Genomic DNA, 57,671 nt, shown 5'->3' with positions numbered 1-57,671 from the left:
CGTTCCCACCGGGAATACGCAGGACCACCAGGTGGGGTTATATGCCATGGAATTGCGGAATACTTGCGGCCAGTGTTTCGAGGCCGCGATGAGCAGTACCGGTATGCCGATCACCATGAGCACCACACCGGATACGTAGGCAAAATGATCCCAGGGTGCGCTGTGCCCCAGCAACTGCGCCCCGGCTGTGGTCTGGCCAATCACGCCGAGGGGAATCCAATAAATGGTGGTGAAGTTCAGCGGCATTTTTAATTTCTGTCGGGCCAGGCCGATATACACCGCTATCAACACCGGGACCGCTGTAATCAGCGGCATCAACAGCCCCACTACGCCAATGGCATGCACAAGAAACGACAACGTTCCGTTACCACCGGTATCAGTGATGTGCTGGGACAGTGTTCCCGCCGGGGCTCCGGCCACGGCAGGCGCAAGCAGCGGTAACGCCCAGGTGAAGTTGGCCGCCGAATACTGCGCGCTCGGCAAATAGACCAGGTACCGGACAGTCACCACGAAGGCGAGCGCAGTACCGAAAATCCAGTAGACGGTGTGCAACCACCACCAGCCAAGAACCGCGGAGGTACCCATTGACAGCGAAAGCATCCCCATGGCGGTCATCGCCCAGGCCGGGAGGTGCTCCGCTACAAACGGCGGGTTGCGGTGTCGGACAAATCCGGCAGTCACCCAAGCCAGCATGGCCGTCGCAACGAAATACCAGGCCACCGCCGCTGCGTGACCGAAGGCGTTAGCTCCCCAGTAGGCTTCAGCGCCCAGTGCGAGCGCCGCCGTCCCCATCACAGACGCAGCCCACCCGGGGCCAGCGGGCGGCAGGCTCAGTGCAGCGTGTTTCTGCCGTGGCGCGGGCGGTTCATGGTGCAAGTGCGGCGTTGTAGTCACCCACCCCACTCTAGACGCGATCTACATCACAGCAACGTCGGGCCTAATTTTCATCAACTATTGTTTACTCCGGTCACAGTGCTATTGTTCTATCAATCAGATGATCACGATAGGCAAAACTCAGCAATAAGGACCACCGTGGCGCGACCGAAAACCAACCAGCAAGGGCGCATGCAGTCCGGGGAGCAGCTGCGCGTTCTTGCCGACGTCGCCACGCCATTTTTTGCCGCCGAGTTTCTCATGAACCTCGCGCTGACGGTCCCGCACGCGATTTTGACGCCACTGCTGCTGGACAAGGGATTAAGCCTGTCGCAGATCCTGCTAGTCCAGGCCGGTTTTAGCGTCGCGGTATTGCTTTTCGAATTCCCCTCGGGCTCCATCGCAGACATGATCAGCCGCCGCACGCTGTATTTTATTTCCCGCCTCGTGTTCTGCATATTCTTTCTGATGGTGATTTTCGGGCACGGCTTTCCGTTGATGCTGCTGGCCTGGATCGTTTATGGCTTGGCGACGGCCTTAGAGTCCGGCACCCTGGATGCCGCGCTGATCAACAATGCAAAAAGGCAGGGCCCAGCAGGCACGGTGGGTGAGCCGGATCATGTTGAATCACGTATTTCCTGGTTGGTGCGCAAGGAAGGGCAAAGTGCGTACCTCGGCATGATGATCGGCAGCACCATCGGCGCGCTGCTGTATTTATCGATGGGCGCGAATATTTATTTCATTTCTGTTGGAGCCACGGTGATTTCCGTCGTCACGATTGCGCTGTTCTTCCGGATCCCGGAGCAACACAAGGTAGCAACCGTCGGCGGGAATGAAGCCGGGGCGAGCGTCGACAAGCATGATGCTGCACGGATTGGCGGTGCGCGCAGGCTGTGGCAGGAGCTGAGATCACACGCGCGTGCCACCGTGGAGGAGATGCGGGATTCGGCGGCGTTGCGGCAATTTTTGCTGCTTGCGGTGATCGCGCAGGCGTTTTTACAGTTGCATTTTCAATTGTGGCAGGCCGTCGGCTTGGAAAAGGGCTTCGGAGAGTCGCACCTGCTGTTTTTATATTTGCTGTTTATCGGGATGGCGTTTGGTGCTTCTTTTATTCGCCCGGAGGTGCTGTTCCAGCGGCGCGCGCTCGTGGTTGCCGGTGTGGTGGCGTTCCCGGGGTTGGCGTGGCTGTCGTATCTTGTCGACGGCTGGGTATACCTGGTGTTTTACGGGGCGCTGGCGTTTTTACTGATCGTTTTTGCCAACTATTCCGCCTTCGGGGTGCGGCGGGCGTCGTCAGTGGAACGCATCGGTGCTGTGACCTCGCTGGTGGGCGTCGTCGGGCGCATAGGGGCGATCGGGGTATTGGCTGTGGCCTCAGTGTTTGTGAATTTTTATAGCGCGGCGGCGGTGGCTTCCGGCGGGTTCGTGGTGCTGGTCGTGTTGGGGCTGGGATGGGTTGGTCTGCGACGGTGGCAAGTGGGGCAAAAGTAATTAGTCCACGGGCCCCGGGCAGATCGAACTAACCGCGCCGCTGCTGAACATAACGCACACCACCGAAAAACGCCCAGCACCAGTGCGCAATGAGCAGCAACAACAGCACATTACCGATGCCAATCCACACGGCTTGGCCGCTGGCGTTATTCATGTGGTTAAGGCCCGAGACCACAGTTCCCAACGGGAACACGCAGGACCACCAGGTCGGGTTATACGCCATGGAATTGCGGAATACTTGTGGCCAGTGTTTCGAGGCCGCAATAATCACTACGGGAATGCCGATTACCATGGCCACCACGCCAAAACCGTAGGCAATACTGCCCCATGGTTCGCTGCGCCCCAACAACTGCGCCGCGGCCGTAGCCTGACCGACCAACCCGAGCGGGATCCAATAAATAGTGATGAAATTCGGCGGTATTTTTAGTTTCTTCCGCCCCAACCCACTATAAATCGCCACCAGCAACGGCACAGCTGTCACCAACACCAGCAACAAACCGACTACGCCGATAGCGTGCACAAGAAACGATAGTGTGCCGCTACCACCGGCATCGGTGATATGCCGGGCGAGCATTCCCGCCGACGCCGCGTTCACCACCGGCGCGAGCAACGGCAATGACCACGTGAAATTCACCGAAGAATATTCAGCCCTGGGCAAATGCACTAGGTGGAACAGGTAACGAATCGAAACCACGAAAGCCAGCACCGTGCCGATTGCCCAGTAGACAGTATGTAACCACCACCAGCCGAGCACCACAGACGTCGCCATCGACAACGCAAGAATCCCCATCGCCGTCATCGCCCACGCCGGGAGGTGTTCGGGCACAAACTGCGGGTTGCGGTGCCGCACAAACCCCGCAATGATCCACACCAGCATGGCCGTCCCGATGAAATACCACGCCACCGCGGCGGGGTGCCCGGCACCGCTGACACCCCAGTAGATTTCTACGACCTGCGCGAGCGAGGCACTGCCCATCACCGCAGCAGCCCATGCGGGCCCGGCTGGTGGCAGGGTCATCGTTGATTTTTGCTGCGGGGCACGTGCCGTTTTCGCTTCGGGTGGTTCGTGGTGCAGGTGCGGCGATTCAGTCACCTGCTTCATTGTAGGAGCACAAAGATTGCAAACGTAAAAGCACCAGCGTACAATTTTCTGTACAGGTAAATGAGAGAGTGAGGTGCCCATGAAAACCATGTCTTATTCCGATTCACGAGCACGCTATGCTGAGATGCTTGATACCGTTACTGATGATCGTGAAGAAGTCATCATTACACGCGCAGGACACGAGCCGGTAGTGGTCGTCTCACTTGATGATTATGAATCATTAAAGGAAACCGCATACCTACTCAAAAGCCCGGCTAACGCTCGCCGACTATTAGCCTCGATCGAACAGCTCGAAAATGGCGAAGGCATTCAACGGGATTTACTCGAATGAAACTAGTCTGGACTGAATCAGCCTGGGAAGATTACATCTGGTGGCAGACCGAAGACCGAAAGGTCCTCAAACGTATCAACAGATTAATCAAAGAGATTCAACGAAATGGAAACTCCGGCATCGGCAAACCAGAACCACTCAAACACGGATTTCAAGGTTATTGGTCGCGGAGAATCACAGATGAGCACCGGCTAGTTTATAAAATTTTCGGCGATGAACTTCGCATTGCTTCCTGCAGATACCACTATGGGCGTTAAGACCCGCTAGAGTTTCTAGACCCCGTATCGCCAGCGCCACCAGCGTCGTCAGTATCGCCAGCGTCGTCAGCGACACCCCCGTCGTCCACCGCAACCTGCTCGGCTATCCCACGTGCAGCACGTTCAGTCGCTTCGTACGGCTCTACGTCTTCCAGGTACTCGCCGGTCTCGTAATCGTATTCAATGGCGCGCCCCTGCTCGTCGGTGCGCGTGTACCACCCAACATTCTCGGTGGCATGCGAATCCCAGTTACCACCAGCAGAATAATCGCTATCCGGTGGGCATTCCTCAATCGACAACGCAAAGTTGTCGCCGTATTTCGACACGCCTTGTTTTACCGAATTCGCCACCAAGCGGTCGCCATAAATCCGGCGCACGGTAAATGGGTCATTCCGCAGCTCTTTGAACAATGCCACTGACATCAAAATCAAAATGAACGCGAACGGCAACGCCGTAACCACCACCAGGTTCTGCATACCGCGTAGCGCGTCCTGTCCGCCCGAAAGCAAAATCACTACGGCGATACCAGCCATACATAAAACCCAGAATGTCGTAATCCACGGGTTCGGGTTAGGGTTACCTTTTTGTGATAGCTGCGAGTTCACCAATGACGCCGAATCTGCCGTCGTCACGAAGAAAATAATCAGCACCACGATGATGATCGGCGCAATAATGTGCGCACCTGGCAACTGGTCTAGCACCACAAAGAAAATCTCTTCTGGTGCCGGCATCGTATCTGCCGTGCCATCAGGTGCGATCGAATGATCACGGTTTTGCAGCCAAATCGTCGTACCACCCAGCACAGCAAACGCCGTCATGATGATAGTCGACGGAATAAACAACACACCCAGCACAAACTGGCGGATGGTGCGCCCACGCGAAATCTTGGCGACGAACACTCCGACGAATGGCGCCCAGGAAATCCACCACGCCCAGTAGAACGTGGTCCAGGCAGACAAGAACGCCTGCATCTCTTCGCCTTCGCCCATGTGCGCAGACATCGCATCACCGAACGATGCGAAATACTCGATCATCACCGCTGGCAGTGCATTCATCAAAAACGCGGTCGGGCCAACGACAAAGAAGAACACCGCGATTCCAATCGAGAGCACCAAATTAATATTCGACAGCACCCGGATGCCTTTAGCCACGCCGGAAACCGCCGAGGCGATCGTAGCAATGGTCAGCACCATGATGATGATCAACGCAACCGTATTGCCCGCCGTCGACCAGCCCGAAACCACTTCGAACCCGCTGGCGATCTGCAAAGATCCAATACCCAATGTGGCGGCGGTACCGAATAGCGTGGCAATGATCGCCAAACCATCAATAATGCGCGCTGGCAGCGAATCCGTCGACCTATTGCCCAGCAGCGGCAGCATAATCGAGCTCATCAGCGGTACCCGCCCGCGTCGGAAAGAAACATAGGCGACGCACAAGCCGACGATTCCATAAATCGCCCAGGCACTCGCGCCCCAGTGCAGCGTCGACTGCACCATTGCACCCTTGATTGCTTCTTCGCTGGCGGCCTCATACGCGCCCGGCCGTGGGGATAAATAGTGACTGAGCGGCTCATACGGCCCGAAGAAAATAATGCCAATACCAATACCAGCCGCAAACAGCATCGCTGCCCAGGACAGCGTGGAATACTCCGGATTTTCGTCGTCCAACCCCAGCGGGATGCGGCCGTATTTGGAGAACGCGAGCACCAGCAGAATGAAGAACAGCACCACGGCGATCATGGTGAACACCCAGCCCAGGTTGGTCATGATCCAATCCAGCGCCGTGGATGACACGTCGAAAACTTGCTCCGGCGCCAGCACGCCCCACAGGATGAACGCCACAACCAAGCCACCCACCACGGTGAGCATGGGCTTGTCGACGCGATACCGGATCTTTTGATCCTCCACAGACACGCCCGGCACCATCGCGGGGTGAATATTGTGCGGGTACGTCACCTCCCGCAGGATGCGCTTGGCTTTCGTGCCCGCGCCTTCTGCGTCGTTTTCCGCCATCGCCGCTCTCCTTGTAGCTGTTCTTCAATTCTGGGGTGTGTTCTCTTTGTTGTTTTTGTTGTTTTTGCTGTTTTTGCCGTTCCCAGCATTTCTCAACAAATTCCGAGACAACTGCTAAGCAACTATAAGGCAGGCTGTCGCATAAATCACGTTACATATTCACGCCCCACTATTGGCCAGACGGCCAAGTTTATGGCAGACTAGCGGAAGTCGACTTGGCCACCCGGCCAAGTAGGTCGCGTTCGCACTACAGATCGCAGCCTGCACCTCAAGTAAAACCTCAACACATATCTCAACCCACAACTCAACCCACAAGGCGGTACTGAAAACCCATGACAGCGATGCAATCCCCCGCGGCACGTTGGTTCGCGCTAGCGACACTCGTCGGTCCCGTGCTGCTGCTCAGTATCGACATGAGTGTCATCAGCATCGCCGTACCCGCCATCAGCGCAGGCCTCGGCCCCACCTCCGCACAAATGCTGTGGATCATCGATATCTACAGCTTCCTGCTGGCAGGCCTGCTCATTCTGGCGGGTTCACTCGGCGACCGCTTCGGCCGCAAACGCATGCTCATGATCGGCGCCCCCGCATTCGGTTTGGCCTCCTTGGCGACGGCATTCGCCCCCAACCCGGAGCTACTGATTCTCGCCCGCGCCGCCCTGGGTGCCTCCGCGGCCACCCTCATGCCGTCGACACTGGGGCTGATCCGCACCATCTTCGACAACGCGCACGAACGACGCCTGGCCATTGCCGTGTGGGCAGCGGCCTTCGGTGGCGGTGGCGCGCTCGGCCCGGTGCTCGGCGGGCTGCTGTTGGAACACTTCTGGTGGGGCTCAGTGTTCCTAATTAACGCCCCGGTCATGGCGCTATTCCTACCCGCCGCGTGGTACCTGCTGCCAGAATCGCGCGACCCGAACCCGCAGAAATTCGACTACCCTTCGGCTGCGCTGTCCATCGCCGGGCTGCTCCCAGTCGTTTACGCGCTGAAAACCCTGATCAAGCAACCATCGGTGGCCTCCGTCGTCGCGTTAGTTGCGGGTATCGCTTTCATCGCGCTGTTCCTCCGCCGCCAGCGCCGCATCCCCAACCCGATGATCGACCTGGAACTTTTCGCGCGCCCAGGATTCGCCGCCGCGATCACCGTCAACATGCTGGCCACCCTCGCATTACTGGGGCTCACGTTCTTCTATCCGCAGTACCTCATGCTGGTCAAAGGCCATAGCTCCATGAGCGCGGGCCTGTGGATGCTGCCGCTGGCCTTGGCGACGATGACCGGAACCTTCGTTTCGCCGTCCGTCGCCAAGCGGGTCTCCATCCGGAAGGTCATCACCATTGGTTCTCTGATCACCGCGTTTGGTTTCGGTCTGGCATCGTTCTTGGACACCGGATCGGCGATGCTGCTGGTCGTGGTTGCGGCGGCTGCGGTTGGTTTCGGCATCGGCTTCTCGGAAACCCTGACCAACGAGGTGGTGCTCAGCACCGCTCCCCCGGCGCGCGCCTCGGCGGCCTCGGCGATTTCGGAAACCGGCTACGAATTCGGTGGCGCAATGGGCACCGCCCTGCTCGGCACCCTGGGCCTAGGAGTGTATGCGCGGAACCTGCATGCCGACGAGCATGGGTTGGAAGGCGCACAGGCCGTCAGTGCCCGCGATACCCTCGGCAGGGCACACGAGATCGCCGCTAGCCTGCCCGCCGACCAGGCACGCCAGCTCATCGACGCCGCCAACGACGCCTACCTGACCGGCATGAATGTCGCCACCGGTGCGGGCGCACTCATCGCCCTGGGCGCGGCAGCCGCCGGCTGGTGGGGCATCCGCGAATATTCCCGCCGCATCGAGGAATCCGTCCACCACCCGCAGGAGATTTCACCGCGATGAGCAGCACACACCCGAACACCGAATCCGACGCTAGTTCCAGCTCTAGCCCCAGCTCTGGCTCCCAGCAGTCCCGCAAACGTATCCCCGCCGAGCAACGCCGCCGCGAACTCACCGCCGTCGCCCACACCGTCATGGCCCGCGATGGGGCATTCGGCTTGACAACGCGCGCCGTCGCCAAGGAAGCCGGGGTGCCGCATGGCTCGGTGCACTACGCCTTCCACTCGAAAGACGAGCTGATCCGCGCCGTCGTCCGGGACGATATTGATCGCTCGACGGCTGCTTTTCGACGCTTCGCCGCCCCGGAAGCCAACACCTCGGAACATGCGGGAAGCCCGGCAGAGCAGGCCACCGGTTCGGCCGCAACCCCGGACCATGCGGCAAGCCCCGCAGAGCAGGCCGTTTCCCCAGAAGGCATCCTGCACGCCGCTTTTGCCAGCTACGCCGATAACTTGATCGGCGACCCGTGGGAAGAAGCCGCGCAGCAAGAGCTCGCGCTGATGTGTGCCCGGGACGAGCAGCTGCGGGTGATCATGCAAGAGTCCAACGCCAGCTATCGCGAACTGATCGGCAGCATCCTGGACTACCTCGCCGCAGCCACCGGGAAAACCTGGGCGCAGCCAGCAGATATGTTGGCTGAAAATATCCTCGGCGCGCTGTTCGGCACCGCGCAGCTGTGGCTGATCGATTGTGACGACGACACTCTATATGCCAGCTTGGCGACGCTTGCGAAGGTCTACGCGGCACAATTGGGTGAGTAACGTCCGGTGAGCGGCACAGTCGCGCTAGTAGCGCTGGCGTGCTAGCGCTGCTAGCCTCCCGCCCACACGTAGTCGTCGGCAAGCGCTTCCGGGCAGAAACTCTCGAGAGCTTCGTGCAACGACGTCGCACCAGCGCAACCAATGGACGCGAAAATCTCACCGACGACTCGAGCGGCAGGCATGGTGCGCAAAGAAATCGGGCCATCACGCTTCGCCAACCGCTGCCCGTCGGCGTTGACCACCAACCCGACGTGCGCATACTCGGGCGCGTCCAGCCCCAACAGCTGCGCCAGATAGGCCTGCCGCGGCGCAGACGACAACAAATCATTCCCCCGCACCACCTGCGTGACCTGCTGGTGCGCATCATCGACCACAACAGCCAGGTTATAGGCATAATCACGCGCCTGCGCCGCATTGCCACCACGACGCACAATAAAATCATCCACCCGGCCGGTATATTCGCCGCGCAACCGGTCAGTGATGCTGAACTCACTGCACCCCGTACGCAACCGCAACGCCGGAACCCGGCTCTGCCCAGCAAGTTCCTCGCGTTTTTTCACGCGCTGCGCCTCGCTCAAATCCCGGCACGTACCCGGATACTCGCCCGGAAGCTGATGCGGCGCCGACGCCGCCTGCTGGATCTCCTTGCGCGAGCAATAACACTCATACACCAACCCTTGGCCTGCCAGCTTGTCGACGGCTGTGGCATAAGCCGCCTCCCGATCCGACTGCCGCAACTCCGCACCGCGATCATCCCAGTCCAGGCCGATCGCCTGCAGATCCGCCAACTGGCTGTCGACGAAGTGTTCCCGGCACCGCTGCGAATCTAAATCATCGACGCGCACCACAAAGCCCAGCCCGTCGGCACGCGCGAACAACCACGCCGCCACCGCGGTGCGCAGGTTGCCAAAATGCAGGTCCCCAGTGGGCGACGGCGCGTAGCGGCCGACACCCCCGGTGCCAGCAGCGTTAGCTGTAGCACCAGCCGAAACAGCGCTACTTGGTATTGGCATAGTACCGGCCCAGGAATTCATCGCGGTACTCGCGGTAATAACCGCCGTCGATTGATTGCCGGATGTTATCAACCAGGCGAATCATGAATTCCAGGTTGTGGATCGTGCACAACGTGCCCGCCAGAAACTCCTTGGCCTTGAGCAAGTGCCGGATATACGCGCGCGAATAATTCTGCGAAACATAGCCGCCGAATTCCTCATCGACACCAGAAAAGTCCCGCTCAAAGCGCTTGTTCTTCAGGTTCATTCGGCCATCCAGCGTGTAGACACCACCGCGGCGGCCCAGGCGCGTCGGCGAGACGCAATCGAAGGTATCCGCACCGTTTTCAATCGCCCAGAACACGTCGTCCGGCTCGGAAATGCCCAGCAAATGCCGGGGTTTATCGTCGGGAAGCTCCTCGCACACCCAGCCGACGATCGTGCCCAGCATCCCCTTATCCAACGCGCCACCAATGCCATAACCACCGAAACCACGCCGACCGGCCGCCTCGGCCTCCTGCGATAACGACACCAGCCCGCGGGTGGCCTGCCTGCGCAGATCCTCATGCTGCGCCCCCTGGATCACGCCCCACAGCGACTGCTTCGGCCGGTGCGCACGCTCCCGCGTCAACCGGTCGTGCTCTACCAAGCAGCGCTCCGCCCAGCGGTGCGTGCGCGCCACGGATTCTTCCTGGTAAGCGCGGGTATCAACCAGCGTGGTCAACTCGTCGAACGCAAACATGATATCCGCGCCCAAACCGTGCTGGATCTGCAGCGACTTCTCCGGAGTAAACCGGTGCCGCGAACCGTCCAACACGCTGCGGAAATTCACGCCGTCCTCGTCGACAATCGCCAACGAGTCCTTATTCACCTTCCGCGGGGTGAACTCCGCCATCTCCTGTTCATAATCCATCTTGATGGTCTTTTTATGCCCCACGCCCAGGCTCATCACCTGGAACCCACCGGAATCGGTGTAGGTGGGCCCATGCCAGCTTTCAAACTTGGCGACGCCACCGGCCTCGTCGACAATGTCATGCCCCGGCTGCAGGTACAGGTGGTACGCGTTGGACAAGATCGCCTGCGCACCGGTGAGCCGAATCTGCTCCGGGCTCAGCGTTTTCACCGTCGCCTTGGTGGCCACCGGGATAAACGCCGGGGTATTAATCGGGCCATGCGGAGTGGTGATCGTGCCCGTGCGGCCCTGCATTCCCGGCAGATCCAGGTGGGTGTTAACGGTGAAACTCAGATCGGTCATAGCCGCTAGTTTATCGTGCTGCGGCTAATGCGACCTCCGGTGGCTAATATGCCGTGCTGCGCTTAATTTATCGTGCCGTGTTTAATTTATTGTGCGATGCTTGCTGGGTTGCTCGTTGCGCATCGCATGCTCACTCTGCTGCTCTTCCCGATCCAGCGCCGCCACCTCGTCGTCATCTTCCAGGCTAGTGCCTTCCACATCCAGGTGCGGGGTCACCTTGTCCAGCCAACGCGGCCACCACCAGTTACCGCGCCCCATCAAGAACATCGCGGCGGGCACAAAAGTCATGCGGATGAAGAAGGCGTCGAAAAGCACCGCCACACCCAACGCAAAACCGAAAATGCTGATAAACGGCAACGGCTGGCCAATGAAACCAACGAACACCGCGATCATGATGACGGCTGCCGCCGTGACGACGCGCGCGCCCTGGCTAAACCCAGCAATGGTGGAATAGTCGATCTGGTTGTAATCGCGCGCATCCGGGTCGTGGCGGGCGAATTTCTGCAAACCATCCCCGTGCGTCGCAGCGAAAGCCTCCCGCATGCGGGTAACCAAAAAGATCTGATAATCCATGGCCAACCCGAAAGTCAGGCCAATGAGGAAGATCGGCATAAACGAGATCAACGGCCCCGGAGCGTCGACGAAGCCGCCCAGACCTTCCTGCCAAAACAGCACCGTGACGCCAAAAGCCGCGCCCACCGAAAGCAGGAACCCGGCCCCAGCGACCAGCGGCACCAACAGAGACCGGAAAACCATGATCAACAAGAGCACAGCCACGCCGACGACTACCGCCAGATACACCGGCATAACCTGAGCCAGGCGCTCGGTGATATCCACCTGCACCGCGGTCAAGCCCGTCAGGCCGACGCTAACACCCGTGGCGCGTTCCACCTCCGCGTTGATGCGGTTGAGGTTTTCCACCAGGTCGACGGTGGCGGGATCAGCCGGGCCAGTTTTCGGGGTGACCAAGATTTGGGCGGCACGGCCGTCGTCGGCAAGCGCAACCAATTGAGCATGGTTGACAGCGGCCAAAGTATTGATCTGATTGACGGTGTACAGGTAGCTCGCGCGGGCGGCTTTATCCTCGCGGGTGAGTTCTTCAGCTTCCCCCTGCAACTCGATCAGCGACTGCAGCGCGACAGCATCCTCGTTGACCGTGTGCGCGTCGACAAGCGCCAACAACGGACCATTCGTGCCCGGACCAAACCCCTCCGCCTTCAAATCCGCGGCCTTGCGCTGCGTGGTTTCCGGGTTACCAGTGGTGTCGTTCGGCAACGCGAGCTCCAAGCGCGTCAACGGAGTAGCAGCCGCACCCAAACCAAGCACGACCAGCAGCAACAACAGCGCCGGGAAACGCTGCACAAACCCCACCCAGCGTCGGCCCATCGTCGGGCCCTGCTTTTTCTTGCCATTGCGACGCGGGCGACCCGCAATACCGGGGAGTGCGAAGCCAAAGGCGCGATCGCCAAGCAAACCCAAAATAGCTGGCAGCAGCGTCAACGGGACAACGGTAGCCAGCGCGACGGTCGCTGCCGCGGCCAAGCCCATAGCGGTAAGAAACTCGATCTGCGCAACCCACAACATGGCCAGCGCGATGAAGTTGGTCAGGCCCGCGAAAACCACCGACGAACCCGCGGTGCCACAAGCCAGGGCGATGGCCTTGTCATTCGGCAGGCGCTGCTGCTCGCTGCGGTAGCGCGACATCACAAACAGCGCATAGTCAATGCCGACAGCCAGGCCAACCATGAGCGCCAACACCGGGGTCATGTCATTCAGCTCAACAAAACCGGTGGCCGTGATGACCCACAAAGCACCAATGCCCACAGCCACAATCGCGGTGATAATCGGCAGAATCGCCGCAATCAACGAACCAAAGGTCACCACCAACACCAAGAACGCGATGGACAAACCAATCCACTCGTTGGACAACTCGATCTCGATCGGGTCACCGAATCCCTCACCAGAAGCTTCCACCGTCAAGCCAGCGTCGCGGCCAATATCCATGGCCTGGTAGACGGCGTCGTACTGTTCCGGCTGCACCTCATAGGCGTTCGGTGCATCAAATTTGAAGGTGGTCCAGCCGATGGTTTCGTCGTCGTTCAGCAAGCGCAGGTGTTCCGCGTCCAGGCGGGCGGTTTCCTCCGGCAGGCCCTGTTCGACGCCCATGCGCTCGACGGTTTCCACCAGCTCCGGGGAGAGCGTGACCGGGTTGCCGAAGCGCAGCTCGTTCTCGATGACCAGGTTTTCTTCCAGGCTGGCGATCACCTCGTCGATCGCGGAAGTGTTGTCCGGATCGCTGAGCTTTTCGCCCTCCGGGGCTTGGAACACCAGGTTCACCGTGGCTGCGGCGGCCGGGTTTCCGTCTTCGGGGAACAGCTCGACGACGCGCTTGGTGGTGTCGATCGTCGGGGTGTCATCGATTTCGAAATCGCCGGTGAACGAACCCGACAGGCTCAATGCCGCGCCGACGGAGGCCGCGAGGATCACGACCCAGGCGATGATCACGCTCCAGCTATGGCGAAACGAGAATAATCCCAGCCGGTACAAAAACTTTGCCACGTTGTTCGCCTTACCTCGTCTTGCCTCATCTTGTGCGCTGCTGCTAGCGCGTTGCGGTTTCGAACATGGCGTTGTACGCAGGTGTTGGTGTGCACATGCCACCGTCATGATCAAGCCAATGCTGCTAGCGAGCACTGTTGTCGATATTAAAAAAGCAGACCCTTGGTTTAAGGATCTGCTCGAAAAAATGGCGGTGGCGGCGGGATTCGAACCCGCGGTTGGGGGTTACCCAACAAACGCTTTCGAGGCGTTCACCTTCGGCCGCTCGGACACGCCACCGCCGATAAGGATAGAACAGACCGCGGGCTGTGTCCAAATCCGGGGCGTCCAAATCCCGCGGCGGGTTGACGTCCGAGTTGCCGCGGCGGGTTGACGGCTGGCAAATAGGAATCTTGGTGCATTTTTACAAATAGTCGGTCAAAACAGGCCCCAAACCGACCACTATTTGTAAAAATGCACCAAAACAGACCCCAAATCCAGGCATCAGCGCCGAACCCTGGCATCAGTGCGAACCCCAGCTCCAGCGCAGCCGTCGGCGTGCATCTACGCCCGCACCGCCGACGCAGCGCCCCAAAAGCCATGCCCACCGCACGCCCCAAACACGCAAAAACCGCCCGCCGCACACGGTGCACAATGCACCGCACGCGAACGGGCGGAAACCCCGGCCAGCAAAGCTAACCGGGTGTTTTAAGCAGACAATTTACTTGTCGTCGGTCAGCTTGCCTAGGGTCTCGGAAGCCTTGTCCTTCAGGTCGCCAGCCTTGTCTTCGACCTTGTCCTTGGCGTCGTTAGCGGTGCCCTTAGCCTCAGCAGCTGCAGCCTCGCCCTTGCCTTCGTTCTTCATCTGGTCGTTGTCGAAAACCTCGCCAACGATCTCTTTGCCCTTAGCCTTAGCCTTATCCAGGAAGCTTTCTGCATCAGCCATAATCTTTTCCCTCCTAGGAAACGTTTGTGAAGCTAACAGGAACCACTGTACCGGAGATCACCGCCGCAAGTCTGAAAAGAAGCTGTGAATTAGCCGCTGACTTTCGTATTCTGCCACCCCGCCGCGGACTTCCGGCACGTACAAGGCTCCGGGCGCGCGTACCGCATCCACGTATGACCCGCACGCCCCGGTTTTCGGTTCCCACGCGCCAAACACGATGCTGCCCACCCGCGCAGCCACTGCGGCCCCAGCGCACATCACGCAGGGTTCCAGGGTGACCACGAGCTCGCAGTCCTCTAAACGCCAGCGCCCGAGTTTTTCTGCCGCCGCACGCAGCGCCAGCACTTCGGCGTGCGCGGTGGGGTCATTGTCCGCTTGCCGACGGTTGGTGGCCGCCGCGATCGGTGTGCCGCTTGGGCCAAACACGACTGCCCCGACCGGGATGTCCCCGGCCGGGGTGTCGCGCGCGGCTGCAAGAGCACGGTCCATGCGGGAACGTGCGCGAGTGAGCGCGGATTGCTCTGGGAGCACTCGGGTTGGCGCTGTGCCGCCATCCGCTGAGCGCGTCCCTGCGTCGCCAAGCACCCGGCGCGGCGATGCGTCACCAGGTACCCGGCGCATTGGGCGTGGCGATGCGCCCGCCGCTGCGTCGCCAGGCACCGCGTCCGCCGCTGCGTCGTCAAGCACGAAACGGACCCTCTAATCCAGCCCGGTGACGTCCAGGAATTCTTCGTCAAAGCCGAGCTCTTCGGCGATGCGCACCAGCTGGTCGCTGGGGGATTCGTCCAGGTTGTCGGTCATGACCTCCAGCATCTGCTCGGAAACACCAAGGTCAGCGAGTATCGCGAAGTCGCCGTCGGCCCAGCCTTCGATTTCGTCGAGTTCTTCCACCGCGATATCCGGCACGTCGATGTCCATGCGGTCCAGCACAGAGGCGGCGAAATCGTCGTCGACGGCCATCGTGGCGTCGGAAAGCAGCAGCCGCACCCCGCCGGGCGTGGGGCGGACCAGCACGAAGTAGTCGTCGTCAACGCAGAGCATCGCGAAAGCAGCCGATTCCGAACGCAGATTGCGCACCTGGGTGATGGACGTGTCGATGTCGTCGAAATCATCCGCGTAGCTGCGCACAGTCCAGGCGCCATCGACGGTGGTGACGACGACGGAGAAGCTCGGGCCAAAATCTTGCTGGTTCATACCTCGTGAGACTAGTCGCATTCTGGCAAAATTGATACCGTGCTATCCTCCAGAATTTCGCGTCCAGTGTGTTTAGTCGGTCTCGGGCTGATCGGAGGTTCTTTGCTGCGCGATTTAGTCGCAGCTGGCGATACTGCTTTCGGCTATAACCGCTCGACGTCCGGCGCGCGCAAAGCGGTCTCGGAAGGCTATGACGTTTCCGACGATTTACCGCGTGTGCTGCGTCGGGCGGAGGAAGACAATGCGCTGATCGTCGTCGCGGTGCCCATGTTTGCGGTGGGCGCGGTGTTGGATCAGATCGCGGAATACGCCCCCAGCTGCGGCATCAGCGATGTCGTGAGTGTGAAGTGGGAGGTGTATGCGGAGATCCGCAAGCGTGGCATGGAGGCGCGCTATGTCGGTGGGCATCCGATGGCGGGAACCTCAGAGTCGGGGTGGAATGCCTCACGCAAAGGTTTGTTTGAGCGCGCCACCTGGGCAATTACCTATGACTACGCTGATCAGCAACAAAAAAATGGCCAGCCCATTGATACGGGCTGGATTGAGCTGTTTACCGACGTCGTGCGCATGGCGAGCGCTACTGGCGCCGAGGCCATCCCGGCGCGGGTGGTCAATCATGATCACGCCGTCGCCCGGGTTTCGCATTTGCCGCATTTGATGGCGTTGGCGTTGTCGGTGACCGGCGATAATGGCGGGATTTTGGCGCAGTCGCTGGCTGCGGGTTCGTTTAAAGACGCCACGCGCGTGGCAGGCACGAACCCAGAATTGATTCAGGCGATGTGTGAAACGAACTCCGTGGCGCTGTGCGAGGCGCTGGAAGAAGCGATCGAGTTATTAGCCGAAGCCCACGACACGCTGTCGCAGGATCCGCCGTCGATCCGTGAACTCGCCGTAGCGGGTAACCGGGCACGGCGCCGTTTGGAGGCACGCACTGGCGCGCGCCGTGAGTCGGTGTCGCCGGTGAAGATTTCCTCGCGCCCGGTGTTGCGGTTCCATCCGGGTTCACCGGGCTGGGTGAACCAGCTCCGGCAAACGGAATCGACCGGCGGCCGGATGGAGATTTTCTAGGCTTTGTTGTCGCCGCCGTCGACGCCACCGTCGTTCAGCATTGGCACGTTCCATGCGCTCTTCGGCGTCGCGAAGGCCTCAGAAAGCACCTGCGACCATGGGCCGAGGGAGTCGACCAGGTCGTTGATGGCGGCGCGGGCGGCTTTCACACGGCCGGATGGCAGCATGTTGTGCTCCTGGTACCAACCGGCGTGTTTGATCAGCAGGTCGAAGAAGAACAAGCTGCGGACCTGCTCGAATACCTGGCGGGCGGCCGAGCCTTCTGGCAGTTCCAATTCGGCTTCCACCATGGTGCGCATCAGCAGCGAGTCGACGTGCGCCCAGGACACAGCAATCAGGTGGTCCTGGGTCTTGTCGACGATCTCGGCGGCCTCAGCGCGGTCTGCCTTGCGGGCCGGGGCAATGCGTCGCACCAGCGAGCGCAGCACGGCCTGCTCGCGGTCTTCGATGAGTTTGACCTGGTAACCGGGGTCGAACAGCGAGTCCTCGTCGCGGTTGGAGACCAGATCAATAACGGACTGCACGCCGGAGCGGATGCCGGTGCGGCGACGCACAGTATCCGCGGCAGTTTCCACGCCGTATTTGACCATGTCCCATGGGGAAAGGTCCTGCATATCGCGGCCGAAGGCGGTCAGCAGGTGCTTGCCCACCATCTGGATCAACACGGTGTTGTCGCCTTCGAAGGTGGAGTAAATGTCGGCGTCGGCACGCAGGGTGGTCAGCAGGTTCTCCGACATGTATCCGGCACCACCGCAGGCTTCGCGCATTTCTTGCAGCGTCTTGTTCGCGTGCTCGGTGGATGCGGCCTTGACGGCGGCAGCCAGCGATTCCATCTCGCGGGAGGCAAACAGCTGCTCTTCGGTGGGGTCGGTCACCGACCACTGGCCGCTGGCCTGCTTGGACAGCATGTCGTCGTAGCGTTCCAGGATGCGGTTTTGCAGCAGCGTCAGCGCGTAGGTACGCGCCAGCGGGATGAGCAGGCGGCGGCGGTGCTGACGGTAATCAATCAGTCGCTTTTCGACGCCCTTTTCGCCGCCTTCGAACTGGCGACGGCCGTTGGCATAGCGGATGGCGATATCACTGGCGGTGCGGGTGGCTGCCAGACCGGCGCCGCCGACGGTGATGCGGCCGCGGATCAGCGTACCCAGCATGGTGAAGAAACGGCGGTTGCGCGAGTCAATCGGCGAGACGTAGGTGCCATCTTCTTCGACGTCGCCGAAGCGGTTCAGTAGGTTTTCGCGTGGCACGCGCACGTTGTTGAACAGCAGGGTGCCGTTGTCCACGCCCAGCAGGCCGCCCTTGCGTCCATGGTCACCGATTTCGACGCCGTCGAGTGGGTTGCCGTCCTCGTCGCGGATGGGCACGATCAGGCAGTGCACGCCGTGGGATTCTTCTTCGCCTGGGGTGTAGAGCTGCGCGAATACAGCAGCCATGCGGCCGTCGCGGCCCGCGTTGCCGATGTAGACCTTGCGGGCCGAGTCAGTTGGGCTGTTGATGATGAATTCGTGGGTGTCTGGATCGTAGGTCGCGGTGGTTTCCAGCTCTTGTACGTTGGAACCGTGGCCGCGTTCGGTCATGGCGTAGCAGCCGAGTAGTTCCGCGTTTTGGATCTTTTCGATGTAGTGGCGGTGGCGCTCGCTACCGAGGTTGTCGACCGCGCCACCCCACAGGCCCCACTGCACACCAGATTTGATGGTCAGCGATGGGTTAACCGCACCAATGGTCTCAATTCCGGACACCGCAGCCAGCGCATTGCCGGAACCACCGTTTTCCTTAGAAAAAGAGTGGCGGGATTCGCCGGATTCCACCAGGAACTTGATGTGCTCGTACATGCGGTCGCGTACCGCATCGATGCCGCCATCGAGGTCAAGCTTGAGGTCTTTTTCTTCCAAAGTCTCGCGCACTGCTTTGCGGTAGGGGGCGGCTTTACCGTCGAGAAGTGTCTGCAGTTCTCCGGCGGCGGAGTGGTCTGGTTCCGTCGGCAGGGTGCGCGGCGAGGACGGCTCCGGGGTGCCCTTGGCCGAGTTGGTCTCCAGGTCAACGTCTTTAACACCAGCACCTTTAGCACCGTTGTCTTTAACGCCGTTGTCCGAATCTTTGCCCGAATCTTTGCCCAGGTTCTTGGCAAATTCTGCGATGCGGTTCATGGGGGTTCTCCTTCCAGGAGGGTCTTGCTCAGGTTGTTCTCACGCTGGTTTAGCGTTTAGCGCTCAGCATTCAACGCTCAGCATTCGGCGTTTAGCGCTCAGCATTCAGCGTTTAGCGTTCAACGATCGCGGTAATGCCCTGTCCACCAGCGGCGCAGACGGATACGAGTGCGCGGCCGCCACCGTTTTCTTCCAGGGTCTTGGCGACGGTTGCCAGGATGCGTGCACCGGTGGCTGCGAATGGGTGTCCGGCTGCCAGTGAGGATCCTTTGACGTTGAGCTTGTCGCGATCAATAGCACCCAGTGGCTGGTCCAAACCGAGCTTTTCACGGCAGTAGTCTTCGTCTTCCCAAGCTGCCAGGGTGGCCAGGACCTGGGAGGCGAAGGCTTCGTGGATTTCGTAGAAGTCGAAGTCCTGCAGGTTCAGGCCGTTGCGCTCCAGTAGTCGTGGCACGGCGTAGGTCGGTGCCATCAGCAGGCCGTCGTCGCCATGCACGAAGTCCACACCGGCTACTTCGGAATCCACCAGGTATGCGCGGACGGGGATGTTGTGCTGCTCAGCCCATTCTTCACTGGACAGCAGGGCGACGGAGGCGCCGTCGGTCAGCGTGGTGGAGTTACCAGCGGTCATCGTGGCCTGGGCGCCGTGGCGTTCGGCGTCTTTTTTGCCGAATACTGGCTTGAGCTTGGCGAGCTTGTCGACGGTGGAGTCTGGGCGCAGGTTGGTATCGCGTGTGACACCCAAAAATGGGGTGATGAGGTCGTCGAAAAAGCCTTCGTCGTAAGCCTTGGCCAGCTTCTGGTGTGATTCCACAGCCAGCTGGTCTTGCGCCTGGCGGGAAATGCCGAATTTCCGGGCGGTGATTGCGGCATGCTCACCCATCGACAGGCCGGTGCGTGGCTCGGAGTTGCGTGGGGTTTCTGGTGCCAGGTCTTTCGGGCGGATGGAGCCGATCAGCTTCAGGCGCTGGGTGGCGGTTTTGGCTCGGGACAGTTCCAGGAGGGTGCGGCGCAAGCGGTCACCGACGGCCAGTGGTGCGTCAGACGTGGTATCGACACCACCGGCGATGCCGGATTCGATGCGTCCGGCTGCGATGGCGTCGGCCACGTGTACGGCTGCTGCGATGCCGGTGCCGCAGGCCATCTGGATGTCCGTGCCTGGGGTCTGCGAATCAAGCGGGGAGCCTAATACACATTCGCGTGTCAGGCTGAAGTCCCGGGAGTGTTTCAGGACGGCGCCTGCAGTGACTTGACCGACCCGCTCATCCTGCAGCCCGTAGCGCGCTACCAGGCCGTTAAGGGCTGCGGTGAGCATATCTTGGTTGGATGCGGAGGAGTATTCCTTGTTCGAGCGGGCGAACGGGATGCGGTTGCCGCCCAAGATCGCGACTTTTCGGCGCTGGGTCATAATTTTCTCCCTTGTTTTGTCTCAGAAAACAGTCTGCTTGCTGCAGTTTTTCCATGACCCTAGGATAGGGTGCCAGGATTCACTTTACACAATTTCGTGTAACCTTAATCACGCATGACCATTCGTACAATTCGTCTCTACCCCCTACAGGAGGCCCATAATGGCGAAAAAATCCATGTTGGAACGCGTCATTAACTCAGACTTTGGCGCAAAACTCGGCATCCCCCAGGGCACCAAGCTCCGCCGCTACACTCCTGGCGAGCCCTTCCTGGATGGTCCCGTAGTGGTAGGTGGTGGCGATCTTGCCGACGACATCCGTTCCCTACTGCAGGTGGACTACCAGCTTCTCGACGCCGAGGCGGATTCCAAGCGCGCCGCCATCGTCTTCGACGCCACCGGCATCACCCGCCCGGAACAGCTGCACGAGCTCTACGATTTCTTCCACCCGCAGATGCGCAAGCTCGGCGCTTCGGGGCGCGTCGTCGTGATCGGTAATAACCCGGATGACCTGGAAGGTGATGCCCGCATCGTCGCGCGCTCCCTGGAAGGTTTCTCTCGTTCTATTTCTAAAGAACTGCGCAAGGGCGCCACCGGACAGCTGGTCTATGTTGAGCCCGGCGCGCCTATCACTGCACTGGAATCCACTCTGCGTTTCCTGCTGTCTGGCAAATCTGCCTTTGTTTCCGGCCAGGTTATTCGCGTTTCTGCGACCGAGAACGAGAACGTGGACTGGGAACGCCCGCTGGCGGGCCAGCTGGCCGTGGTTACTGGTGCCGCTCGCGGTATCGGTGCCACCATCGCTGAGGTGCTGGGCCGCGATGGCGCTGATGTCATCTGCATCGACATCCCACCGGCTGGCGAGGCACTGGCCGAGGTTGCCAACAAGGTCAAAGGCACTGCCCTGCCACTGGATGTCACCGCAGATAACGCCGCCGAGGCCATCACCGAGCACGCACAGCAGCGTTACGGCAAGGCCGTGGACATCATCGTGCACAACGCTGGTGTCACCCGCGATAAGCTGCTGGCGAACATGAACGAAGGCCAGTGGCAGATGGTGCAAAACATCAACCTGGTGGCCCCGGTGCGCATCACCGAGCAGATGCTAGAAAACGGCGGCCTGGCAGCAGATGCCAATATCGTCGGCATCTCGTCGATGGCTGGCATTTCCGGTAACCGTGGCCAGACCAACTACGCCACCACCAAGGCCGGCATGATCGGTCTTGTCGACGCTTTGGCCGAGAAAATGGCGGCTGCTGGCGGCACCGTCAACGCTGTGGCCCCGGGCTTTATCGAAACCGCGATGACTGCCGCCATGCCTACCGGCCCGCGGGAAATCGGCCGTCGTATCAGCTCGCTGAACCAGGGCGGTCTACCAGTCGATGTTGCAGAAACCGTCGCGTTTTTCGCTAGCTCTGGTTCCCGCGCAGTCAACGGTAATGCCGTGCGCGTGTGTGGCCAGAACATGATGGGCGCGTAGGAAGGCATAGAGGAATAGGAAGGGTCTTGTTTATGACTGCACAGAATTCCCGCAACTACACCAAGCTGGCGCAAGTCCCCGACATGTCGAAGCTGCTGCGCGGCGTCGTCAAGGACACTCTGCCGGTGTTGGGTACCAAGCGCCACGCCACTGGTGACCCGCAGGCGGCGTTTGAGGTCGCGAATTTCACTGTGGACCGCGAGCACCTGGCCGCCTATACCCGCGCGACTGGCCTGCGCTATAGCAGCGAACTGCCGATTACTTACCCGTTCGTGCTGTCCTTCCCGCTGTTTTTGCAGGTGATGCTGGCGCCGGACTTCCCGTGCCGCGCGGCCGGTATGGTGCATTTGACCAACGAGATTGAACAGACCCGCCCGCTGCGCATTGACGACGAGCTGACCCTGCGCGTGCACGCAGAAAACCTGCGCCCGCACCGCAAGGGTTTGTTGGTGGATTTCATCAGTGAGATCTCTGTCGACGGTGAGCTGGTTTGGCGCCAGACCTCCGCATTTTTGGGCATGGGCGCGAAGTTTTCTGCGCAGACGCCGAATGAGGTGCGCACCCGCGGCGAGGATTCCGGCTCCTTGCTGGAGCGGTTGGACGTTGCAGACGAGACCGCCACGGTGAATTGGAAGGTGGACCGCGACATCATTGATGACTACGCGGAAGCCTCTGGTGATAAGAACCCGCTGCACGTTTCCACAATTGGTGCGAAGGCCTTCGGTTTCCCGGCCCCGATTGCCCACGGCATGTGGACAGCCGCGAAGATGGTCGCTGGTTTGGAAGGCGAACTGCCCGGCGCGCTGCGCTACACGGTGGAATTCCAAAAGCCAGTGATCCTGCCTGCCCGCATCGCGTATTACACGTTCCGCGGCGAAGGCACCCAACCAGGTCCCGCTACCAACACCCCAGCTACCGACGCCGCTGCTACCGAGGCGCCAGCCACCGACACCCCAGCTACCTGGAACGCACAGGTAACCAAGGGTTCAGATCCGCAGAAGGTGCACGCCATCGGCAAGTTCGAGGCTCTCAGTTAGCACTCGACTAGCGCTCAACTAACGCTCGACTGGCACCTGCCGGGAGTTTTATACTCCTCACACACCAGAAACCTAGGCCCGATTCGCTGTTATTCTGGCGGGAAAACCCGTTCATAGATAACGAGAAAACACCACGAACCGAAAGGCCTAGGTTTTGTCGTCTCACAATCATTCCACCGCCGCTGAATCTGCTGCTGGCGCCGCTAATTCTGCCGCTAACAGCACTTATATCCCCGTCACCGCGGATCATTTCCGCGCTCGCTTAGCCAAAGCGGAAAAAATCGTCGCCGAGCAGAACTTGGCGGGTTTCCTGGTCAGCCCGGGCCCAGAGTTTCAGTACCTGACTGGTTCCACGTTTAGTTCCCACGAGCGCGCCACCTTCCTGGTGCTGCGCGCGGGCAAAGAACCAGTGGCGGTGTGCCCGGAGACCGACGTGCTGACGCTGCAGCAGGAAAACCTGGACGAGCTCGGCTTCCGCTTCGAGGCCTGGCGCGACGGGCAGTCCCCGTATGAGATCACCCGCAAACTGTTGGAGGAAAACAGCGAACACAAGGCTGTAGCGGTGGCTAACGCGATGACTGCCGATCACGTGTTGCGCCTCGATGCTGCGTTGCCGAACCACAGCATCGAATTGGGTTCGGATGCGATGAGCCAGTTGCTGTTAGCCAAGGGCGAGGAAGAAATCTCGCAGCTAGCGGCCGCCGCAGCAGCAATCGACCGCGTGCACGAGCAGGTTCCGGCGCTGCTGCGCGACGGCGTCACCGAGCGCGAAGTGGCCGATAAGCTGCATGATCTGATCTTGCAGGAGCACCACAGCATCGATTTCATCATCGTCGGCTGTGGCGAAAATGGCGCGAACCCGCACCATTCGTTCTCGGACCGCGTGCTGCACACGGGCGAGCCGGTGGTCGTCGACCTGGGCGGTGCTTTTGGCGATGGCTACCGCTCGGATTCCACCCGCACGTATGTGGTCGATGGTGCCGTCGACAAGGCCCCGCAGGAATTCCGCGATGCCTACGAGGTTGTTACCCGCGCGTTCCACGCTGCCCGCGAGGCCGCGAAGCCGGGAGCGACGGCGGAGTCGATTGATCGTGCTGCCCGCGAGATCATCACAGAAGCCGGCTATGGCGAGAACTTCAGCCACCGCTTAGGCCACGGCATTGGCTTGTCGACGCACGAGGATCCGTTCTACCTGGAGGGCAATAAGCAGCAGGTACAGGAAGGCTTCACGTTTTCCATCGAGCCCGGCATTTATGTCGAGGGCAAGTGGGGCATGCGCCTGGAAGATATTGTGGTGCTGGAAGAAGATGGCCCACGCCACCTGAACCAGCAGCCCCGCGAGTTGCGGTAATTCTCGAGCTTTCGCGAGCTGAATCTATGCCCCGGGAAAGTCTTGAAGCTCAGTTTGATCTCGGGGCCGTTGCTTAAGCACGACTCGATCACATAGGCTTGTACTATCAAGACCGGTTCCGCTGCTCTTCGTAGCAGTCCAGGGCCGGTCCTCATTTTTCTTCGGTCGTTTCTAGGGGTGAAGCGCCCCAGGTTTTGTTCCATCTGAGTAGACGGGAAGATCCCGTATCATGCTGAAAAGAAACTGAGGATGCTGCGAAAGCCCGTACCGTCTTCCCAGCAGCAGACGTTATCGCCGAAAATGCACGGCCAGGCGGGAAAACAGACCAGATAACAACCAAAGAAAAGGCCTTGACGAGTGGGTAAAATACTGGCATTTGTACGCACGATCCCGGAACAGTTCTGGTTCGTCCCGGCTTTGTTTGTCATGGCCGCCATTGTTCTTTCGCAGATGCTCGTCAGCTTGGACCACATTGACTATGAGCTGCCGGGTTTCCTGCATGATCTGTTGTTCGCCACGGGTGCCGACGGTGCGCGTTCGCTGCTTTCTGCCGTCGCCGCGTTCCTGGGTGTGGCGGGTACGGCCTTTTCCATCACCATTTCGGTGATCAGTACTGCGTCGACGACGTATGGCCCTCGTTTGGTGCGCAATTTTATGCGCAACCGCAATAACCAAATTGTGCTGGGGGTTCTCACCGCAACGTTTGTTTATACGTTGCTGGTGTTGCGCACCATCAAGTCCGCTGATGACGGTGATGGCGAGTCCTTCATCCCGCACATGGCGGTTAATGCCGCGATTGTTTTCGGCGTTATCGATGTTTTTGTTTTTGTCTGGTTTATCCACCACATCGCCAGTTCGGTGCAGATCGAAACTATCAGCACCCAGGCGTGTAAGGATTTTGAACGCACGATTAAAAGCACCTGGCATGATCCAGACGACGACGGTGTCGAGTGCTTCCCGGCGCCCACGGAAGGCGGCGGGCTGGTTGCCGCGCACCAGAGTGGGTTTTTGACTCGCATCGATTACGACATGTTGCGTCGTGATGCCGAAAGCTGCAACGTGAACGTCAGCCTGTTGGCACGCCCGGGCGATCACGTGGTGGAAGGTGCGCCGCTGGCTCAGGTGTGGCCGGAACAGCGTGCCGACGCCGTCGCCAAGGCCTTGCGCGATCACCTGCATCTCAGTACTTCCCGCACCACGGAGCAGGATTTGCGTTTTGCGCAGCAGCAGTTGGTGGAGTTGGCTTTGCGTGCGATGGCGGGTGGCACGGATGATCCTTATACCGCGATCACGGTGTTCCAGCAGATCACCCCGGGCATTGTCACAGCGGTCAGCCGGAGCGAGGACGCGAATGTGCTGCTTGACGACGCCGGCGCACCCCGCGTGTACCTGCGCCCGGTGACTATCCGGGAGATCGTCGATATGCCATTTGACCACGTGCGCCCGCATGCCCTGGGCTTCCGAATTGTGGCAGAGGCTCTCATAGATCTGGCCCATCACATTCGCGTCAATGCACAGGACCCGGAGATTGCCAAGCGCGCGGAGCGGCACGTCGCCACCATCCTGGAAGAAGCCCAGGACCAGCTCAGTGCACGCGATATGCAGCTGCTCCGTGAACACGCACAGACCAATTTTTACGACGCCGCAGCCCCTGCCGGTTCACAGCACACCTAATCTGCACTAAACCTGCGCCACCCCACCGGCTTTGCGATAATGGAGTAATGACTCGCGCCACATCCACCACGCAACGCCTAGAACGCTCAACAATCCGCCACAATCTTTCGCAGTTTGTAGTGCGCTGGCGCGAACGAATCGACGACTAAGCGCACAGACTAAACTAAGAAGAAGAGACATGAGCATCATAGACCCAGCAACAGTCAGGTACTGCCTTGCCCAGGGCATGACCCAAACAGAGCTAGCGCGCGAGTACGGGGTGACCCGACAGTACATTCACAAACTGGCCAAGCAGGCTGGTCACCAGCCGTTGCGAACGATTGTTACCGAAAATTTTCCGTGGCCGATCAAACCAGAGTTCACCAAAAACAATCTTTACCAAGCTTTGAGGGTTGTTGGTTTGTGGAATCTGGACACAGATTCTGTAAGCCTTGGCACCGTGAAGAAGGTGATCGGGGTTCTACGTAAGGTTCACCACTTTGGCAGTGTAATCGACTACAACCCAGGGTATCCGGCTATACCGGGACTGATTACTACACCAGGGTTTGCGTATGTGCCGCGTGCAGAAAGCGATGAAAACTTCATCGTCAAAATTAAACCCGAAACAAGAATCACACCTATCGGCAGAAAACTTTGGCGTATGCCAGAAGGAGTGCCGGGAATGGAATAGCAAGGTTCGGCTGAACGCCCCAGGTTTTGTTCCGTCTGAGTAGATGGGAAAATCTTCGAACTTGCCCAAGAAGATTACCCAGGATGCCAAGGATTAGGTGGTCCATCTCGTAGAAGACCGTTCTGGCAGAGAACCTTTCGATGCACCCCACGTGCCCAGCTATGGCCCCGCAGGTGGGCGTGTCGTGGCATATTGCTCGGCAATGCGCCCAGCTCGCCCAGCATGAAGAAGGACAGGTTGCGCAACTCGGAAGGCACGAGTCGAACTCGTAGCGTTCCTAGCCCACCTGGTGCTGCACTGCGATATTGCGCTGACTGCGTGAGCGGTCTTGGAGATCAGCGACTATGGCCCGCTGCAATGTCAACAAACTGCCGATCACCCCACGAAAGTCTTTAACGTGTTGCTTGACGACGCCGCAGGCCCTGCCAGCTCACAGCACACCTAACCTGAGCTAAACCTGCGTTACCCCACCGGCTTTGCGATAATGGAGCAATGACTCGCGCCACATCCACCACGCAACGCCTGGAACGCTCAACCATCCGCCACAACCTCTCACAATTTGTGGTGCGCTGGCGAGAACGAATCGCCGCCTGGCGCGAGACCAATGAGTCCGGCACGGAGCAGAAATACGCGCAGCAATATTGGACAGATTTCTTTTCTTGCTTCGGTATTAATGCCACCTACCTCAATGTTTTTGAGCAGACTGCTAAGCGCAGCAGCACCGGCGGGCACGGCCGTATTGATTTCTTTATGCCCAACAAGTTGATTGGTGAGGCAAAGTCGCTGGATGTGGATCTGGATGCCGCCCACCAGCAGGCGCTGGATTATCTGCGTGGTGGCACCATCAAGGAGCACCAGTGGCCGCGCTACATCATGTGCACGAATTTTGAGCAGATCCGACTGAATCGCTTGGGTGAACAGGATGAACGTTTCGATGTCACCATCAGCTTGGATGAGTTGCTGGATCATGCCGAGAAGTTCATGTTCCTGGCTGGTTACGAGTCTGTCAGCCACCGTGAGCAAGAGCGCGCCTCCATTGCGGCTTCGGAGATCATGGCGAATTTGTTCCGTGCGCTCAATGACGATGATGTGGATGAGGCAGTCGGCGATGCTGCTCCGACGAATCCGGAGGATGAAGACGAGCGCGTCGAACAAACCTCAATGTATCTGACGCGGCTGCTGTTTTTGCTCTTCGGCGATAATGCGGGTCTGTGGCAGCCGGGTTTGTTCGCGGATTTGGTGATTAATGCTAATGGCGTCGGTGAGCTTTCTGGTGATCTGAACACGTTGTTTAATGATGTGTTGAATAAGCCGGAGTCGCAGCGTCCGCGTCGTTTGCCGGAGCATTTGGCAAAGTTCCCGTACGTCAACGGTGGTTTGTTTGCTGGTGATGTGCCTAAGGAATACTTCGATGAGCAGATGCACCAAGTGCTTGTCGATGCTTGCTCGTTCGATTGGTCTCAAATAAGCCCCGCCATCTTCGGTTCTTTGTTCCAGTTGGTGAAATCGAAGGAAGCGCGTCGGCATTCTGGTGAGCATTACACCAGTGAGAAGAATATTCTGAAGACGATCGAGCCGTTGTTCCTGGATGAGTTGCGCGCGGAGGCTCGCCGTTTGATCAATTCGAAGTCCACGAGCGTGAAGAAGCTGCGCGAGTTCCGCGATAGCCTGGCGAACAACATCTACTGCGACCCTGCTTGTGGTTCCGGAAACTTCCTGATTGTGGCTTACCGCGAGCTGCGCAAGATTGAGACGGAGATGATTGTTGCTATCCGTGAGCGTGAGGGCAGCGCGGGCAGCATGACTTTTGATATTTCGTGGGAGCAGAAGCTTTCCATTGACCAGTTCTATGGTTTTGAGATCAACTGGTGGCCGGCGAAGATTGCCGAGACTGCCATGTTCTTGGTGGATCATCAGGCAAACCGGGAGCTTGCCGACGCCATCGGGCTAGCTCCGGAACGTTTGCCTATCAATATCACCGCGCACATTCACCACGGCAATGCTCTGCAGCTGGATTGGGCGGAGATCCTGCCAGAAACTAGTGGCCAGACTTATATCTTTGGTAACCCACCGTTTATTGGGCAGTACACCAAGACTAAGGAACAGACGGCTGATATGAAGCGTGTCTGGGGCAAGGATTACGACGGCTACCTGGATTACGTCACTGGCTGGCACGCGCAAGCACTGAACGTACTACAGACGCGCCACGGCGAGTTCGCCTACGTAACTACGAACTCGATTACACAAGGCCAGCCGGTTCCTGCACTGTTCGGCCCAATCTTCCGGGATCACTGGCGCATCAAGTTTGCCCACCGTACGTTTAGCTGGGATTCGGAGGCCCCAGGCAAGGCCGCGGTGCATTGTGTGATCGTAGGATTCAGCCGCAACACCAGTGTGAAGCCGCGTCTGTGGGATTACCCGGACGTTCGTGGCGAAGCTGTCCTCGTTCCGGTGGAGAAATCCATCAATGCTTATCTGGTTGATGGTCCGAATATCTTGATATCTAAACGCATGCAACCACTTAACAACCAGCTTCCTCCTGCAACACGAGGCTCACAACCAACAGATGGTGGGCATTTGATCGTCGAGGCTGAAAACTATCCAGAATTCGTTAATGACACCGTCGCTGCAAAGTATTTACGTCCCTACCGCGGCTCTCGTGAACTTATTCGTGGTTTAGACCGTTGGTGCTTGTGGATGGACGATGAAAACTTTGACCCTTCCGATCTTCAACAGTCTAAATTGCTTTATGAACGAGTCACAGGCTGTCGTGACTTTCGTGAATCAAGTTCTCCAAGTGGCGATGCATACAAGCTACGAACCATTCCACACCTCTTTCGCCCAAATTCGAAGCGCCCAACTGTTGACTATCTGTGCATCCCGCGGGTTGTAAGCGAAAATCGCCGATTCTTTACTGCAGCGCAATTTTCTGCGGACACGATAACGAGCGATAGCGCCTTTACTGTTGAAGACCCTACTGGGCTTAGCTTTGCACTCATCTCATCCTCAATGTTTATAACCTGGCAGCAAACGGTCGGTGGCCGCTTGAAATCAGATTTACGTTTCTCAAGTACATTGACTTGGAACACTTTTCCAGTGCCAGAACTCGACAGCACTAGTAAAGAACGAATCATTGCAGCCGGCCAGAAAATCCTCGAAGCACGTGAACTTCATCCTGAAAGATCACTTGCAGATCACTACAACCCGCTCGCCATGGATCCGGCTTTACTTAAGGCCCACGACGCCCTCGACAAGGAAGTCGATAAAGCATTCGGTGCACCCCGAAAACTTACTTCAGAGCGACAACGGCAAGAGCTGCTATTTGAAAACTATTCGAAACTGGCTAGCTAAGACGGTCGGTCGCCAATTCCTTTAGGAGCAATTCGTGTCCCCTGATAGTTCTTCACCAATGTCCTGGGATGACATTGTCCCATTACTGTTACAAGCAGCTAGCGACGGTAAACCACGCCGCCGCAAAGAATACTTTGCTGTCGTGAAGCCCATTCTCGAACGAGACTTCCCGGAAGAAACCCGTTTAGAGCCACAACAAGGGAAAACCCTTATTGACCGTCGCATCGTGCGGGCCATAGGTTATAGCCGACGGATGGGGCTCTTAACCGAGATTGCACACGGAATAACCAGAATTACGGATGATGGTACTCAATGGGCCGCGCAGAATACCTACCCCTTAAATCAAAAACAGCGTAGAAAATTACGCGAACAGTACTATCAATGGAAGAAGGTCAACAAACAAAATCCTCGCTTTGTGTGGGTGCTGAGAACCGGTAGCAATGGTGAACGGGAGGAACGTTCTCTCGACGAATCCGCTGTTTTGCCTGGGATGAATTTTGGAGCTGCAGCAGCGCAAGCATCAACTATCGAGAGCGTAAAATCAGCTATCGAAGAATTAAGCCCAGCACTTCCCCCTAAATCAATTATCTCCCAGGCTAATCAATATATTCGCTTCCGCAATGAGATCGAGCCCGGCGATACCGTCGTCATGCCCAGCAAGCTTCAACAAGGTCGACTTTATGTGGGAACCGTTACTGGTAAAGCATACTTTGACCCCAACGAGTCTGACCCCGAAGCACAAAATAAACTGCCGGTTGAGTGGAATGATGAGTGGATCACCCGGGAAGAATTGGGCCGAGACTTGAGGAATTCGCTCAGAGGCGGCCTGACTTTCTTCAAAATCACCCGAAATGATGCCGCTGATCGCTTTCAACAAGTTTTAGACGGTGATGGTGACCCTGAGCGAGAATCAGATCTCACGCAAAATTCAGTAGCAATCCTTGACTGGGATGAGTTCTTTGAAGAACTAGGAACCAAACTTGGGAATTACCGCAATGACCGTGCTTCCCTAGTTAAGCGGCTAACCGAAGCTGCAGAAAGCTCAGATCGCCCTTCTCTCTTCAAGAACTTATGGACGCTCCCCACCGTCGACGGTGAGCGTCGTGAAGCAACAGACATTGATCCATTTACTGTTCTCGCCATTATTAACCGGCAGATCACAGTCGCAAATAAAATTGCGATCTGCAAGGTTTATAAAGACACTTTTGGCATTGATGCTCCCGTACCGACAGGATTTGATGGTGTTCCTGAGCGCAACAATCTAAGCACTCGCTTTGAATCAAAACCAGCGGATATTGGTAATCCGGAATTTTATAACGCCGCATGGGATTTGTTCCTCGCTGGCATACATTACGAGGAATCCAGCAGCCGTAGAGAGTTCATCAAAGCATTTGATTTAACCACCGATGGTCACAGCATCAACGCCTATACGATGGGCCTTTACTGGTTCCGCCCTGGAACCTTCTTAACCCTCGATAGCAGAACACGAAACTATTTGAATTCCCCAAATGTGCTTGGTCCTGGATTCACCAACCAAGTGCGAGACGGCCAGTCTTACTTAGAGGCTCTGGAACAAGTCCAAGCCTGGATGACTGAGTCGGAAGATACACCGGATAACTTTGCGGAATTGTCTGCCGCAGCCTACACCACTGGACCTTCCGAAATGCCTGAATCCGATCCTTCGGCGGAATTAACTAATGAAGAGAATAAAACTGAGGATGCGTCTTATACCTATGAAAATATTCGCGCTGAAGGTGCCTTTTTAGAAAACAGAGAAATCCAAAAACTGCTCCGTCGATGGTCCGAAAAGAAAAACCTGATCCTGCAAGGCCCACCGGGGACCGGCAAAACCTGGCTTGCCCGCAAGCTGGCTTATGCCTTGATCGGCAAAGAGAACGACGAGAACATCACTACGCAACAGTTTCACCCGTCGACCTCATACGAAGACTTTGTCATGGGATATCGTCCAGCACATGATGGTCGGCTAGAACTCCAACATGGCGCTTTCATGAAGGCAGCCCAGCGTGCCCAAGAAGATACAGGGCAGAAGCATATCTTCATCATTGAAGAAATAAATCGTGGTAACCCAGCACAAATCTTCGGCGAAATGCTGACATTGCTGGAAGCTGACAAACGCAACCCGGATAACGCACTACGCTTAATCTATTCACAAGATGATGACGACCCATTCCACCTGCCGGAAAATTTCTATGTCATCGGCACTATGAACCAAGCAGACCGATCGTTGGCTGGCCTTGATATTGCATTGCGACGACGATTCTCCTTCGCGACTCTCAAGCCAGAATTGGGAAGCAATTGGCTAGAATTTGCAGAAAAACGAGGCCACGATACGGGTGAACTTCGCTCTATTGCGAATCAAATTACACAGGTCAACGCTCTCATCAGTGAAGATCCCACACTTGGCCCGCCATTTTGCATCGGGCATAGCTTTGTCACACCGCGCACGAAAATCACCGAGCCAGCCGTCGACAAGACCCAACGATGGTTTCAAGAAATCATCGACACCGACTTGGCGCCATTGCTCGAAGAATACTGGTTTGATCAGCCAGAAAAACTGGAAACAGCACTGGGAATGCTCCATGGGTCTCAGTAAATACGTGCCGCTGCGCAGCATTCGGCTCTTGCAGTTATACGCCTCGGAGGTATACCAACGTGGATTGATCCGCGATTCTGCAGTAGAAGATGCAGATGCTGAGCTTCCTGTGTTAGTAAGTTCAATGTTGTGTGATGCTGTCGAGCGCCGCATGCGCGAACAGCTCAGCGTCGCCTTCGAGACTAAAAGCGGAAATCTTAATCGCGTACGTGGCAAGATCGATGTCTATCACACCGCACGGCACCGGTTATTAGAAAAGGGCAAGGTGCGATGCCAATATGAGACGCTTAGCCTCGACGGCCCGGTGAACCGTTATCTACTTCGCGCATTGAACACGGCAATGCACAAAGTACAAAGCTTCGGTGATACGGCGCTTACTCGGCGGTGTCGCAGATTGGTGAAAACATTTCGACACAACGGCGTGACCCTAATCGAGACCCTCGACTATCCAGGGTCTCGTCTCTCTCCCCGAGACCACACTCCTGTGGCGATTGCCAAACTTTTGCTGGAATTGTTTGTCCCAGCAGGCGGGAAGGCATCCTCGGATAACACAGTAGAATTTCGGAACCGGACATACAAAGAAGCCGAACTTCGTAAATTATTTGAAAAAGCTCTATATGGCCTATACCGCTACCACTTACCTACCGCCCGAGTAACCAGCGGACGCCGGATGCGTTGGCCAGATACTGAGAACTCCAACGCAGCAATTCCCGAGATGGAAACCGACATCATCATTAAACAGCCGTCCAGTGAGCATCTTATCGTCGATGCAAAATTCACCTCAATGGCAACCACAGCCCGCCAAGATAACCGACCAACTTTAAAATCTGGCCACATTTATCAGATCACTAGCTACGCCACAGCTTATGCGATGAACGAGCCTGCTGGGACTCCGGTACACGGTGTGATGGTCTATGCGACTTTGGGTTTACCAGCTGGCCATTCGGATTTGTCTGCAAGTGACTTCCCTGATGTGCAGGAGTTTTCTATCGGCCAGCACAAGATGCGATTCGCAGCATTAGATCTCACTGGCTCTGCCCGAAAGGTACGAGAGGCAGCCCTTGCGGCGGTAAAATAGCGAGCGAACGCTGGAATGTTCAGTCACGTACAAATGCCACCAATTTAAATGGGATTTATATATAACGCCGGAGGTCAGGCCCCTACTTCTTGCAAATAAGGCTCCAAACGCGGAGCGCTTATAAACTCACGTGCAACTTGGAAAGAAAAAGGTGGCATGCTATGGTGACTGCGCATCGAGCATATGCCAGGCGCATATGCACTTTCATCCAAAGAACCCCAGCTGGCCTGGGGTTCTTTGCGTTGCTCCCCCGCGGCCTCAAACCCCGAACTTTTGCCTAGATACCGAACCTAAACGACAAAATATGTTGTTTAGGCCAGATTAAATACTACAAGAGCTTTCGGCTTACTCATCTCAACTAACATCGCCGTCACACCCCATTATCTCTGTGCCTTAAGCAATTATCACTTGCACCTCGTAGCCGTCCTTGTCCGAACCAGCCAGGAATGCCTCGGCCTGGGCCTTAACCAAGTCGGTCACACGCTGCTGCGCCCGATCCAGCAAGCCATTCTGCTTAGCCTTCTCCTCGGCTCGCTTTTCTTCGCCGTCCAAGAACTCCGCATAATTTTCCACCCTGACCTGATTCAAAGGGTTGAATGACTGGTCATATACCGTCACGGACGAAGGCTCAATTTCATTTGAGAGGATCTCCGCCTTAGAAACCTTGATGGTTACGGTGCTGGTGACGTCGTCGATGCTCACATCCGATTTCTCAATATTCTTGACCCCTGCCTTCACCACGCCGTCGTAGGCAATAAGAAAATGCTTTCCTGTCAACGGGACTCTCAGCCCCAATGCCCTCCAACCGTCCTCCTCGAAGCGGCCAACGGCGGAATACGAGTACTGTTCAACGGCCATTTCCGAAATATCCTCGAGGGTGCCACCGATACCAGTCGAAGTAATGGAGCGGGTCGGCTCCTCCAACAAGCTCATCTTATTGAGACCAAAGAGAGCTCCCACCGTCAGAACAATTCCTACCAGCAGGCCAACTACAACTTTCAGCACACCCGACATTCCGCCGCTTACCTCCACGCGTCACGATCTTGTTACCAAATCGGCAACAAATCGACCATTTTTTAGGTAACATACCACGGCGCTCGCTGAAATCTTTTTGTTCTCTATTTGTTCCGACGCATCGTCGTCGGTGATGCATCAAATTCGCTCAACAAGATCTTCGCGACATGGAACAAAATTACTGCAATGAAAAATTGAAGTGTTTAGCTACCGGCAGTGCTACTATGGAGAAAATTTTCTGTGAATTCCCCAGACAAAACAGCTTAAGCTGTGCATACTATTCCTATGCCGCTTCCTACTGAGTTCACTGTGCTCGATTTCGAAACCGCCAACGAGATGCGTGCGTCGGCATGCCAGATCGGCCTCGTGCGAATGAACGACCACGGCGAAACACTTGAACGCTACAGCTCACTCATCAAACCAGACCCTGGATACGAGCACTTCCAGCCAATCAACATCTCGGTACACGGCATTAGAGAAACCGACGTCGCAGATGCCCCAACCATGCGGGAGCTAGCCAGCGACATCCAGGAATTCGTCGGCACTAGCCCCATCGTTGCACACAACATGGCTTTTGATTATTCCGTCTGGCGAGCACACACAGAGCTGGGGAATCTGCCCGATTTTATAAATCCTCGGCTTTGCACGCTGCGCATGGCCCGATACCTGCTGCAACGCCCTGCCGGAACCAACGGGCTCGAAAGCCTGATCCACGACTACTGCCCCGGCCTGGCATTCGCGCACCACGACGCCTCCGAGGACGCGCGGGTTACCGGCGAGCTATTCCTCGCGATGCTGCGACACCTGGAGATGCCCCTGGGGCAACTCGTAAAGACCTTCGCACTAACGCAAGCACCGCGGCAACGCGGGGTCTGGTAACGATAACGGTACCCGGCCGGCGCGACCAGAAGCAGACCTCACTCAGTGGACTAATGAGACCGCGCTAGAAGGCGAAGTCGTGTGTTTTACCGGCACACTTGGTCGGATGAAGCGCGCGGATGTGCAGCAGCTCGTCGAAAAGCTAGGCGGCAAGGTTGATAAATCAGTGACGAAGAAAACCACCCAGCTGGTAGTCGGGGTACCCTCGCCAACCACGTGGCGGCCAGGCATGGATGGCTCCAGCAAAATGGTGAAAGCCCGAGCGCTCGTGGAAAAAGGCGCGACATTGACCGTGATGACAGAAAATGAATTCTTCGCCGCAATTGAAGAATAGGCGTGCGTACGAGTGGTATGGATCGCGAGCTATTAGGTTTCTACTCTAACAATGTTAGAGTAACTTTAGAGTAGATTTAATAGTAGCCTATTTTTGCTGGTCACAGGGATTTTCTACTCTAACACCTAGTGTTAGAGTACTTTAGAGTAGCTTTACAGTAGGCCGCGCTTCGCCGACAGCACCAGGTCAAGCTTCTCCATCGGTTATTCGAGTGACCACGTAGCACGGGGATCATTCGGGCTCTGTTTATGCCACACAACCAAGCCACGCGAATGCAACTCTTTCAAATGGCGCAGCACAGTAGGACGCGCAAGGCTTACTAACTCGGTGATTTCCCCAGTCCCTAATTGTTTTTGGGACTGCCGGAGCACTTTGAGTATTTCCAATGCTGCCCGGCCCAAATCTCGGGTTAAATCCGCTGGAATAGCATTGCTTGCATGCAAAGTCAGTTTCACTGACTCGTTGACCTGCTCATACACTGGATCCACTAGCCCCGATGTGCGCATCTCCTGGAATATACGACGAATACCTTCACCTAATTCCTGAGTAATCCCGAGATCCGCGCACACCCTGGCGATGCGAGGGTTACGCGCATTCCGGCTAATCTGCTCTGGATTATCAATTCGATTCAGACCGAGGAACCTACCAGGATTAGTAATCTCTATACGGTTAGGAAAGATTTCTACCCGAATATGATCCCCGCCCATGCTGTACGAACGGTGAACCAACGCATTTACTAAACCTTCAAGCCAAGCATCCTTCGGAACAATTGCATGCGGAACAAACCGGCCAGCATCCCCTAATGCTTGCCGCTTCGGCATGAGCTGTTCAATTGCTTCTGTCGCTGCCGACAGCTGCTCAGGGATCGAGCCTTCAGCGCGTATATCTCCCCCGTGAACAAGATTTTGCCGACGCCCGGCACCACGATCATTATCGTCATAGCGCAGAATTCTTACATGCGCATTGGGATAAAAAATCTGCGGACGGTGCGCAAACAATAACGCTGCCGCGACTGTAACCTCCCCTTTTCGGGTCAATAAATCCCGTGCTTGCAACGCTAATTGCGGGCTTGATGATGTAAGCAACGCCCGGAATTCTTCTACCTTTTGCGGATCCAAAACCTCGTCAAAGCTGCCTCCACCGGGCACTGGCGTCGACTCAAACCGTGATGCTCCCCGATCCCATTCAAGTTCTTGCCTCTGCGCAAACGACAACTTCAGGGTGGAATCACCCATGCGCTGGTAGCAATCCCCACGGTTATCTTGGTGCACGTATTCGGACATACCAACCCGAAAAACCAAGACTTTACCTTCATCCGTAACCAGCTCTTCTATCGATAACCGCACGGGTGGGTCAATGAAGTTATGAGCCACACGGCGTAATTCGTTTTCCTGTTTGTCGCTGACTGGAGAAACTTTGCCACCATGCAATCCAGCAACCACTACGCCGCCTTCAGCATTAGCCATAGCGATTAAGGGTTTCGCGAAATCGATTGGCTTCACCGCACCCGATTTGCGTTCATACCACTGCGACTCTGGAAGTTTCAGAAGTGCCGATACTGCTTGCTCCGCCGGAAGCGATAAGGCTTGATCCACCTCTACTGCTGTCATGATTTCTACTCTAACATTGTTAGAGTAACTTTAGAGTAGATTTAATAGTAGCCTGTTTTTGCTGGTCACGGGGATTTTCTACTCTAACATCTAGTGTTAAAGTACTTTAGAGTAGCTTTACAGTAGGTCACATAGCTGAGCTCTGATCGCGCTGTCAGCTCAGTCAATTGCAAAAGTGCGCTGTCATAAATGACAACACGACCGGTTCCGCTCCCCACTCTTGGTGGAAGCCCAGGGCCGGTCCCTTTCATTATTTTCCCGGTCCCTTTCATTATTTTCATTGGGGCCGATTTTCACCGTGACCACGGAATTCAAAGCACCACACACTACCGCAGCTCCCGCAAGCCACCATCCAGGCGGCGGGTAATACCCTGTTCATCGAGATACTCCAGCAGCGGGATGGCCACCCGGCGCGTCGTCGACAAAGCCTTCCGCGCCGCCGACAGCGTAAACGGTTGTTCCAACTGCGCGATACGCTTTTTCGCCTCCTGCGGCGCACCAGGCAACAAAACGATCCCCTGGCCAAGCCGTAACAATCGCCCCGCATTTTCCGCTGCGGCCAGCTGCTTGGCCCCCAATCGGAGTTCCTGCAGTTCATCCGCCTCCGGGGCGGCAAATGGGTCGTCGGCAAGCCAGACCTCCAACTTGGCCACCGACGCCTCGGCCGCCCCCAGATCCACCTTGTGCCCCGGCACACGAAGCACACCGTCGACTTGTTCCACCTTGGCGGCAGCCACTGCGATGCCTAACAGCGCATCCTCCTGCAAGTCCAGCGCATCCATCGCAGCCTTGCGCGGCATGCCCGCGGCCAGCGGATTCTCCTGCGCATGCTTGCCCAGCGCGACCAGCAGCTGATTCTTCCAGCGCGTGATCTCCCGGGCGGCAATCCACCACTGCCGAAAAGCAATAATGCCCTGCGGTGGGGCGGCCGGATCATCCACGGTAAACCCGGCGCGCTGCAACTTGTCGACGCGCACGTAACCGACGCGCTGGATGTACCCGGTGGGATCGGTGAACGGACTCGGGCTGGCCGCGGGAGTGCTGGTGGCGGGAGTGCTGGTGGCGCTGGGGCTGGCGTCGGCAAGCAGTTCCAGTTCCTCTGCACGCCGACGCGCCGCACCACGACGGTTCAGCTCCGGCGGGTACACATCAATAACCTGCACCCCGGCGCTCACATGCCGCCCGCCCGGGCTGCGCACCACGAAGCGATCCAACAGCTGCAGCGGCAACGGGTACGCCAAACTCAAGCGCGCATAATCCGCGGACAACGGCCGCACGTGCGCCTCCAGCCCAGCAGTGCCAATGTGAACGACGATATTCTGCGGCAACTCATAAAAATCCTGGCCAAAGGTGCGACGCACATCGATCTGCTCCACCAACTCCCACGCACCCGAGCTGAGCAAGCTGTGGCCACGGTGGATGGCATCGGCACTGATCCCGCGCAGATTCACCGCCACCCGCGAAGTCGGCTCCAACACCTGGTGGGCCGTATTTTCGCTGTGCAAACCGCGCACTTCCACCGCACGCCCGCCGTCCGGGCTGGCCAGCTCCAACTTATCACCCACCCGCAGAGTGCCCGCTGACAACGTACCCGTGACCACGGTGCCAGCGCCTTTCACGGAAAACGCGCGGTCAATCCACACACGCACCCGCGCCTGCGGGTCCGGGGCAGGCACCTGGGCCAGTACCTCATCCAACACCTGCCGCATCTGCGCGATGCCCTCACCGGTATGGGCGGAAACCTCAACCAGGGGTGCGTCGGCAAGCGCGGTACCTGCCAACTCATGGCGCACCTGGGCTGTGACCTCGGCGCGACGGGTGGCATCGGCGCGATCAGCACGGGTCAGGGCGATCAGCCCATGCCGGATGTCCAGCGCACGCACGGCATCGCGGTGATCCGTAGACTGCTCCTGCCAACCTTCATCGGCAGCAACCACGAAAATAACCACCGGCGCCGGGCCCACACCGGCGAGCATATTGCCCAGGAACTTCTCGTGCCCCGGCACGTCGACAAACGCCAGGTCCGTGCCTGACGGCAAGGTAGTCCACACAAAGCCCAAATCAATGGTCAGCCCGCGGCGTTTTTCTTCCGCCCAGCGGTCCGGGTCCATATCCGTCAGGGCGCGCACCAAAGCGGATTTGCCGTGGTCAACGTGCCCGGCGGTGGCAACGACGTGCATTTAGTTCGCCTCCTGGCTGGGCTGTTGGGCTTGGACGCCCCGAATGGTCTGGACCAACAGCTCATCCTGTTCTTCCGGCACGCAGCGCACATCCACCACACACTGGCCATCATGCACCCGCGCGAGCACCGGCGGGCTAGCCCGCCGCAACAGCGCAGCCAGCGACTCCGGCAGAGCCACGGCCACACCAGGCAACGGATACTCCGGCGCTCCCCCACCGCCGACACGCCCATCATGGTCCAGCACACGGCCACCAGTGGCGTCGGCAAGCGCCTGCGTGCGCTCGTGATAACGCTGCGGATCAATATGCAACGCATCCTGCACGGCATTCGAAGGCGTCGTTACCGCTGCTTGCAAGGCATTCAGGCGCAACTTATCAATGCGCACCGCCCGCGCCAACGGATGTTTTTTCATTTTCGCAATCGCCTCGGCACTCCCCAGCACAATGCCCGCCTGCGGGCCGCCAAGCAGCTTATCGCCACTAGCAATCACCACATCCGCCCCGGCAGCCAGCTGGCTGTGAATATCTGGCTCCTCCGGCAACGCGGGATCATGCGTGAGCAGGCCCGAACCCAGATCCACAATCAAATACTTGCCGTGGGTGCGCGCAAGCTGGCGCAGCTTGTCGACGCCCACCGCAGCCGTGAATCCTTCCATACGGAAATTCGACGGGTGCACTTTTAAAATCGCGCCAGTATCCGCGGTGATCGCGTTGTCATAATCAGCCAGGTGCGTGCGGTTGGTCGCGCCCACCTCGCGCAGGCGCGTCGCGGTGGATTCGATGAGCTCCGGCAAACGGAAGCCGGCGCCAATTTCGATCAACTCGCCGCGAGAGATAATCACCTCTTGGTTCGGCGCCAGCGCCGCCGTGGCCAGCAACAACGCGGAAGCACCGTTGTTCACAACCAGCGCGTCCTCCGCCGCCGGGCACGCATCCAGCAACGCCTGCGTGGCACCGCCTCCGCGGTTTTTCGATCGCTTGCCGCTGGCCAGATCCATTTCCACATCCGTATACGAAGCCGCCGCCTGCAGTGCTTCCACGGCAGCCGGTGGCAGCGGGGCGCGGCCCAAGTTGGTGTGGATGATCACCCCGGTGGCGTTCAGGACCGGGTGCAGGGCAAACGGTTGCTGCGCGCGTAGATTCTCGGTGATGCGCTCTTCGATGAAATCCACGGCTATGGCGCCGCGACGGGCGTCGGCAAGAATATTTTTTATGGCCGCGCGGATGGTGTGTTCCGCCAGGCGCTGCCGCGCGTGTTCGACGGCGGGAAGCTGCAACAGTTGATCCATCTTCGGAATATTCCGGCGGGGATCGTTATCAGGCGTTAAAGGATCAGGCGTTGCAGAACCAGACACTGTGGTTTCAGGCACCGTGGCGACCTCCTTGCGGGGCGGGAAACTTGCCTGCGCTGTGGCAAAACTAGTGTTGGGGCAAAACTAGTGGCGGAGACGGACAGGAATCGAACCTGCCAGACCGAGATGCTCGGCCTCACCGGTTTTGAAGACCGGGGCGCCCACCAGGAACGCATACGCCTCCATCGCGTCAGTTTACTAGGGCACAGGTGCAGGGTGGCGGAGTAGGCAGCAAAATAACTAGCACACCGGTGCAGCGACGGCGCACAGGTAGCATAGACCTATGAGTGACGAAGCTGGAAGCAATAACATCAACCTCACCTCGTTTGCCGCCGGAGGTGGCTGCGCCTGCAAGATCCCGGCCGGGGAGTTGGAATCAGCCGTCGAGGGCCTCATCGGCAAAGCCGACCCCAACGTGCTGGTCGGACTGGACGACGGCGACGATGCCGCAGCCGTAAAAATCCAGGACGGGCTGGCCGTGATCTCCACCGCGGACTTTTTCACCCCCATGCTCAACGACCCTTACGACTGGGGCCGGGTGGCCGCCGCGAATGCGCTTTCCGACGTCTACGCCATGGGCGGCACCCCGGTGACCGCGATCAACCTGGTGGGCTGGCCCAACGACGTACTCGGCCTGGATGTGCTGCGCGAAGTCCTGCGCGGCGGCATGGACGTGGCCACCCAAGCAGGCATTTCTGTCACCGGTGGGCACTCGATCACCGCACCCGAACCCATGTACGGCATGGCTGCCACCGGCATTGTCTCCCCGGACAAACTCATGCGTAACGACGCCGCCCAACCCGGTTTGCCCATCACGCTGACCAAGCCGATCGGCGTCGGAATTCTGAATAACAAACACAAAGCCACCGGGGAGGTATCCCAGGCGGCCGTTGATTCCATGACCACCCTCAACCGCGAAGCTTCGCAGGCCGCGCTGGCGGCGGGCGCGCGGGCGGCCACGGATGTCACCGGCTTCGGTTTGCTGGGCCACTTGTACAAAATGTGCCGGGCATCCGGGGTGGCCGCGGAACTGGACTTTTCCGCGGTTCCTGCCATCGACGGCGCCAAGGAAGCGCTTGCCGACGGCTTCATCCCCGGCGGTTCGCGCCGCAACCTGGATTGGGTGCGCCCGCACTTGTCGGTGGAATCGGAGGCGATTTCGGAAGAAGACTTGATCTTCCTGGCCGACGCCCAAACCTCCGGCGGCTTGCTGGTCATCGGCGAAGTGCCTGGTTACCCGGTTATTGGCCGCACTGTGGAAGGCAACGTGGAAGGCAACGATGGTAGCGGCACCGGCGAGAACACCGCGTATATCTCGGTGCGCTAGCACTGCTTTAGTCCGGCGGCACCACCTTTAATCCGGGGGCACCGCGGGTACGCTACTCCGGCGTCACCACGTCGCCAGCTAAGCCCTGCTGCTCACGGCGACGCTGCGCACGACGCTTCTGTGGCCCAATGGTGGTGGACGGATCTTTCACTGCCTCCAGCCCGGCGTCCAACACCCCGAAGCGAGTGCAGGCAGAACCAGCCAACAACGACAGGCCCGAAAGCACCGAGACCGCGCGGGATTTCGTCACCGCCGACACCGCAGCACCCACACCACCAGCGGCGATGAGGTATTCCGAAGCCTTCATGAGCTTGCCGGACTTGCCGTGGTGCAAAGCCTCGCGCGGTTCCGGTTCCATGCCGTTTTCCAGCACCTTCGTGGCCACCAGATCACTCACAGCCGCCCCCATCGCTAACGCTCGGGCTGGGCCTGCACTATCCACTGGCGTAGTGACCATCGCGCAACCCGACGCCGCCGCCGAAGCCGAGGACACAAACACATACGGCAGGTGGTTTTTCATGTCATTCCACACCGGGTTCGAGGTATTCGACAACAGCACCGCCGTATAACCAGCCAGCGGGCCGCCCAAAACACCCGTGGCCGCACCAGCTGGCCCGGCGAGTTTCCGCAGCGCAGTGCGCGCGAATTTCGGCAACGGCAGACCACGACGACCAGCCAGCTCATCGACTTCCACCAGCGCCGGGATCGCCGAAGCACTGGCGAAGCTCATCAAAATCCACGAGCCCACAGACATCGGCGAGGTCACCTTGAACACGCGGAACATATTCAACGCGCGTTCCGGCCGGCCCAAATCCAGAATCAAAAACACGGAACCGAGCGACGCAGCAGATAGCGTCGTCAAGCGAGTTGTGCGCAGCAAGGGCTTGTTGCCGGTAGCCTGCGCGCCCGCGGCCAGCATGCCCGAGCCACCACTGACACCGCCGAGGAACAAATAAACGCCAATTGGCCACTCCCACGGCGGAGCCTTGACGACGGGTTTGCCGTAGTAGGAAGAAAACTCGAAGTCTTCTGCCATCCGCTCTTCTTTGGAACCATCCTGCGCACCCGCACCTGGCCGCTTGCGCTTCTTCTTCGGCTTTGTGCCATCGAACTTGCGGTAACGGTTCGGTCGTGCACCCTGCGGCGGGCGGTATTCGTCGAAGTTGCTCACTTCCGACCTCCCATAACAAACGCACCAGCCACGGCCAATGCCATGCCACCGATGGCCTTCACAGCGGTTTTATACATCTGCGGCAAATCCGCCGTCGGCACGCGCGGGTCTGGCGGCAAACCATAGACCTCAGGCGAATCCAACAGCAAGAAAATCGAGCCCGTGCCACCCACGCCATCGTCACTATTCGCGCCGTACAGACGGGCCTCGGTCAGCCCCTGTTCATGCAGCACGCGCACGCGCTGTTTCGCCGCGGCCAGCATGTCCTCGTAGGTGCCGAACTGAATAGAATCCGTCGGGCAGGTCTTCGAACACGCTGGTTGCTCGCCGACTTTCAGCCGGTCATAGCACATAGTGCATTTCTGGGCGACGCCAATATTTTTAATCGGCATGGACTTACCCGGGGTGTGGTCAATTTTGTTCGGGCCCTGCAGCCCACGCTGCTTCAACTTCGCCAGCACATTCACCCCGGCGTGCGAATTATCCTGGTAGTCCACGGTGGCGGTTTTGTCTTGCTTGAGCGTGACTCCGCCGTCGTCGCGGCGCTCAATAACACCAAACGGGCACCCAGCTACACACGTGCCGCAACCATTGCACACATCATCTTGCACGACGACGGTGCCGAACTCCGTGCGAAACAGCGCGCCCGTCGGGCACACGTCCAGGCAGCCGGCGTTGGTGCAGTGCTTGCATACGTCCGAGGACATCAACCAGCGGAAAGAATCCGTATCCGGCGGGGTGGTGTTGGTGGTCTCTGTTGCAGCGCCAGCGGGGCTACCGGTTGCAGCACCAGCGCCAACCGCCGACCCCATCTGACCAGCGTTCCCGTCCTGGCCACCGATCGTCGGCATGCCCAACGAAATCAGTTTTTTGCCCTCTGCGCGGGACTGCTCAATGCGGTCGTTGTTCTGCTCCACAAACGCCACGTGCCGCCAGGTATTCGCCCCCAGCGCGCCGGTGTTGTCATAGGAATCACCCGTAACCTCGTAGCCTTCCACGGGGTTGCGGTTCCACTCTTTGCAGGCAACCTCACAGGCCTTGCAGCCAATACACACCGAGGTATCGGTGAAAAATGCCATGCGCTGATAGTCGTCATAACCATGCGAGGAGGCGTTTTCGGTCAGAAGCATAGTCCTTTACTTCCCTTCTTCGCTCTCATCGGGGTTGTGCTGGTCAGCGCGATTCTCCGGCCCATACTCAGACTTGCCGACGGCATCCAGACGTTGCTGCCGCGAAGCTGCATCAGAAACACTGCCGTCTTCGCCAGTGAGCAACTCGTTGCCGCTTTCCACAGTCAGCTGCGCACGCTGCTGGTATTCCAGCAGCAAATCCCGGCGCGCCTGCCCGCGGGGGCGTCGGCCCGGTTGGATATCGCAAGCACCGATCTTTGAGTTCTGAATGAACACGTTCGGCTCCAGCGTCAGGCCCAGCAAGTCATTGGCGCCGTCGCCAGCAACTTCCGTGGTGTCGGATTCGCCGTAGTGGAACGGCAAACCAATCTGGTGAAATTCCTCGCCGTTGATCTGCAGCATCTGCATGCGATCGGTGACCAGCACCTGTGCTTCGATCACGCCACGTGGTGAGATGATCGTCGCCCACTCACCATTTTCTAGCCCGCGCTTGGCAGCCAGGTCCTTATCCACTTCACAGAACAAGCCCGGTTGTAGTTCCGCGAGGTACGGCAAGCGACGCGTCATGGCACCCGAGGTATACATCTCCGTCAACCGGTAAGTAGAAAAGACGAACGGGAATACCTCGGATCCTGGCTTGCCCGGTTCCGGACGCGAGAGGTTGTCTGCACGCTTGATTGGCATACGTGTCGGCGATTGCTGCTGGGTATACAGGATATTTCCCACCGGCGATTCGTGCGGTTCGTAGTGCGTCGGCAAGGGCCCATCCGACAGACCACTAGGCGCGAACAACCAGCCGCGCCCGTCGGACTGCATGATGAAGGCGTCGGTGCCGTCCAGCGCATCCGGGCCCACGGCGTCGGCAGGTGCCTTGTAGTCCGGGGCTTTGTCCACCGGGAAATCCGGCACGTCGTCGCCAACCCACTTGCCAGCGTCCTTGTCCCACCACACGTACTTCTTGCGCTCTGACCAGGGGGTTCCGTCCGGTCGCGCCGAGGCACGGTTGTACAAGATGCGGCGGTTCGACGGCCAGACCCAGCCCCAATCCAGCGCGACCTCGTTTTGTTCGCGGCCCGGGACCTTCTTCTGCGAATGGTTGATGCCGTCTTTATACACGCCGGTATAAATCCAGCAGCCGCCAGAGGTGGTGCCGTCGGCTTTCATCTCCACGAAGCTCGGCAGCAACTCGCCCTTGTTCGGCCCATCCAGGTAGTAGCCGTTGATCTCTTTGAGCACGTCCTCTGGGTTCGGCTCACCCTCCTCGGTTTCCACGTAATCCCAGGTGAGTTTCTGCACCGGCAGATCGCGCGGGTCCGTCGAATCCGCCAAGCGCTGCTTGATCTTCTTGCCCAGCTGGTAGAAGAACCACAAATCGCTCTTGGCATCACCCGGCGAAGGTGCGGCTTTAAACCGCCACTGCAACATGCGCTGGGTTTGCGTGAACGTACCGGCTTTTTCCGCGTGCGTGGCGGCCGGGAACAAGAAGACCTCGGTGCCGATCTCCTCGGTTTTCAGCTCACCAGTTTTGATCTCTGGCGCATCCTTCCAGAACGACGCCGTCTCAATCTCCTGAAAATCGCGCACGACCAGCCACTTCAGCGCAGCCAAACCACGGCGTTGCATACCACCGTTGGATTGCGCCACCGCCGGGTTCTGCCCAAAGACTAAGTAGCCTTCCACAGCGCCTTCCAGCATTGCCTCCAGCGTCTGATACGTAGAGTGCGCACCGGAAATCCGCGGCATCAGGTCATAGCCCCAATTGTTCTCGGCCGTTGCCGCATCGCCCCAGTAGGACTTCATCAGCGAGACGGCATAGCTCTCGCCAAGCTGCCAGAAGCCCTTCTGCGACTCCTCCCGAATCTCGTCACAGTATTCCTGCCAGCTTTGCTTGTCGACGCTCGGCATCGGCAAGTAGCCCGGCAGTGAATGGAACAGCGTCGGGATGTCCGTCGAACCCTGGATCGAGGCATGCCCACGCAAGGCCATGATGCCCGCACCCGGGCGGCCCACGTTACCCATCAGCAGCTGCAAAATTGCAGCGGTGCGGATGAACTGCGCGCCCAGCGTGTGTTGGGTAAAGCCCAGTGCATAAGCGAAACACGTGGTGCGATCCGGCTTGGAGTTATCCGCGATCGAATTAGCCAGGTAATAGAAATCTTCCTGCGAGATGCCGCAGGTTTCTTCCACCAGCTCCGGGGTATAGCGCGCGAAGTGGCGTTTCAGAATCTGGAACACACTGCGCGGATGCTGCAGGGTGTCGTCGCGTTCCACGTTCCAGGACGAGCCGTCGCCTTTCTGCTCGTACTGCCACGTATCGGTGAGGTATTTCCCGGTTTCGGGGTCAAAGCCCGAAAACAGTCCGTCGAGATCCTCCGTATCCTGGTAGCCTTCCGAGACCAACATCGGCGCATTGGTATATGCCACCACGTAGTCGTGGAAGTACAAGTCATTGTCCAGCATGTACTTGATCAATGCACCCAACAGCACAACGTCAGTGCCGCCGCGAATACCAATGTGGCGGTTCGCAAAAGCCGAGGTGCGCGTGTAGCGCGGGTCGACGTGGATGATGCGAGCGCCCCGCTTTTTCGCTTCTACTACCCACTGGAAACCCACCGGGTGGCATTCCGCCATGTTCGAACCCTCGATGACAATGCAGTCAGCGTTCGCCATATCCTGCAGCGGTTGTGTAGCACCGCCGCGGCCAAAGGAAGTTCCTAAACTAGGAACTGTGGCAGAGTGTCATATGCGCGCCTGGTTTTCTACCTGGATCGCGCCAGTAGCGGTAAACAGCTTTTTAATCAGGTAATTTTCTTCATTATCCAGCGTCGCACCGCCCAGCCCGGCGATGCCCATGGTGCGGTTGAGTCGGCGACCTTCGTCGTCGGTATCCTGCCAGCCATTACGGCGGGCTTCCAGGTAACGATCCGCGATCATGTCCATCGCGGTATCTTCATCCAATTCCTGCCATTCGGTGGAATAGGGTGCACGGTATTTGATCTTGGTTAGCCGCGATGCAGAGTTAATCAGCTGCTCAGAAGCCGAACCCTTCGGGCACAACCGGCCACGGGAAATCGGCGAATCTGGGTCGCCTTCCACCTGGATAACACGATCGTCTTTCACGTAAATGCGCTGTGAGCATCCCACCGCGCAATACGGGCAGACGGACTGCACGACGCGGTCCGCCTCCTCAATGCGGCCACGCTTGTCTTTGCTCTTTTGCGACTGCGTGTTGACGTCCCTACCAAAAGGGTCTCCGCCGCGAATCTGGCGCACAACAGGCCAGTTGAGGGGGCTAAAACGAGACATGCACTCAATGTATTCTGCACAAGTCCAAAAATCCAGCAAGGCAAGCCTTGGCATCACAGAATCAAATCCACCCGCGAACCCCTCCCGCACACCACACCCTAGATCCATTGTGTGCACCATCACAGCAGGTCACGCGGGCTTCTGCGTTTCCATAAGAATATATTTTCACGTCGTGTTGCGCCCCGAAAACTAGGGGGAGTACAGTCAAGGGAACATTCTTGAACAGAATGGTTCATCCAAAATAGACCGATCTGTTCATAATGAACGAAATTTAGCCCTACAAACTCACGCGATAAGGAACACTTATGGCACACAAAACCTCCGCGCAGGCGTCGACAAGCACGCCCGAGCACGCAGAAAGCAAGCACAAGCTCCCCAGCTGGGCCACCGGCTTCGGCGCACAAGTCATCGCCGGTTTGATCATCGGCGTGATCTTAGGATTAGTCGCCTCCAACATGGACACCGACCCGGAGAACCCGGGCTGGCTGACCAGCATTCTTAGCAACGTCGGCAGCGCCTATGTGCAGTTGCTGAAAGTCATGGTGCCGCCGCTGATCTTCGCTGCAGTGGTCACCTCTGTAGCAAACCTGCGCAAGGTCACCAACGCCGCGTCCCTGGCGTTTTCCACGCTGCTCTGGTTCGCGATCACCGCGTTTTTCTCCGTTATCGTCGGCATCGTCGTCGCTCTGGCACTGAAGCCGGGCGTCGGCACCAGCGTCGATGCTTCCCAGGCGCAAGACCCATCCAGCATGGGTTCGTGGACGGCCTTCTTCGAACAACTGCTGCCGCAGAACTTCTTCGGGCTGAATGCGTCGGTCAGCGACGGCGAAGTCTCCTTAAGCTTCGGTGCCCTGCAGCTGCTAGTAATTTCCCTGGCCATTGGTATCGCCGCGGTGAAAGCCGGTAAGGCCGCGGATCCATTTTTACGGTTTACCGAATCCTTCTTGAAGGTCATCCAGGTAGTGCTGTGGTGGATCATCCGCCTGGCACCAATCGGCACCGCTGCGTTAATTGGTAAAGCCGTAGCCACCTACGGCTGGGACGCAATGGGCTCACTAGGCAAATTCGTGCTCGCAGTCTACATCGGCCTGGCCTTAGTCTTCCTGGTGGTCTACCCGGCCGTCATGAAGGCACACAATATCCCGGTTTTTGGTTTTTACAAGCGCATCTGGCCAGTCATTTCCCTGGGCTTTGTCACCCGTTCCTCGATGGGCGTCATGCCAGCAACGCAACGCTTCAGCGAACGCGCCATAGGTGTTCCCCGCGAGTACGCTTCCTTCGCCATCCCGCTGGGTGCAACCACCAAGATGGACGGCTGCGCTTCGGTCTACCCTGCCGTCGCCGCGATCTTCGTTGCCCAGTTCTACGGCATTGACCTGGACTTCACCCAGTACCTGCTGATCATCTTCGTTTCCGTCATTGGTTCCGCAGCCACCGCAGGCACCACCGGCGCCACCGTCATGCTGACGCTGACCTTGTCGACGCTAGGCCTACCACTGGCTGGTGTGGGCTTGCTGCTAGCCGTCGAACCAATCGTCGATATGGGCCGTACCGCACTGAACGTCACCGGTCAGATCCTGGCTGCGACGGTCGTCGCCAAGCGCGCCGGCATCCAAGACAAGGATGTATGGGATGCTGCCGAAAGCGGTGTCAACGACCTGCTGAATGACGATGCTCAGGATGACGACTCGCTGGATGACGCCGCCTCCAACCCTGGATCCAACTCGGAGCCCGACTCTGACGCAAACTTCGAATCAGGTGCACATCCACACACCAATTCGCCATCCGAAACACAAACCAGATCACATTCAGTGAGTGTTTCTAGCCGCTAGTGAAAATCTCGGTCCCCCAGACCTAAAACATTTCACGACCATTCCCCGCCACTGCTTTTTGCAGTTGGCGGGGATTTTTTAAAGAAACACTACTTATTTTCCGTATGCTATCGGTCGAATTTTCCGCGACTTACGCTACTTATTTTACCCGCCCTACGCTACTTATTTTCCATATTGTTCCGTAATGGTCATTAGATGACTGTGAAAAATTAAACGAATAAATTTTCGATTCTGAGCAAATTCAAGCGCTCCCATTCTGGATCTTTGCTAGCGTTTGGCCTAAGCAATGGTTAGTAATGGTTCCGCAACGCCCGCACCGAAACGACACGCGAGGGCACAAACCAACAACCCTAGGGGGTTCAGAAGGCGCGGAAGCCGCAGTAACGTTAAACAAGGAGGCGACGATGGCGACAATCCTCGATATAGGTCAATACATCACCGAACTGCTTCCTGGCGTCGACAAGATGAAGCTATACAAGCTGTGCTATTTCTCCCAAGGCTGGCATTTGGCATGGACTGGCAAGCCCTTGTTTGCCGATGAATTCGAAGGCTGGCGCCACGGCCCTGTCTCCCCACAGCTGCGCCACCACACCGAGACAGCAGCCAAGGGTGACACTGAACCGTGAGGAGCCAGGTAACAGAGTGATGAGCATACAAACGATTCATGATGAGTTTGCCAACCATATTCAATCTGGGAAACCTTCCCCGACAATGCCGACTCAGGGATCTCACGATCCTGCACCATCCCTAGCTGACTTCAGAAAGTCTGCCGCAAAAATTAGCAAAGAGTGGAATTCCGTTTTCGAGCTGCTCGCTACACGGTAAAACGCAATGCCCGAACCCTCACAAAGCCGTGAAGAAATCAAAGCCGCATAAAATCACAGCGACGGCCCCGGGCCACCAGAGTAAAATTGAAACCATGAACACGCTGGAATTTCGCCCCGAGACCACCCTGCGCGAGATCGTCAATACCGACTATGGCTACTCGCAGATTTTCGAAAAATTCCGCATCGATTTCTGCTGCAACGGCCACCGCACGCTACACCAGGCAGCCCAGGATGCAGAAATCCCCGTCGAGCACCTCATCGGCACGCTGCAGGATGCCCAGTTACCAACCAACCAGCAGGCTCATGCCGACGCCAGCCCTGCCGATCCAGCCACAGCAGCAGGCGTCGACAAGCACAGCGATGAGGCTACACCGCATGCCAACGCCCGGGTACTCTCTGCACAAGCGCACGACATCGTCGACATCCACCACTCCTACTGCTGGCTCGAAATGCCGGAATTGCAGGAGCTCGTGCATAAAGTCGCTCGCGTGCACGGCGATGCACACCCGGAACTGGCAAAAGTAAAAGAATTCTTCGACACCGTCGTCGAGGAAATGTCCGAGCACCTCAGCCGCGAAGAACGCTTCGTCTTCCCCGCAATTTCCGCCATGGAACGCACCGGCACCGCAGCCACCAACCTGGACCACGAACTACGCGCACTTATGTCCGAACATGACGCCGCCGGCACGCTCATGCGCACCATCGCAGAACTCACCGACGATTTCACCTCACCCAACGATGCCTGCCCGTCGTACCAGATGATGAATGAACGCCTGGCGAAATTCCGCAGCGACCTGCACCTACACGTGCACAAGGAGAACAACCAGCTATTCCCGCAGGCCCTGGAATACAGCAAAGCACTGGGTTAGGCTGCGGTGGAGGCTTGTGCGGGATTAACTTTCCCAGAACCTAATCCGCCACCGGTTTTTACTACCAGCAGCTCTGAGAACCCCGGTACAGTTTCCTTGTGTCAGCCGGGATTTATTGGCTCGAATCGAGGCCGTCGACAAGCAAGCGCTGGGCAAGCGTGTAAGTCGACATCACGCCAATCTCCGCGACCGCACGAGGGAAACGGCGTTGCAGGTACATCCGCCGCAGCAGAATCAGCGCATCACTGACTAAAAACAGCACGGAACCAGCGGCAAAGCGAGCGTTCTTAACCTTCGCACCCACTAACCCTGACGTGCCCAACACCGAGGTCATCGCAACCAAGCCACCATACCCGGCAGCCGCAGGCAGCACACGTGGATCATGCCGGGCCGCCTGGCTGGCCAAACCCACCAGCCCTGCGCCGTGCACGGCCAGCACCCCCGGATGCACACGCGCCCCCTGCCGCCACGCACGCACCTGATAACACACATGTGCCACACCGAAAGCCAACGCCGCGGAATTCAGACTATTCCCGGAAGCTTTCGCATCCTGGCCCAAGGCCTGAGGAGTCTGCAGAATTACGTCACCGCAGGTAGACCCCGCCACAGCGCCCAGCAAAAGCACATTGTCCGTTGCTTGCCGACGCCTCCAGCCGCGCACCACGGTGCCCGCCAGCGATACCCCGATTAGCGGTTTAAACACCCGCAACAACCGGTGCCGCTCGGTAGCCGCGGCAGCGGTGGCAATCGTCGAGCTAGCAGCAAACAGGAGCCGTTCAGGTTGGGAAAATACTCGCATGCTCTGCAGTGTATCCTGCTTCACGTTTTAGCGCCGTCGCGCGCGCAACACCAGATCGCGGTGATGGTGCGACCCGCCGCCACGTTCGAGGTTCTTTTCAAACACGTAGTCGTCGACAAGTTCCAACTCCGTCAGCTGTTCTTTCAGGCGCGCTGGCATCAGGTACTTCTCGGATTCCATATCGTGGTGCACAAAAATCAACCAGCCACCCGGCGCAACCAACGATTCCAGCTTGGGCACATCGTCGTCGCTAAGCTGCCCGAAAAAGCAGATGACCAAATCAAACATGGCTCGTTCAAAATCCTGGAAGCTCACCGCTCGTGCGTCGACCTGCACGCCGTTTTCGGCCGCCAACTCCTCAGCGCGGCGCACGGCGGTCGGGGCATGATCAATGGCCGTGACCTGCCAACCCTGCTGCGCCAACCACACGGCGTCTGCTCCCTCGCCGCAGCCGATATCCAACGCGGTGCGCGGGCTCGCACCATCCAGCCCCATGCCTGCAACCGCGTTCAGCAGCGCCGCATTCGGATCCCCGGACCACACACGCTCATTGCTGGCATAACGATCCTCCATCGCGGCAGCCGACGGCGCATGGTGCGCAGAATTGTGGTGGCCGGGAACGTTACTATCAGAATGTGTGCTGTCAGTGTGCATTGCGGAGTCCTTTCGCACGGGTACCTCTAGGAAAATTTTACCGTTGCGCCAGGACCGCGGGCGGGCTTGCTAAAGACTCCAGCCCGCAGCAGAAACTAACACCTACTGCTTATCGGACTGTACCCAGTCATAGGGCAGGTACTTGCCGTCGATGGTGATGTGTACGCGGTCGCCACCAGGGTGTTCCACGCGCTTGAAATCAAGGCTGCAATTGATCGCGCTCATAATTCCGTCGCCGAATTCATCATGAATCAACGCCTTCAAGGCCGGGCCGTAGACGTCGATGAGTTCATGGAAACGATAAATGGTCGGGTCCGTGGCGATTTCACGCTCCGGAACGCGGGTTGGCTGCCTGCGCAAAGCCTTGACCAGCTCGTCGTCAAGCTCGAGTTCTTTGCGTAAAAACTCCGCAACCTCTTCTGGCACTGGGTGCATACCCAACACAGCAGAAACTAGCCAGACATTCGGGCACTCGGCGCGCTCGGCAAGCTCTGACCAGCTCAAGCCCTTTTCTTGGCGCAATTCATCAATAATGATGCCTGCATCTTGCTTGGATAACATATGTGCTCCTCACAGCTGGTTTTACTCGTGAACCTGCCTCAAGTTTAGCGGAAATAGATAGCCACCGGGTTCTGGTTAAACAGTTCGATTTGCATATCCATGTCGTAAATAGAGCGCATAACTTCTTTATTCATGATCTCACCCGGCGATCCCGCATGCACAAGTTGACCATGCTTCAGCGCAATAATGTGATCCGAATATGCCGCCGCAAAATTAATGTCATGGATCACCACCACGATGGTTTTCCCCTGCTCATCGCACGCTTTACGCAGCATTTTCATCATGGACACTGCGTAACGCATATCCAAGTTATTCAGCGGCTCATCCAGCAGAATATAGTCAGTATCCTGCGCTAACACCATGGCGACGAAAGCCCGTTGTCGCTGTCCACCGGATAACTCATCCAACGCATGATCGGCCATGTGCTCCAGGCCCATCTGTTCAATGGCGTCATCAACGTATTTTTTATCGTCTGCGGTCAGTCGACCTTGCGTGTGAGGGAAACGCCCGAATTCCACCAGCTCGCGTACCGTCAGGCGTACCACCAGGTGGTTTTCCTGCCGCAGGATCGACATAGTGCGTGCCAGCTCTGGGCCTGGAGTGGTGGATACATCCAGATCATCAATTAGCACCGCACCTTCGGTAATTGGTTCCAGGCGAGCGATCATCTGCAGCAAAGTGGACTTACCCGCACCATTCGGCCCAATTACCGAGGTGAATTTACCACGCGGGATCGTGGTGGAAATATTATCGACGACGGTGTGCTCGTCGTAGCGTTTGGTGACGTCTTCGATGCGGATCATTTGTTGATTCCACCTTTCCGGAGCAACAAGTACAAGAAGGCCAGGCCACCGAAGAGTTCGATGATAATCGACAGCGCAGTATTAAACGCAAAGACTTGACCCAAGATAAACTGGCCGGCTAGTAACGCGGTAATACCAATCAGCACAGCGCCAGGAAGTGTCCACGCATGGCGATCAGTACGCATCAGCTGGTACGACAAGTGCGCGACCAGCAAACCAAAGAACAGTACCGGGCCGACGAGCGCCGTTGAACTAGACACCAGCACCGCGATCAACACCAAAGTGATAATGACTTCGCGTCGGTAATTGATACCCAAGTTCACCGAAATATCTCGGCCCAGCAACAGCGTGTCGTAAATGCGGCGTTTGCGCCACATCACAGCCGCGCAACCAATGGTGAGCGCGGTGGTCACCCACAACAAATTCTTGTCGACGTAGCTAAAATTCGCGAAAAATCTATCTTGCAGCGCAGCATGCAAACCCGGATCAATCAGCCGCTGCAGCAGCGAGGACACGCTACGGAAAAAGACTCCGAAGACAATGCCCACTAGTAACAATAGATCCAAGCTGGTACGACCGCCGCGGAACATCAGTGCATACAGCAGGATGGCAAAGCCAACCATGATGCCAACTTCCACCGCGAATAGCCCCCGTGCTTCCCACGGCGAAAGCGCGCTGAGCCCAAAGAAATACACCAACGCGGTTTGCAGCAGGATATAAAGGGCATCAAAGCCCATCAGTGACGGGGTTAAAATTCGGTTGGCGGTAATAGTCTGAAACAACACCGTCGACAAGCCGATGGATGTAGCGACGACAATGAGCCCACCAGCGATGTAGGCGCGGCGTTCTAGGGCCCACTGCCAAGCTTTCGGCAAATCCCAAGCCAGGAACAGCCCCAAACTCACCAGCGCTAGAACGAGCAGGATAGACAACGTCAGTGTACGTTTGTGGTTAGCGTGCATGCTGATGCCTCCGGAGCAAAATGACCAAGAAGATCGCACCACCGACGACGCCGACGACCGTACCCACCGGAATTTCAAATGGATAGCGCAGCAGGCGTCCGGCTAGATCACAGACCAAAGTAAAACCGGCGCCAAGGATCATCACCCATGGCAGGGAGCGTCGCGCATTATCCCCGAAATACAGTGAGACTATGTTGGGCACCACCAAACCCAAAAATGGCAAAGAACCAATTACCGTAACAACGATCGCCGCGGTAATCGCCACAATAACCAGCCCGAGGGTTTCTGTGCGTTTGAAGTTAATGCCAGCGTTAATGGCGTAGCTTTTACCCAGCCCCAACAAGGTGAACCGATCGGCGACGAAATAAGAGATCACCAGCATCACCGCGACCAACATCAGCAGCTCCCAGCGTCCGACGATTGTGCCGGCGAAAGAGCCTAATTGCCAGGCATTAAGAGACTGAATGAGATCCACGTCCAGGGCAATAAACGTCGAGATCGCACCGATAACGGTACCGATCATGATGCCGACCAACGGCACGATGAAGCCCTTGCGGTGGCGCAGGCGACCGATTGTGAAAATGAACAACGCTGTACCGGCGATAGCAGCCACACAAGCGACCGCCATTTTGACAAAAATAGGCGAGGCTGGCGCAAAGATAGTGATCAACAGCAAACCAAGCGCGGCTGATTCTGTAGTGCCGACAGTCGATGGTTCCACAAAGCGGTTTTGTGTCAGCAGTTGCATCAGCAAACCAGCCATCGCTAGCGCAGACCCAGCCAGCAGGACTGCGGCTGTGCGCGGCAAGCGTGATTGGCGTAGTAGCTCCCAGTCAAAGTCAGCGGCGCCAATCATGATACTAGCCCCTGCCAAGGCAATGAGAATGCCTATGGCCAGGGGCATAGCCCACCAACGGTGCAAAAGTTTCATCAGGAAATACTAGAGCGCTGCTTCGACTTCGTCGATCATGGCGTCAACGTTGTTGATGCCACCGCCCATCAAGTACCACAGTTCAGGCGACAGGTAGACGATATTGTCGTTCTCTGCTGCCTTGGTGCCCTGAACCAGTGGGTTATCCAGGGTTGCCTCGGCGGTAGCTTCATCAGAACCACGGGCTGCGTCACGGTCAATGACGAAGATGTAGTCCGGGTCAGCGTCCGCAATGTATTCGAAGGAGACGACCTCACCGTAGCGACCATCCATCTTTACTTCTGCAGCTTCTTTGAAGCCGAATGCATTGTGAATCGCGCCGAAACGGGAACCCGGAGCGAAAGCGTGGGTCTCGCCACCGTTCGTCATCAGGATCAGAGCGTTCAGGTCTTCAGCCTCAACTTTCTCCTTCAGTTCGTCGGCACGCTTCTGGATAGCCTCGATCTTTTCGTTCGCTTGTTTCTGCACGTCCTCACCGAACAGACCAGCCAAGTTATGGGCGGTCTCCAGGTTCAGGTCCAAGCTGCCCTCGGTGTAGTCGGTGGAGTAGTCCAAAGCAGGAGCAATCTTGCCCAACTCTTCCACCAGGGATGGTTCGCGAGCAGTACGCGCACCCATCAAAATGACATCTGGCTCAGCAGAGGCGATAGCTTCCAAGTCCGGCTCGCTCATTCCGCCGGCCTCTGCAGTATCAGCATATTCTTCTGCAAACGCTGGTGGATTGTTGCTGGTTGGAGTAAGCACGACAGAATCGCCCTTGCCCAGAGAATCAATCACGTCCAGGACGGAGTAGTCCAAAACAACAATATTTTCTGGCATGGCGTCCAGCTCTATCTCACCGTTGTTATCGGTGACGGTAAATTTGCCTTCTGCAGAAGCAGCTGAATCAGCGCTCGTATTGGACTCACCAGCAGTGTTTGTCTCATCAGCGCTGCTGCACCCTGCCACTACCAATCCGGCGGCACAGACAGTAGCGATAGTTTTCGCTAATTTCGCAGTCGTCTTAGTCATTAATCGGTCTCCTCCTGAACCCTCACTGCGAGTTCGGGCAAATTATCATGAGTTGATCACAGGTTTCTTAGATTAACCTGACACAAAGCAAATTATCTTAGGCTTTCGGAATAGTCAACAAAATATGAATAAATAACTCACAGCAAAACCCGCACTTTTATTGCAGGTTCTCGCTTCAACATTTAACCGAGAATCCGAAATTACAGCCCTTAAAAGAGACATACAAAAGCCCGGATCATCACCGCGTCATAGTGATAATCCGAGCTCTTCTGTGTGCGCCCGGAGGTGTCTGATTCCATGACATCGTTCCGCTCTGTCTCACGACATCCTTCCGCCCCTCAAGGCTCTGATGTGCCACAACATCGTTCCGCTGTTCTCACACAACCACCCCAACAGGGACAATGAGGACACACGCACCACCTTAGGATGTAGCGAGACATACTTCCGCCCAAAATAGAGCATGGGCAAGAAACACACTTCCAACAAAGTCATCGTCGAAACCATCCTCGCGACCGGCATGAGTCATAAAGATGCCGCCGCACTCTTTAACGTCAGCACCCGCTGGATCCGCGAACTACTCCACCGCTATCGAGAAGGTGGCTACCAAGCACTAC

Annotated in this window: 45 protein-coding genes, 2 tRNA genes and 1 pseudogene (1 of these 48 running past the window's edge); 21 read left to right on the top strand and 27 right to left on the bottom strand. The window is 57.7% G+C overall.

The annotated features are described in order from the left end of the window. A protein-coding gene (locus O146_RS0100570) for an SLAC1 family transporter (protein WP_027017395.1) crosses the window boundary here: on the bottom strand, positions 1 to 894 show its 5' portion. 147 nt of this gene lie to the left of the window's left edge; 894 of the gene's 1,041 nt are visible here — the first part of the coding sequence; the start codon lies at positions 892 to 894; its stop codon lies off the left edge, out of view. A 138-nt stretch (positions 895 to 1,032) separates the two neighbouring features. Here O146_RS0100570 and O146_RS0100565 point away from each other — a divergent pair, with 138 nt between their 5' ends. Then, entirely contained in the window at positions 1,033 to 2,364 is a 1,332-nt protein-coding gene (locus O146_RS0100565; protein WP_162163361.1) for an MFS transporter, read from the top strand. A gap of 28 nt (positions 2,365 to 2,392) precedes the next feature. Here O146_RS0100565 and O146_RS10555 read toward each other — a convergent pair whose 3' ends face one another. Beyond that, positions 2,393 to 3,466 (bottom strand): SLAC1 family transporter, encoded by a 1,074-nt coding sequence (locus O146_RS10555; RefSeq protein WP_051619172.1) that lies wholly within the window; start codon positions 3,464 to 3,466, stop codon positions 2,393 to 2,395. A gap of 79 nt (positions 3,467 to 3,545) precedes the next feature. On the opposite strand from O146_RS10555, the gene O146_RS0100555 reads away from it, so the two are divergent. Continuing rightward, on the top strand, positions 3,546 to 3,797 hold the full coding sequence (locus tag O146_RS0100555) for a type II toxin-antitoxin system Phd/YefM family antitoxin (RefSeq protein ID WP_027017393.1): 252 nt from the start codon (positions 3,546 to 3,548) through the stop codon (positions 3,795 to 3,797). Next, on the top strand, positions 3,794 to 4,054 hold the full coding sequence (locus O146_RS0100550; protein WP_027017392.1) for a Txe/YoeB family addiction module toxin: 261 nt from the start codon (positions 3,794 to 3,796) through the stop codon (positions 4,052 to 4,054). The genes O146_RS0100555 and O146_RS0100550 overlap by 4 nt, the downstream gene beginning before the upstream one ends. Here O146_RS0100550 and O146_RS0100545 read toward each other — a convergent pair. Beyond that, the gene (locus O146_RS0100545; RefSeq protein WP_027017391.1) at positions 4,051 to 6,069 is read right to left on the bottom strand and encodes a BCCT family transporter; all 2,019 of its coding nucleotides are present in this window, start codon (positions 6,067 to 6,069) and stop codon (positions 4,051 to 4,053) included. The genes O146_RS0100550 and O146_RS0100545 overlap by 4 nt on opposite strands. Before the next feature lie 332 nt (positions 6,070 to 6,401). Here O146_RS0100545 and O146_RS0100540 point away from each other — a divergent pair, with 332 nt between their 5' ends. Together O146_RS0100540 and O146_RS12025 are read left to right on the top strand one after the other, a co-directional pair. Continuing rightward, positions 6,402 to 7,946 carry an MFS transporter gene (locus tag O146_RS0100540; RefSeq protein ID WP_027017390.1) on the top strand — a complete coding sequence of 515 codons (1,545 nt, stop codon included), beginning with the start codon at positions 6,402 to 6,404 and terminating at the stop codon, positions 7,944 to 7,946. Further along, positions 7,943 to 8,704 (top strand): TetR/AcrR family transcriptional regulator, encoded by a 762-nt coding sequence (locus tag O146_RS12025; protein ID WP_027017389.1) that lies wholly within the window; start codon positions 7,943 to 7,945, stop codon positions 8,702 to 8,704. Before O146_RS0100540 ends, O146_RS12025 begins: the two co-directional genes overlap by 4 nt. A 50-nt stretch (positions 8,705 to 8,754) precedes the next feature. On the opposite strand, the gene gluQRS is transcribed toward O146_RS12025, so the two are convergent. From gluQRS to O146_RS0100500, 7 genes are all read right to left on the bottom strand, one after another. Then, positions 8,755 to 9,717 carry a tRNA glutamyl-Q(34) synthetase GluQRS gene (gluQRS, locus tag O146_RS0100530; protein WP_027017388.1) on the bottom strand — a complete coding sequence of 321 codons (963 nt, stop codon included), beginning with the start codon at positions 9,715 to 9,717 and terminating at the stop codon, positions 8,755 to 8,757. Further along, positions 9,701 to 10,951: a tRNA guanosine(34) transglycosylase Tgt gene (tgt, locus tag O146_RS0100525; RefSeq protein ID WP_027017387.1), complete on the bottom strand. Its 1,251-nt coding sequence runs from the start codon at positions 10,949 to 10,951 to the stop codon at positions 9,701 to 9,703. The genes gluQRS and tgt overlap by 17 nt, the downstream gene beginning before the upstream one ends. Before the next feature lie 81 nt (positions 10,952 to 11,032). Further along, positions 11,033 to 13,510 (bottom strand): MMPL family transporter, encoded by a 2,478-nt coding sequence (locus O146_RS0100520; protein ID WP_027017386.1) that lies wholly within the window; start codon positions 13,508 to 13,510, stop codon positions 11,033 to 11,035. A gap of 188 nt (positions 13,511 to 13,698) precedes the next feature. Continuing rightward, a tRNA-Ser gene (locus O146_RS0100515) sits at positions 13,699 to 13,789 on the bottom strand. 421 nt (positions 13,790 to 14,210) lie between these two features. Further along, a complete protein-coding gene (locus O146_RS0100510) occupies positions 14,211 to 14,435 on the bottom strand; it encodes a hypothetical protein (protein WP_021352757.1) in 225 nt (74 codons plus the stop codon). A 57-nt stretch (positions 14,436 to 14,492) separates the two neighbouring features. Next, complete coding sequence (locus tag O146_RS0100505) at positions 14,493 to 15,122, bottom strand: nucleoside deaminase (protein ID WP_341860313.1); 630 nt, start codon at positions 15,120 to 15,122, stop codon at positions 14,493 to 14,495. A 12-nt stretch (positions 15,123 to 15,134) separates the two neighbouring features. Then, a complete protein-coding gene (locus O146_RS0100500) occupies positions 15,135 to 15,629 on the bottom strand; it encodes a tRNA adenosine deaminase-associated protein (RefSeq protein WP_023018504.1) in 495 nt (164 codons plus the stop codon). Between the two features lie 39 nt (positions 15,630 to 15,668). Between O146_RS0100500 and O146_RS0100495 the strand changes: the two genes are divergently transcribed. After that, positions 15,669 to 16,697, top strand: a complete 1,029-nt coding sequence (locus O146_RS0100495; protein ID WP_027017384.1) for a prephenate dehydrogenase — start codon at positions 15,669 to 15,671, stop codon at positions 16,695 to 16,697. Here the strand turns inward: O146_RS0100495 and O146_RS0100490 are convergent. Together O146_RS0100490 and O146_RS0100485 are read right to left on the bottom strand one after the other, a co-directional pair. Beyond that, positions 16,694 to 18,844: an acyl-CoA dehydrogenase family protein gene (locus tag O146_RS0100490; protein WP_027017383.1), complete on the bottom strand. Its 2,151-nt coding sequence runs from the start codon at positions 18,842 to 18,844 to the stop codon at positions 16,694 to 16,696. The genes O146_RS0100495 and O146_RS0100490 overlap by 4 nt on opposite strands. A gap of 112 nt (positions 18,845 to 18,956) precedes the next feature. Continuing rightward, the gene (locus O146_RS0100485) at positions 18,957 to 20,252 is read right to left on the bottom strand and encodes an acetyl-CoA C-acetyltransferase (RefSeq protein WP_027017382.1); all 1,296 of its coding nucleotides are present in this window, start codon (positions 20,250 to 20,252) and stop codon (positions 18,957 to 18,959) included. A 160-nt stretch (positions 20,253 to 20,412) separates the two neighbouring features. Here O146_RS0100485 and O146_RS0100480 point away from each other — a divergent pair, with 160 nt between their 5' ends. The 8 genes from O146_RS0100480 to O146_RS10535 all read left to right on the top strand — a co-directional run bounded on the left by O146_RS0100480 (position 20,413) and on the right by O146_RS10535 (position 33,504). After that, positions 20,413 to 21,729, top strand: a complete 1,317-nt coding sequence (locus O146_RS0100480; RefSeq protein WP_027017381.1) for a 3-oxoacyl-ACP reductase — start codon at positions 20,413 to 20,415, stop codon at positions 21,727 to 21,729. A gap of 32 nt (positions 21,730 to 21,761) precedes the next feature. Then, complete coding sequence (locus O146_RS0100475; protein WP_027017380.1) at positions 21,762 to 22,766, top strand: MaoC/PaaZ C-terminal domain-containing protein; 1,005 nt, start codon at positions 21,762 to 21,764, stop codon at positions 22,764 to 22,766. A 154-nt stretch (positions 22,767 to 22,920) separates the two neighbouring features. Further along, positions 22,921 to 24,117: a M24 family metallopeptidase gene (locus tag O146_RS0100470; RefSeq protein WP_081820523.1), complete on the top strand. Its 1,197-nt coding sequence runs from the start codon at positions 22,921 to 22,923 to the stop codon at positions 24,115 to 24,117. 357 nt (positions 24,118 to 24,474) lie between these two features. Beyond that, on the top strand, positions 24,475 to 25,791 hold the full coding sequence (locus O146_RS10545) for a DUF2254 domain-containing protein (protein ID WP_051619171.1): 1,317 nt from the start codon (positions 24,475 to 24,477) through the stop codon (positions 25,789 to 25,791). Between the two features lie 178 nt (positions 25,792 to 25,969). Beyond that, positions 25,970 to 26,461 (top strand): helix-turn-helix domain-containing protein, encoded by a 492-nt coding sequence (locus O146_RS0100460; RefSeq protein WP_027017378.1) that lies wholly within the window; start codon positions 25,970 to 25,972, stop codon positions 26,459 to 26,461. 492 nt (positions 26,462 to 26,953) lie between these two features. Next, a complete protein-coding gene (locus O146_RS10540) occupies positions 26,954 to 29,812 on the top strand; it encodes a DNA methyltransferase (protein ID WP_208853933.1) in 2,859 nt (952 codons plus the stop codon). Positions 29,813 to 29,846: 34 nt separating this feature from the next. Next, entirely contained in the window at positions 29,847 to 32,426 is a 2,580-nt protein-coding gene (locus tag O146_RS0100450; RefSeq protein ID WP_027017377.1) for an AAA family ATPase, read from the top strand. Beyond that, positions 32,413 to 33,504, top strand: coding sequence for a 5-methylcytosine restriction system specificity protein McrC (locus tag O146_RS10535; protein ID WP_051619170.1), 1,092 nt, complete (start codon positions 32,413 to 32,415; stop codon positions 33,502 to 33,504). The genes O146_RS0100450 and O146_RS10535 overlap by 14 nt, the downstream gene beginning before the upstream one ends. A 393-nt stretch (positions 33,505 to 33,897) precedes the next feature. Here the strand turns inward: O146_RS10535 and O146_RS12020 are convergent, their stop codons facing one another. Beyond that, entirely contained in the window at positions 33,898 to 34,509 is a 612-nt protein-coding gene (locus tag O146_RS12020; RefSeq protein ID WP_162163360.1) for a DUF4230 domain-containing protein, read from the bottom strand. A 294-nt stretch (positions 34,510 to 34,803) separates the two neighbouring features. Here O146_RS12020 and O146_RS12015 point away from each other — a divergent pair, with 294 nt between their 5' ends. Both O146_RS12015 and O146_RS10520 read left to right on the top strand, forming a co-directional pair. After that, a complete protein-coding gene (locus tag O146_RS12015; RefSeq protein ID WP_051619167.1) occupies positions 34,804 to 35,397 on the top strand; it encodes an exonuclease domain-containing protein in 594 nt (197 codons plus the stop codon). A 67-nt stretch (positions 35,398 to 35,464) separates the two neighbouring features. After that, positions 35,465 to 35,731: pseudogene (locus O146_RS10520) on the top strand (BRCT domain-containing protein); the annotation flags it as partial. Positions 35,732 to 35,934: 203 nt separating this feature from the next. Here O146_RS10520 and O146_RS0100430 read toward each other — a convergent pair. From O146_RS0100430 to O146_RS0100415, 4 genes are all read right to left on the bottom strand, one after another. Further along, positions 35,935 to 37,341 carry an ATP-binding protein gene (locus O146_RS0100430; protein WP_027017375.1) on the bottom strand — a complete coding sequence of 469 codons (1,407 nt, stop codon included), beginning with the start codon at positions 37,339 to 37,341 and terminating at the stop codon, positions 35,935 to 35,937. Between the two features lie 326 nt (positions 37,342 to 37,667). Continuing rightward, a complete protein-coding gene (gene selB, locus O146_RS0100425) occupies positions 37,668 to 39,521 on the bottom strand; it encodes a selenocysteine-specific translation elongation factor (RefSeq protein WP_027017374.1) in 1,854 nt (617 codons plus the stop codon). Then, positions 39,522 to 40,892 (bottom strand): L-seryl-tRNA(Sec) selenium transferase, encoded by a 1,371-nt coding sequence (gene selA / locus O146_RS0100420; RefSeq protein WP_279625069.1) that lies wholly within the window; start codon positions 40,890 to 40,892, stop codon positions 39,522 to 39,524. It lies immediately after the preceding gene. Between the two features lie 70 nt (positions 40,893 to 40,962). Then, positions 40,963 to 41,058 (bottom strand) — tRNA-Sec (locus O146_RS0100415). Positions 41,059 to 41,157: 99 nt separating this feature from the next. Between O146_RS0100415 and selD the strand changes: the two genes are divergently transcribed. After that, a complete protein-coding gene (gene selD, locus O146_RS0100410; protein WP_027017372.1) occupies positions 41,158 to 42,201 on the top strand; it encodes a selenide, water dikinase SelD in 1,044 nt (347 codons plus the stop codon). 52 nt (positions 42,202 to 42,253) lie between these two features. Here the strand turns inward: selD and nrfD are convergent, their stop codons facing one another. Genes nrfD through fdnG form a run of 3 tightly spaced genes read right to left on the bottom strand, consistent with a single transcriptional unit; the run spans position 42,254 to position 47,808 of the window. Then, positions 42,254 to 43,372, bottom strand: a complete 1,119-nt coding sequence (gene nrfD, locus O146_RS0100405) for an NrfD/PsrC family molybdoenzyme membrane anchor subunit (protein ID WP_023018519.1) — start codon at positions 43,370 to 43,372, stop codon at positions 42,254 to 42,256. Next, positions 43,369 to 44,502 carry a 4Fe-4S dicluster domain-containing protein gene (locus O146_RS0100400; protein ID WP_027017371.1) on the bottom strand — a complete coding sequence of 378 codons (1,134 nt, stop codon included), beginning with the start codon at positions 44,500 to 44,502 and terminating at the stop codon, positions 43,369 to 43,371. The genes nrfD and O146_RS0100400 overlap by 4 nt, the downstream gene beginning before the upstream one ends. A gap of 6 nt (positions 44,503 to 44,508) precedes the next feature. Then, complete coding sequence (fdnG, locus tag O146_RS0100395) at positions 44,509 to 47,808, bottom strand: formate dehydrogenase-N subunit alpha (RefSeq protein ID WP_244266777.1); 3,300 nt, start codon at positions 47,806 to 47,808, stop codon at positions 44,509 to 44,511. A gap of 305 nt (positions 47,809 to 48,113) precedes the next feature. Between fdnG and O146_RS10515 the strand changes: the two genes are divergently transcribed. The 3 genes from O146_RS10515 to O146_RS0100375 all read left to right on the top strand — a co-directional run bounded on the left by O146_RS10515 (position 48,114) and on the right by O146_RS0100375 (position 51,336). Continuing rightward, on the top strand, positions 48,114 to 49,640 hold the full coding sequence (locus O146_RS10515) for a dicarboxylate/amino acid:cation symporter (protein ID WP_051619162.1): 1,527 nt from the start codon (positions 48,114 to 48,116) through the stop codon (positions 49,638 to 49,640). Between the two features lie 404 nt (positions 49,641 to 50,044). Continuing rightward, entirely contained in the window at positions 50,045 to 50,266 is a 222-nt protein-coding gene (locus tag O146_RS10510) for a Panacea domain-containing protein (protein ID WP_051619159.1), read from the top strand. A gap of 293 nt (positions 50,267 to 50,559) precedes the next feature. Then, complete coding sequence (locus O146_RS0100375) at positions 50,560 to 51,336, top strand: DUF542 domain-containing protein (RefSeq protein WP_027017369.1); 777 nt, start codon at positions 50,560 to 50,562, stop codon at positions 51,334 to 51,336. Positions 51,337 to 51,448: 112 nt separating this feature from the next. On the opposite strand, the gene O146_RS12010 is transcribed toward O146_RS0100375, so the two are convergent. The 7 genes from O146_RS12010 to O146_RS10500 form a co-directional block, all read right to left on the bottom strand. Further along, entirely contained in the window at positions 51,449 to 52,135 is a 687-nt protein-coding gene (locus O146_RS12010) for a lysoplasmalogenase (RefSeq protein ID WP_027017368.1), read from the bottom strand. Positions 52,136 to 52,162: 27 nt separating this feature from the next. Beyond that, complete coding sequence (locus tag O146_RS0100365; RefSeq protein ID WP_027017367.1) at positions 52,163 to 52,789, bottom strand: class I SAM-dependent methyltransferase; 627 nt, start codon at positions 52,787 to 52,789, stop codon at positions 52,163 to 52,165. A gap of 102 nt (positions 52,790 to 52,891) precedes the next feature. Next, a complete protein-coding gene (gene cynS / locus O146_RS0100360) occupies positions 52,892 to 53,350 on the bottom strand; it encodes a cyanase (protein ID WP_021353147.1) in 459 nt (152 codons plus the stop codon). Positions 53,351 to 53,394: 44 nt separating this feature from the next. Continuing rightward, positions 53,395 to 54,153, bottom strand: coding sequence for an iron ABC transporter ATP-binding protein (locus O146_RS0100355; protein WP_021353148.1), 759 nt, complete (start codon positions 54,151 to 54,153; stop codon positions 53,395 to 53,397). Then, entirely contained in the window at positions 54,150 to 55,115 is a 966-nt protein-coding gene (locus O146_RS0100350; RefSeq protein WP_035000428.1) for an iron chelate uptake ABC transporter family permease subunit, read from the bottom strand. The genes O146_RS0100355 and O146_RS0100350 overlap by 4 nt, the downstream gene beginning before the upstream one ends. Further along, positions 55,105 to 56,046: an ABC transporter permease gene (locus tag O146_RS0100345; protein WP_198010699.1), complete on the bottom strand. Its 942-nt coding sequence runs from the start codon at positions 56,044 to 56,046 to the stop codon at positions 55,105 to 55,107. Before O146_RS0100345 ends, O146_RS0100350 begins: the two co-directional genes overlap by 11 nt. Positions 56,047 to 56,055: 9 nt before the next feature. Next, positions 56,056 to 57,057, bottom strand: coding sequence for a siderophore ABC transporter substrate-binding protein (locus tag O146_RS10500; protein WP_051619155.1), 1,002 nt, complete (start codon positions 57,055 to 57,057; stop codon positions 56,056 to 56,058). 460 nt (positions 57,058 to 57,517) lie between these two features. Here O146_RS10500 and O146_RS13130 point away from each other — a divergent pair. After that, on the top strand, positions 57,518 to 57,671 hold a 154-nt coding region (locus O146_RS13130), incomplete at its 3' end, for a helix-turn-helix domain-containing protein (RefSeq protein WP_035000427.1).

The sequence above is a fragment of the Corynebacterium pseudodiphtheriticum DSM 44287 genome (assembly GCF_000688415.1).
GTDB classification, from domain to species: domain Bacteria; phylum Actinomycetota; class Actinomycetes; order Mycobacteriales; family Mycobacteriaceae; genus Corynebacterium; species Corynebacterium pseudodiphtheriticum.
This window is presented reverse-complemented; position numbering and strand designations above follow the sequence as displayed.

Coding starts and splice junctions, on each gene's coding strand:
- selB (WP_027017374.1), bottom strand. CDS start 39,521: ATGCACGTCGTTGCCACCGCCGGGCACGTTGACCACGGCAAATCCGCT.
- O146_RS0100475 (WP_027017380.1), top strand. CDS start 21,762: ATGACTGCACAGAATTCCCGCAACTACACCAAGCTGGCGCAAGTCCCC.
- O146_RS0100500 (WP_023018504.1), bottom strand. CDS start 15,629: ATGAACCAGCAAGATTTTGGCCCGAGCTTCTCCGTCGTCGTCACCACC.
- O146_RS12025 (WP_027017389.1), top strand. CDS start 7,943: ATGAGCAGCACACACCCGAACACCGAATCCGACGCTAGTTCCAGCTCT.
- gluQRS (WP_027017388.1), bottom strand. CDS start 9,717: ATGCCAATACCAAGTAGCGCTGTTTCGGCTGGTGCTACAGCTAACGCT.
- O146_RS10540 (WP_208853933.1), top strand. CDS start 26,954: ATGACTCGCGCCACATCCACCACGCAACGCCTGGAACGCTCAACCATC.
- O146_RS0100400 (WP_027017371.1), bottom strand. CDS start 44,502: ATGCTTCTGACCGAAAACGCCTCCTCGCATGGTTATGACGACTATCAG.
- O146_RS10510 (WP_051619159.1), top strand. CDS start 50,045: ATGGCGACAATCCTCGATATAGGTCAATACATCACCGAACTGCTTCCT.
- O146_RS10515 (WP_051619162.1), top strand. CDS start 48,114: ATGGCACACAAAACCTCCGCGCAGGCGTCGACAAGCACGCCCGAGCAC.
- O146_RS0100550 (WP_027017392.1), top strand. CDS start 3,794: ATGAAACTAGTCTGGACTGAATCAGCCTGGGAAGATTACATCTGGTGG.
- O146_RS10535 (WP_051619170.1), top strand. CDS start 32,413: ATGGGTCTCAGTAAATACGTGCCGCTGCGCAGCATTCGGCTCTTGCAG.
- O146_RS0100365 (WP_027017367.1), bottom strand. CDS start 52,789: ATGCACACTGACAGCACACATTCTGATAGTAACGTTCCCGGCCACCAC.
- O146_RS0100350 (WP_035000428.1), bottom strand. CDS start 55,115: ATGCACGCTAACCACAAACGTACACTGACGTTGTCTATCCTGCTCGTT.
- O146_RS0100345 (WP_198010699.1), bottom strand. CDS start 56,046: ATGAAACTTTTGCACCGTTGGTGGGCTATGCCCCTGGCCATAGGCATT.
- O146_RS10555 (WP_051619172.1), bottom strand. CDS start 3,466: ATGAAGCAGGTGACTGAATCGCCGCACCTGCACCACGAACCACCCGAA.
- O146_RS10500 (WP_051619155.1), bottom strand. CDS start 57,057: ATGACTAAGACGACTGCGAAATTAGCGAAAACTATCGCTACTGTCTGT.
- O146_RS12010 (WP_027017368.1), bottom strand. CDS start 52,135: ATGCGAGTATTTTCCCAACCTGAACGGCTCCTGTTTGCTGCTAGCTCG.
- O146_RS0100460 (WP_027017378.1), top strand. CDS start 25,970: ATGAGCATCATAGACCCAGCAACAGTCAGGTACTGCCTTGCCCAGGGC.
- O146_RS0100490 (WP_027017383.1), bottom strand. CDS start 18,844: ATGAACCGCATCGCAGAATTTGCCAAGAACCTGGGCAAAGATTCGGGC.
- O146_RS0100355 (WP_021353148.1), bottom strand. CDS start 54,153: ATGATCCGCATCGAAGACGTCACCAAACGCTACGACGAGCACACCGTC.
- O146_RS0100540 (WP_027017390.1), top strand. CDS start 6,402: ATGACAGCGATGCAATCCCCCGCGGCACGTTGGTTCGCGCTAGCGACA.
- O146_RS0100545 (WP_027017391.1), bottom strand. CDS start 6,069: ATGGCGGAAAACGACGCAGAAGGCGCGGGCACGAAAGCCAAGCGCATC.
- O146_RS0100480 (WP_027017381.1), top strand. CDS start 20,413: ATGGCGAAAAAATCCATGTTGGAACGCGTCATTAACTCAGACTTTGGC.
- O146_RS12015 (WP_051619167.1), top strand. CDS start 34,804: ATGCCGCTTCCTACTGAGTTCACTGTGCTCGATTTCGAAACCGCCAAC.
- O146_RS0100430 (WP_027017375.1), bottom strand. CDS start 37,341: ATGACAGCAGTAGAGGTGGATCAAGCCTTATCGCTTCCGGCGGAGCAA.
- O146_RS0100510 (WP_021352757.1), bottom strand. CDS start 14,435: ATGGCTGATGCAGAAAGCTTCCTGGATAAGGCTAAGGCTAAGGGCAAA.
- O146_RS0100555 (WP_027017393.1), top strand. CDS start 3,546: ATGAAAACCATGTCTTATTCCGATTCACGAGCACGCTATGCTGAGATG.
- cynS (WP_021353147.1), bottom strand. CDS start 53,350: ATGTTATCCAAGCAAGATGCAGGCATCATTATTGATGAATTGCGCCAA.
- tgt (WP_027017387.1), bottom strand. CDS start 10,951: ATGACCGATCTGAGTTTCACCGTTAACACCCACCTGGATCTGCCGGGA.
- O146_RS0100485 (WP_027017382.1), bottom strand. CDS start 20,252: ATGACCCAGCGCCGAAAAGTCGCGATCTTGGGCGGCAACCGCATCCCG.
- O146_RS0100375 (WP_027017369.1), top strand. CDS start 50,560: ATGAACACGCTGGAATTTCGCCCCGAGACCACCCTGCGCGAGATCGTC.
- selD (WP_027017372.1), top strand. CDS start 41,158: ATGAGTGACGAAGCTGGAAGCAATAACATCAACCTCACCTCGTTTGCC.